The following is a 56691-nucleotide window of genomic DNA, read 5'->3' on the forward strand; positions in this document are numbered from 1 at the left end:
TGCCAGTCGACCGGCCGGCCCTCGCGGTCCACCGACTTGCCGTTGGACTCCATGTCCAGCTGCTGGAGGTAGGCGGTGAACTTCGACAGGTAGTGGCTGTAGGGCAGGACGGCGTGGGACTGGGCGTCGTGGAAGTTGCCGTACCAGATGCCCAGCAGGCCAAGGATCAGCGGGGCGTTGGACTCGGCGGGGGCGGTGCGGAAGTGTTCGTCGACGAGGTGGAAGCCGTCGAGCATCTCGCGGAAGCGGTCCGGGCCGATGGCGATCATCAGGGAGAGGCCGATGGCGGAGTCGTAGGAGTAGCGGCCGCCGACCCAGTCCCAGAACTCGAACATGTTGGCCGTGTCGATGCCGAAGTCCGCGACCTTCCCGGCGTTGGTCGACAGCGCCACGAAGTGCCGTGCGACCGCCTTCGCCTCGCCGCCGAGGCCGTCGAGGAGCCAGGTGCGGGCCGAGGTGGCGTTGGTGATCGTCTCGATCGTGGTGAACGTCTTGGACGCGATGATGAACAGCGTCTCGGCCGGGTCCAGGTCGCGGGTGGCCTCGTGCAGGTCGGCACCGTCGACGTTCGACACGAAACGGAACGTCAGGTCCCGGGCCGTGTAGGCCCGCAGCGCCTCGTACGCCATGGCCGGGCCGAGGTCGGAGCCGCCGATGCCGATGTTGACCACGTTGCGGATGCGCCGGCCGGTGTGGCCGGTCCAGGCCCCGGAGCGGACCCGGTCGGCGAAGTCGCCCATCTTCGCCAGCACGGCGTGCACGTGAGGCACGACGTTCTCGCCGTCGACCTCCACGACCGCGGCGGCCGGGGCGCGCAGCGCGGTGTGCAGGACCGAGCGGCCCTCGGTGAGGTTGACCTTCTCGCCGCGGAACATGGCGTCCCGCAGCCCGAACACGTCGGTGGCGGCGGCCAGTTCGGTCAGCAGGGCCAGCGTCTTGTCGGTGACCAGGTTCTTCGAGTAGTCGATGCGCAGGTCGCCGACGCGCACCACGTACCGTTCCGCGCGCCCGGGGTCCGCCGCGAACAGCTCACGCAGTCGCGGGGTTTGCCGCGCACGGTGGTCCGCCAGGGCGGCCCACTCGGGCCGCTCCGACAGCCGGGGTGAGTCAGACATGAGAGGGGTTCTCCTTGGTGCCCTCGCCCCTGAGGGCGATGGCGTACATCTCGTCCGCGTCGAGGCGCCTGAGCTCCTCGGCGATCAGTTCCGAGGTGGTGCGGACCTTCAGCGCGAGGGTGCGCGAGGGCTGGCCCGGCAGGGTGAGCGTGGCGAGAGGGCCCTCGGGGCGGTCGATGACGATCTCGCCGCCCGCGGTGCCCAGCCGTACGGCCGTGACGACCGGTCCGGCGGTGACGACCCGGTCGATCCGGACCCCGAGCCGTGCCTCCAGCCAGCGCGCCAGGAGTTCGGCGGCCGGGTTCTCCGCCTCGGCCTCCACCGCCCCCGACACGATCGGCACCCGGGCCTGGTCCAGGGCCGCCGCCAGCATCGAACGCCACGGCGTCAGCCGGGTCCACGCGAGGTCGGTGTCACCGGGGGCGTAGGAACGCTTCCGGGTCTCCATCGTCTGCAACGGGTTCTCGACGGCATACAGGTCGGTGATCCGGCGCTGCGCGAGCGCGCCCAGCGGGTCCTTCGCGGGGTACTCGGGCGCGTCCACCGGCCACCACACGACCACCGGCGCGTCCGGCAGCAGCAGCGGCAGGACCACCGAGTCGGCGTGGTCGGACACCTCGCCGTAGGTCCTGAGGATCACGGTCTCGCCGGTGCCGGCCTCGGAGCCGACACGGACCTCCGCGTCCAGCCGCGACTGGGTGCGCTCCCGCGGGGTGCGCGCGTGCCGCTTGATGACGACCAGGGTGCGCGAGGGGTGCTCGTGCGAGGCCTCCTCGGCCGCCTTGATCGCGTCGTAGGCGTTCTCCTCGTCCGTGACGATCACCATCGTCAGGACCATGCCCACGGCGGGTGTGCCGATGGCGCGGCGACCCTGCACCAGCGCCTTGTTGATCTTGCTTGCCGTGGTGTCCGTCAGATCGATCTTCATGGCCTGCGCCAGCTCCGTCCGTCTCGTGCGAGCATCTCGTCGGCTTCCTCGGGTCCCCAGCTGCCCGAGGGGTACTGCGCGGGCCTTCCGTGAGCCGCCCAGTACTCCTCGATCGGGTCGAGGATCTTCCAGGACTCTTCCACTTCCTGGTGGCGCGGGAAAAGGTTGGCATCGCCGAGCAGTACGTCCAGGATGAGGCGCTCGTACGCCTCCGGGCTGGACTCCGTGAAGGACTCGCCGTAGGCGAAGTCCATCGTCACGTCCCGGATCTCCATCGAGGTGCCCGGCACCTTCGACCCGAAACGGACGGTGATGCCCTCGTCGGGCTGGACCCGGATGACGATCGCGTTCTTGCCGAGCTCCTCCGTCGCGGTGGAGTCGAAGGGGGAGTGGGGCGCCGACTGGAAGACGACCGCGATCTCGGTGACCCGGCGCCCGAGCCGCTTGCCGGTGCGCAGATAGAACGGGACGCCCGCCCAGCGCCGGTTGTCGACGTTCAGCTTCACGGCGGCGTACGTGTCCGTCGTCGAGGCCGGGTCGATGCCCTCCTCCTCCAGATACCCGCGCACCCTCTCGCCGCCCTGCCAGGCGCCCGCGTACTGCGCCCGCACGGTGTGGTCCCCGAGGTCCTCGGGCAGCTTCACCGCCTTGAGCACCTTGAGCTTCTCGGTGAGCAGCGAGGACGCGTCGAAGGAGGCGGGCTCCTCCATGGCCGTCAGCGCCATCAGCTGGAGCAGGTGGTTCTGGATCACGTCACGGGCGGAGCCGATGCCGTCGTAGTAGCCCGCGCGGCCGCCGATGCCGATGTCCTCGGCCATGGTGATCTGTACGTGGTCGACGAACGACCGGTTCCAGATCGGTTCGAACATGGTGTTGGCGAACCGCAGCGCCAGGATGTTCTGGACGGTCTCCTTGCCCAGGTAGTGGTCGATGCGGAACACCTGGTCCGGTTCGAACACGTCGTGCACGACCGCGTTCAGCTCACGGGCGCTCGCCAGATTGTGTCCGAACGGCTTTTCGATGACCGCCCGTCGCCAGGATCCCTCCGGCGCCTTCGCCAGCCCGTGCTTCTTCAGCTGCTCGACGACCTTCGGGAAGAACTTCGGCGGCACCGAGAGGTAGAAGGCGAAGTTGCCGCCCGTGCCGCGCGAGGCGTCCAGCTCCTCGACGGCCGTCTTGAGCTGCTTGAACGCCGTGTCGTCGTCGAAGTCGCCCGGCACGAACCGCATGCCCTCGGCGAGCTGCTGCCAGACCTCCTCGCGGAACGGCGTCCGCGCGTGCTCACGCACCGCGTCATGCACGACCTGCGCGAAGTCCTGGTCCGCCCAGTCCCGGCGGGCGAACCCGACGAGCGAGAAGCCCGGCGGCAGCAGCCCGCGGTTGGCCAGGTCGTACACGGCCGGCATCAGCTTCTTGCGGGACAGGTCGCCCGTCACCCCGAAGATCACCAGGCCCGACGGGCCCGCGATACGGGGCAGGCGCCGGTCACGGGGGTCCCGCAGGGGGTTGTCCCACCCAGGGATGGTGCTCATTCCGCGTCAGCTCCCTTGCTCTCCAGCGACTTCGTGACCGTGTTCAGCAAGTCCTCCCACGCCGCCTCGAACTTGGCGACACCCTCATCCTCCAGACGGGTGACGACCTCGTCGTACGAGATGCCGAGTGCCGCTACGGCGGCCAGGTCGGCGCGGGCCCGGTCGTAGCCGCCGGTCACCGTGTCGCCGGTGACGGCGCCGTGGTCGGCGACGGCGGCCAGGGTGGCCTCCGGCATGGTGTTGACGGTGCCCGGCGCGACCAGATCGTCCACATACAGCGTGTCCTTGTATGCAGGATCCTTCACACCGGTGGATGCCCACAGCGGACGCTGCCGGTTCGCCCCCGCCCCGGCCAGCGCGGACCAGCGCTCACCGGCGAAGACGCCCTCGTACGCCTCGTAGGCCAGCCGTGCGTTCGCCAGCGCCGCCCGCCCCTTCAGCACGAGCGCCTCGTCCGTGCCGAGGACCGTCAGGCGCTTGTCGATCTCGGCGTCTACACGGGAGACGAAGAAGGAGGCGACGGAGTGGACGGTGGAGAGGTCCACCCCGTTGGAAAGCGCTTGCTCCAGGCCCGCCAGATAGGCGTCCATGACCTCGCGGTAGCGCTCCAGCGAGAAGATCAGCGTGACGTTGACGCTGATGCCGTGGCCGATGACCTCGGTGATCGCCGGGAGGCCGGCCTTCGTCGCCGGGATCTTGATCATCACGTTGGGACGGTCGACGAGCCAGGCGAGCTGCCTGGCCTCGGCGACGGTGGCCGCGGTGTCGTGGGCGAGGCGGGGGTCGACCTCGATCGACACGCGACCGTCGACGCCATGCGATGTTGTGTATACAGAATGCAGGATATCGGCCGCGGCCCGCACATCGGCCGTGGTCATCATCCGCACGGCCTCGTCGACCGTCACACCCCGCACCGCCAGATCGGCGAGCTGGTCCTCGTAGCCCTCGCCGGAGCCGATGGCGGCCTGGAAGATGGACGGGTTGGTGGTGACGCCGACGACGTGCCGCGTGGCGACGAGATCGGCGAGGTTGCCGGACTGGATCCGCTTGCGCGACAGGTCGTCCAGCCAGATGGAGACGCCTTCGTCGGACAGGCGCTTCAGGGCTTCCGCGGTGGGCGCGGTCGCTTCGGTCACTGTGATCATCTTCTTTCTGGCGTTCGGATCAACCACGCGCGGCAGCGAGGGATTCCCGGGCTGCGGCGGCGACGTTCTCGGGGGTGAAGCCGTACTCGGCGAACAGGGTGCCGGCGTCGGCGGAGGCGCCGAAGTGCTCGAGGGAGACGATGCCGCCGGCGTCCCCGACGTACCGGTACCAGGTGAGGCTGACCCCCGCCTCGACCGCGACCCGGGCCTTCACGGCCGGCGGCAGCACGCTCTCGCGGTACGCCCGCGGCTGCTCCTCGAACCACTCCACGGACGGCATCGACACCACCCGCGTCCCGATCCCCTCGGCCTCCAGCCGCTCCCGCGCGGCGACAGCGAGCCGCACCTCCGAGCCGGTGGCGAGGAGGATGACGTCCGGGGTCTGCGTCGACGCCTCGCGCAGGACGTAACCGCCCTTCGCCGCATCGGCGTTGAGGTCGTAGGTCGGCACGCCTTGCCGGGACAGCGCCAGTCCGTGCGGGGCGGGGCGGGTGGCGTGCCGCCGGAGGATCTCGGCCCAGGCGACGGCGGTCTCGTTGGCGTCGGCCGGACGGACCACGTTCAGGCCGGGGATCGCGCGCAGCGACGCGAGGTGCTCGACCGGCTGGTGCGTCGGGCCGTCCTCGCCGAGACCGATGGAGTCGTGCGTCCACACGTACGTCACCGGCAGCTGCATCAGCGCCGACATCCGCACGGCGTTGCGCATGTAGTCGGAGAACACGAGGAACGTGCCCCCGTAGACACGGGTGTTGCCGTGCAGCGCGATGCCGTTCATCTCCGCGGCCATCGAGAACTCGCGGATGCCGAAGTGGATCGTACGGCCGTAGGGATCGGCCCCGGGCAGCGGACTGCCCGCGGGGAGGAAGGAGGAACTCCCGTCGATCGTGGTGTTGTTGGAGCCCGCCAGGTCGGCGGAGCCGCCCCAGAGTTCGGGCAGCACCGCGCCGAGCGACTGGAGCACCCTGCCGGAGGCGGCGCGGGTGGCGACGGACGTGCCGGGCGCGAACACCGGCACTGCGTCCTCCCATCCTTCGGGGAGCTGTCCCGCCATGACCCGGTCGAACAGGGCGGCCCGCTCGGGGGTGTCGGCCCGCCACTTCGCGAGCCGCTTGTCCCAGGCGGCGTGGGTCTCGGCGCCCCGGTCGAGCGCGCCGCGGGTGTGGGCGAGGACGTCGTCGTCGACCTGGAAGGACCGCTCGGGGTCGAAGCCGAGGACGCGCTTGGTGGCGGCGACCTCCTCGGCTCCGAGCGCCGAGCCGTGGGAGGCCTCGGTGTTCTGTGCGTGCGGGGCGGGCCAGGCGATGATCGTGCGCAGGGCGACGATCGAGGGGCGGGCGGTCTCGGCCTGCGCCGCCTTCAGGGCTGTATACAGGGCGTATACGTCGATGTCGCCGTTGTCCGTGGGCTCGACGCGCTGCACGTGCCAGCCGTAGGCCTCGTACCGCTTCAGCACGTCCTCCGAGAACGCCGTCGCGGTGTCGCCCTCGATGGAGATGTGGTTGTCGTCGTAGAGGAGGACCAGATGCCCGAGCCTCTGGTGCCCGGCGAGGGAGGACGCCTCGGCGGAGACGCCCTCCTCCAGGTCGCCGTCGGAGACGATCGCCCAGACGGTGTGGTCGAACGGGGACTCGCCCGCGGGCGCCCCGGGGTCGAACAGACCGCGCTCGTAGCGGGCGGCCATCGCCATGCCGACGGCGTTCGCGACTCCTTGGCCGAGCGGGCCCGTGGTCGTCTCGACGCCCGCCGTGTGTCCGTACTCGGGGTGTCCCGGCGTCTTCGAACCCTGGGTCCGGAAGGCCTTCAGGTCCTCCAGGTCCAGCTCGTAGCCGGAGAGGAACAGCTGGGTGTAGAGCGTCAGCGAGGTGTGACCGGGGGAGAGGACGAAGCGGTCGCGGCCCGACCACTCCGGGTCCGCCGGATCGTGACGCATCACCTTCTGAAAGATCGTGTACGCGGCGGGCGCCAGGCTCATCGCGGTGCCCGGGTGGCCGTTGCCCACCCGCTGTACGGCATCCGCCGCCAAAAGGCGGGCGGTGTCGACGGCACGCCGGTCCAGTTCGGTCCACTCGAAACTGTTCGGTGTCTGCGTGCTCATCTTCAAGAAATCCTCAAGGGGAGAGGCCGAAGGGTTCTGCTGCCTTCAAACTTAAAAGTCTGACTTTTACGGGGGAAGGTCTTCCTGTGTCAGCCTGTGGTGAAAGTGGGACACCGGCGGCAGTGGCAGGGCGGCACGAGAAGGACATGGCGGACAGAAAGCCCCAAGACGGAAGCGCCGGCGACGGCATCAGAACCTTTCCCTTCCCCGTCGAGCTGAGCCTCGGCGGGGTCGGCATGCAGGTGGGCCCCATGGGCGCGGGCCGGACCTGGCACGCCGGCGACGCCCCGCTGGACCGCGTCCACCGCATCGACTTCCACGTGGTGATGCTGTTCGACGACGGCCCCGTACGCCACATGATCGACTTCGCGGAGTACGAGGCGACCGCCGGCGAACTGCTGTGGATCCGCCCGGGCCAGGTCCACCGCTTCTCGACGTCGGGCGAGTACCGCGGCACCGTCCTGACCATGCAGCCCGGCTTCCTCCCCCGCGCCACCGTCGAGGCCACCGGCCTCTACCGCTACGACCTTCCGCCCCTGCTCCGCCCGGACGCCCCGCAACTCGCCTCCCTGAGGGCCGCACTCGGCCACCTCCAACGGGAGTACGAGGACAGCGCGTCCCTGCCCGCCGCCCTGCACACCGCTGTGCTCCGGCACTCCCTCACCGCGTTCCTGCTGCGCCTCGCCCACCTCGCGACCAGCTCCGCGGAGGCCGGACGGCGCACCGAGTCGACGTTCACCCTCTTCCGGGACGCCGTGGAACGGGACTTCGCCACCCAGCACAGCGTCAGCGCCTACGCCGACGCCCTCGGCTACTCCCGCCGCACCCTCGTCCGCGCGGTCCGCGCCGCCACCGGCGAGACACCCAAGGGCTTCATCGACAAGCGGGTCGTCCTGGAGGCGAAGCGGCTGCTGGCCCACACGGAGCTGTCGATCGGGCGGGTCGGAGCGGCGGTGGGGTTCCCGGATCCGGCGAACTTCTCGAAGTTCTTCCACTTGCATACGGGGGTGACGCCGGTGGGGTTTCGGGCGGAGTTGCGGTGAGGGGGGAGGAGGTCGGCGGTCAGCGGTCAGCGGTCGACGGTCGACAACCGGCGGTCGAAGGTGGACGGTCGCCGGTCGCCGGTCGCCGGTCGCCGGTCGGCAGTGGGCGGTAGGCGGTGGACAGTCGGCGGGCGATTGTAGACAGTCTTCGGTCGGTCGGCGGGGTTGATCCCGACGACGGTATGCGGTGAGACTCCCCTCTCATGACTGACTGGTTCCTTCAGCAAGGGCACGGCGTCCGGTTCGAGTGGGGTCCCGTCGGTGCGAGGGAACTGGCCGGGGTCGTCGCCTGTCTCGTGGTGGTCGACGTCCTCTCCTTCACCACCTCGGTCACCGTCGCCGTCGAGCGCGGAACCCAGGTCTTCCCTTACGCTTGGCGGAACGCCACCGCACGCGCCTTCGCCGACGCGCGGGAGGCCGAACTCGCCGTCGGTCGCAGGGAGATGACTTCGGAGGCGCCCTGGTCGCTCTCGCCCGCCGCTCTCCGTCGGGCACCCTTCGCTCCCCGGCTGGTGCTGCCGTCGCCGAACGGTTCGGCGATCGCCGCGGCGGCCGGAGCCACGACCGTGATCGCGGGCTGTCTGCGCAACGCGACGGCAGTGGGGCGGCGGCTCGCCGCGCAGGGGTACGGGACCGAGGACCGGCCGATCGGTGTGGTCGCCTCTGGTGAGCGCTGGCCCGACGGCAGCCTGCGGCCCGCGCTGGAGGACCTGCTGGGGGCCGGTGCGATCATCGCCGAACTGCGGGCCCAGGGAGCCGGCCCCCTGTCGCCCGAGGCGTCCGCCGCGCGGGCGGCCTTCATCGGGACCCCGGACGTGGCGGACACGGTGGCCGACTGCGCCTCGGGGCGGGAGCTGATCCGGGGCGGCTTCCCGGACGACGTGGCGGTCGCGACCGAACTGGACGTGTCGGCCGCCGTGCCCGTGCTCACGGACGGCGCCTTCACCGCCGTACCGGAGGCTGGGCGCCGCTGATCCGGTGCAGACCTCACCAGGGGCGGGCATCGGGCGGTTGGACGGTACTGGGGGCAGCGGCTGCCAGGGATCCTGCGGGAGGCGATGGAGGTCGGTGCTGCCGCTGCTGCGGGGGTGAGCCGCCGACCGCGAGTCGGGACGTCTCCGGTGGGAGCGCGGCCCGGGCGGCCGGCCCGTCGCCGAGGGGCCGCCCGGATCGTAGGGGCCGCCGTGGTGACGTTTCGTCAGATCAGACGGTACGTCAGCCTCCGTTCGCGCTCGCCCGCTGCTGCCACTCGGGGAACACGGAGGTCAGGAAGGCCTCGCCGCGCGACACGCTCGCCGTGGAGTCGTTGCAGTAGAAGGAGGCAGGCCAACTCGGGTTGAACTTGAGCAGCATCACTGTGGCGTTCTGCGCGGCCACGTCCTCCGTCACGCCGAGCGCGGTGGTCATCCAGGAGAAGACCGCGCTACGGCGTTGCTGTTCGCGGATGATCGGGTCACCACCGCCCCGTACGCCACCGTCGGCGTTCAGAATGCCGACCTGCTGCATCGCCAGCCTGAACGAGACGGCCATCTGCGACCAGTTCGCCTCCCAGCCGGCGCGGTTCGCCGCGGCCTGTTGCCTGAGCTGCTCGGCCGCCTGTGGGGTGAGAGCTGCGGTGTTGCCGTGGGCCATCTGCATGCCCTGGGTGACGGTGGAGGTCAGCGACGGGTAGACGGACTCGCCGAACCGGGGGAACAGGACGTCCCAGCCGGTCTTGGCCAGGACGTGGCCGGTGCTGCCCTCGGCGGTGATGTCCACGGCTCCGACGGGGGCACCCTGGGAGAACAGGACGTAATCCGGCCGGGTGGTGCCGAACGTCACCTGGGTGCCGTAGGACATGCCCGGGGAGAGCGTGGGACCCCCGATGCTCGACAGGCGCGCCTGGGCGATCGATTCGATGGCGTAGCCGAACTCCTTGGAGATGCCTCCGCTTCTGCCGGAGGTGTGGAACTGGTTCCAGACCTCCACCCAGCGCTTGGTGTAGCCGTCGTAGTCGGCCAGGGGGCCGAGTTGCGGGGCGGTGGTGACGTAGAGGTAGGCCCACTCGACCGCGGCGTCCACGGAGTTGAAGAAGGCGTCGAAGGCCTGTGTCTCCACCGTCTGGGGCGGGCCCGGCTGGAGCTCGACCTTATGGCGCTGCACGACGGAGTCGCCGCCGGTGTGGTCGTGGCCCGCGGGGTGTGCCGAGGCGGTCTGCACGGACGGTGCCGGGCCTGCGAGGGCGCGGGCGGCGTTGGCCTCGGCCTCCCGTTCGAAGCGGTCCGACGGGTCCGACACCCGCAGTCCCGAACCGTTGTCGGTGCCGGCGACGGGCCCCTGGCGCTGCTGGATGACGTGGGTCAACTCGTGGGCGAGCGTGTGCCGGTCGGCGCCGCCCGCGCCCAGGACGATATGGCTGCCCGAGGTGTAGGCGCGGGCGCCGATCTCGGACGCGGAGGCCTGGGCGGCGGCGCCGGTGTGGATGCGTACGTCGGAGAAGTCGGCGCCCAGGCGGCTCTCCATGTCCGCCCGGGTGTCGTCGTCGAGCGGGCGGCCGCTGCCGCGCAGGACGTCGTGGACCGCGGACCGCTGTACCGCCGGGGCGGCCCCGGCGGCCCGTACGGCGTCCAGGTGACCGCAGTCGGGTCCGTGCCGGTGCTCCTGCTGCACCGGAGCCGCGAAGGCGCCCTCCCCGCTCAGCAGTTGGACGACCGCAGCGTTGCCGGCCGTGCGCTGCAGGGTGAGGATGCGCTGGGCCGGCGCACCGCTGCCCGTCGAGGTCACCGGGCTCTTGCGGGACGGGTCGTCGGGAGTTCTGCCGGGCTTCGCTGTGCGCACGAGATGCCTTCCGGGCGGGTGGGACGGTCCCTTCCTGCGTACCCTGCGGGTGCCGCACGGGGAAAGGAGCGGCGGGGCAGACCTCTTGCCCCGCCGGACAGGCGAATCGTGCGGTGCCGGGCCCCCGTTGGTGCGGGGTGGGCGGGCCCGGCGCCGGCGTGGGGCTGTGGGTCAGTGACCGAACGTGAACCAGTTGACGTTGACGAAGTCCGCCGACTGCCCGCTGGTGAAGGTGAGATACACGTCGTGCGTGCCGGTGACGGAGCTGATGTTCGCCGGGACCGTCTTCCAGGTCTGCCAGCCACCGGTGTTGGCCACCGAGAAGCTGCCGATCGGGGTGCTCGTGGCGCTGTCCAGGCGTACTTCCACCAGCCCGCTGATCCCGGAGGCCGCTCCGCTCGCCACCCGCGCGCTGAACTGGGTCGCCGCCGTGGAGCCGAAATTGACGCCCTTGTACAGCGCCCAGTCGCCGTTGGCGAGGTAGCCGATGTCCTGGCCGCCGCCGGTGTCGGTGGTGGTCTCGGTCGAGACACCGGACTGGCTGTCGTAGGACTCGGCCTGGATGGTGGAGTAGGCGTCGCGGCTGCCGGTCGTGGGCGAGGTGGTACCGCTCCCACTGCCCGCGGCCTGGAGCACCTGCACATAGTCGACGACCATCGGGTGGCCCGACTCGGTGGCGCTGTCCAGGCCGCCGCCGAGGGCGTCGGGGAAGGCGCCGCCCATCGCCACGTTCAGGATGACGAAGAAGCCGTGGTTGGTGGCGTTGGTCCAGGTGGTCGCGTCGACCTGACTGGCCGTCACCGTGTGGTAGTTGACGCCGTCGACGGAGAAGCGGATCGCCTCGGGAGAGACCGAGCGGTCCCATTCCATCGTGTAGGTGTGGAAGCCCGACTGGCAGGTGGTGTTGGGACAGGCCGTGGAGTTGCCGATGCCGGTGGTCTCGTTGCAGGGGCCGCCCGGGTTGGTGCCGCAGTGCATGGTCGCCCAGACCTTGTTGAGGCCCTGGACGTTCTCCATGATGTCCAGCTCGCCCACGCTGGGCCAGTTCTGGTAGTTGCCGCGGTACGGGGCGCCCAGCATCCAGAAGGCCGGCCAGTAGCCCTCGGCCGCGGTGCCGGTGACGTTCGGCATCTGCAGCCGCGCCTCCACGCGGAGTTTGCCTCCGGACGGAGGCTGGAAGTCGGTGCGGACCGTCTCGATGCGGCCGGAGGTCCAGTTGCCCGCGGAGTCGCGCACCGGGGTGATGCGCAGGTTGCCGCTGCCGTCGAGGGAGACGTTGGTGGTGCTGCTGGTCATCGTCTCGACCTCGCCGGTGCCCCAGTTGGCGGGGCCGCCGGGATAGGAGGTCCCGGTGCTGTACTGCCAGTTGGAGGTGTTGACGCCGGTGCCCGCGGTGCCGTTGAAGTCGTCGAGGAAGACCTGGGTCCAGCCCGAGGGGGGCGTGGGAGCGGAGGCGTTCGCGGGCAGGGTGACGGCTGTCGCCGCCGCGGCCGCCAGACCGAGGGTGCCGAGGACGGCGACGAGGGCACGTCGCCGTCTGGACATGCCGGAGGGAGCACTCATGGGGGGACCTCTCGGGTACGGAGGGGTGGGGTGCGGGTGTCACTCTGGGAGCGCACCTTGAGAGCGCTCTCAAAGTGCGCCCAATGTGCTCTCCGTCCCGAGGGTCGTCAAGACTTAAAGCGAGGAAAGTCCTTTCGCCGCAAGGAAGTTCAGGGTGTGAAGCGCACAAACGGGCTAAACCGCGCTGCCCGCCTTCCAGTCCGCCCACGACAGGTTCCAGCCGTTGAGGCCGTTGGACGCCTCGACGGTCTTGTCGCCCGAGTTCTTCACGATCACCACGTCGCCGAGCATGGAGCTCTCGTAGAACTTGTAGCCCGCGACCGAGCTGTCGCTCGCGCCCTTGGTGTCGTGCAGGCCGACGCAGCCGTGGCTGGTGTTCTGGCTGCCGAAGACGGAGGTGGAGGCCCAGTAGTTGCCGTGGACGAAGGTGCCGGAGGTGGTCAGCCGCTGGGCGTGCGGCACGTCGGAGATGTCGTACTCGTCGCCGAGGCCGACCGTCGAGGACTCCATGCGGGTCTGCTTGAACCGCTCGCTGATCACCATGATCCCGGCCCAGGTGGTGTGCTCGGCGTTGCCGCCGGAGACGGGGTAGGTGGCGTACGTCGCGCCGTCCCGCTTCACCACCATCTCCTTCGACGACAGGTCGACCGTGCTGATCTGCTCGCGGCCGATGTGGAAGGTGACATCCTTGGACTGGATACCGTAGACACCATCCTGTCCTTCGACGTCCTTCAACCGCAGACCGAGCGTGATCTTGGTGCCGGACGCCCAGTACGTCTCCGGCCGGAAGTCCAGCCGGGTGTCGCTGAACCAGTGGCCCACGATCTCCACGGCCGGCTCCGCGGTCACCGTGATCGCCTTCTGTACGGCGGCCCGGTCCTTCACGGCCTTCGTGAAGTTGATCGACACGGGCATGCCGACGCCGGAGGTCGAGTTCGCCTCGGGGGTGAAATAGCCCACGAACGTCTCGCCGGGCGACCTGGTCGTGAACGTGGCCGTCTCCGCGTCGGCGCCCTCGGCCTGCGCGGTGACCGTGTACTTCGTGCCCGAGTACGGGTTCCCCGACGACGTCCACCGGGTCTTCGCGTCGTTCAGGGAGCCCTCGAGCGTCGAGCCGTCGTTGCCCGTCACCTTCACGGACGCCAGGGTGCCGTCCGTCACCGCCACCTCGACGGGGCTGCCGAACGCGGCCTTCTTGGTGCCGTCGGCGGGGGTCACCGTGATCACCGGCGTCTTCGCCGCCGCCGAGGCCTTCGCCGCGGCCGATGCCTGGGTGCCGCCCGAGCCCTCCGAGGCGTCCGCCGACCCGGTGCTGCAGCCGGTGAGCGCGGCGGCCGGCGCGACCCCCAGAACGGCCAGGATCCCGCGCCGGGACCACCCCTCCGTCCGTTGCTCGGACCGGTTCGATATGTGCGAGACGCCCACGGCACGCCTTCCTGAGTTGTCCACCTTTGCACCGGCATCCTGCGCCCCGGACATTGGTTGATCCTTTGAATATCCATGCCGCAGGCTGAGATTTCCGTGAGGAGGGACTGGGAGGCGCGTCGTCGCCCTCACCGCCGCCCTCACCGCCGCCCGGCTCGCCGCCCCCTCGCAAAGAGCGGTGGGCTCAGTCCCGTGCCCCCTCCGGCTGCCACCCCAGCGCCCGGGAGATTCCGCGCGCGGCGACCCGTACAGCAGGGGCGAGGACCGGTACCTGGGCGTCGGCGTGGGGGACGACCACCGACACGGCGGCGACCACCGCCCCGCCCGGCCCGCGCACGGGCGCGGCCACCGACAGCGCGTCGTCGGTCACCTGACGGTTGCTCACCGCGACCCCGGTACGCCGGACTTCGGCCAGCATGCGGCGCAACCGGGCCGGATCGGTGACGGTGTGGGCGGTGTAGGACGCCAACGGACCGCTGCAGTAGGTCTCCTGAAGCGCGGTGTCGCCGTGGGCCAGGAGGACCAGGCCGACCCCGGTGACGTGCAGCGGCCAGCGGGCGCCCACCCGGATGTGGACGCCCACGGCCGAACGCCCCGAGATCCACTCGGTGTAGACGACCTCGGCGCCGTCCCGTACCGCCAACTGCACGTTCTCGTGGGTGGCTTCGTACAGGTCCTCCAGATACGGCAACGCCACCTGCCGCAGGGCCAGCCCGCGCGGCGCGAGCGCGGCGATCTCCCACAGCCGCAGCCCGACGTGGTAGAGGCCGGACGCGTCCCGCTCCAGCGCGCCCCATGCGGTCAGCGCGCCCACCAGGCGGTGGGCGGTGGTCAGGGTCAGCCCGGCGCGCCGGCCGATGTCGCTCAGGGACAGCGCCGGATGCGCGTGGTCGAACGCGGCGAGCACGGCCAGCAGCCGGTCGGGCGCGGAACGGGAGGTCACGGCGGGGCGGGCCGGCAGGGCCATGGCATCAGCTCGCCCCGTCCTCGGTGGCCCGCAGCAGCAGGGCGTGCAGCGTCTCGCGTTCGGCGGGGTCGAGCGGGCCGAGGAGTTCGTTGGTCACGCGCAGTCCGGCCTCGTCGGTGCCGCGCAGGAGGGCCCGGCCGTCCTCGGTGAGGACGACGATCCGGCTGCGCCGGTCGTCGGGGGCGGGCCGGCGTTCGGCGAAGCCCAGCTTCTCCAGGTCGTCGACCAGGCCGACGATCGCGCTCGGGTCGTAGCCGAGCCGTGCGCTGAGCTCGCGCTGGAGCGCGCCCTCGGTGGTGGCCAGGAAGCGCAGCACGGCGTAGTGGCGCAGGCGCAGCCCCGACTCCTGCAGGAAGGAGTTGAAGAGCTGACCGGAGCGCAGGCCCAGCCGGTAGAGCAGATAGCCCGTGTCCGCGTGCAGCCCCCGCATCCACGGCTCGTTCCCGTCGATGGGGGCGGCGGCGTTCACTGCGTTGTCCTGGCGGGCGATGGCGGGCTCCCTGGTCTCGGCCCCCGTACGGGCGGGCGGGGGCGGTGTGTCGTACAGATTCCAGCATGACTCACCCGTGGGTGGACAACAACTATTGACGTCAACAATTATTGCTCTTAGCTTCGATCTCGCAGTCGCACCTCCCGCCGCTCCACGTGACCCCCTCGTGGTCATGGCTCTTTCTGAAGGGACTCGCTCGTGACCAGCATCGATCTCACCGGCAAGGTCGCCGTCGTCACCGGCAGCGGCCGGGGCCTCGGCCTCGCGTACGCCCAGGCGCTCGCCGCGCACGGCGCCCGCGTGGTGATCAACGACGTCGACGAGGCCGTGGCCGAGGCGGCCGTGAAGGCGATCACGGAGGCCGGCGGCACGGCCGTCGCCGAGGTGGTCCCGGTCGGCACCACCGAGGCCGCCGAGCGGCTGGTGAACCGGGCGGTCGAGGAGTTCGGACGGCTGGACGTCCTGGTCACCAACGCGGGCATCCTGCGCGACAAGGTGCTGTGGAAGATGACCGACGACGACTTCGACGCGGTGATCACCACCCACCTCAAGGGCACCTTCACCTGCGCCCGCGCCGCCGCCGTGCGGATGCGCGAGCAGGGCGAGGGCGGCACCCTGATCCTGGTCGGCTCGCCGGCCGGCCAGCGCGGCAACTTCGGCCAGACGAACTACGCGGCCGCCAAGGCCGGCATCGCCGCCTTCGCCCGCACCTGGGCCATGGAGCTGGGCCGCGCAAACATCACCGTCAACGCGATCGTGCCGGTCGCCGCGACCGCGATGACCGAGACGATCCCCGCCTTCGCCCCGTACATCGAGGCGATGCGCGGCGGTGAGCCGCTGCCGGACTTCCTGCGCAAGGGCGAGGGCTTCGGCACGCCCGAGGACTGCGCGGCGCTCGTGCCGTTCCTCGCCTCCGAGGCCGCCCGGGGCGTCACCGGCCAGGCCATCGGCATCGGCGGCGACAAGGTGGCACTCTGGTCGCATCCGCAGGAGATCAAGGCGGCCTACGCCGACGGCGGCTGGACCCCCGAGAGCCTGGCCGCCGCCTTCCCCACCTCGGTCGGCGCCGAACTGCAGACCGTCGGTATCCCGGCGCCCAAGTTCCCGGAGGCCTGACCCATGACGACCCTCAACGTCGAGGAACTCGTCGCGATCGACGTCCACACCCATGCGGAGGTGTCCTCCCAGGGCCACTCCTCGCTCGACGACGATCTGCACGACGCGTCCTCCGCCTACTTCAAGGTGGAGGGCAAGCGCAAGCCGACCATCGAGGAGACGGCCGCGTACTACCGGGAGCGGAAGATGGCCGCCGTGATCTTCACGGTGGACGCCGAGTCCGCGACCGGCACGGCTCCCGTCCCCAACGAGGAGGTCGCCGAGGCCGCCGCCGCCAACGCCGACGTCCTCATCCCCTTCGCCTCCATCGACCCCTTCCGGGGGAAGGCGGGCGTGAAGCAGGCGCGCCGGCTGGTCGAGGAGTACGGGGTGAAGGGCTTCAAGTTCCACCCCAGCATCCAGGGCTTCTTCCCCAACGACCGCGCGGTGGCGTACGACCTGTACGAGGTCATCGAGGAGACCGGCGCCATCGCCCTCTTCCACACCGGCCAGACGGGGATCGGCGCCGGGGTGCCGGGAGGGGGCGGCATCCGCCTCAAGTACTCCAACCCGCTGCACGTCGACGACGTCGCCGCCGACTTCCCGCACCTCAAGATCATTCTGGCGCATCCGTCCTTCCCGTGGCAGGACGAGGCCCTCGCCGTGGCCACCCACAAGCCGGGCGTGCACATCGACCTGTCCGGCTGGTCGCCGAAGTACTTCCCGCCGCAGCTCGTGCAGTACGCGAACACCCTGCTGAAGGACAAGGTCCTCTTCGGCTCCGACTTCCCCGTCCTCACCCCCGACCGCTGGCTCGCCGACTTCGACAAGCTGACGATCAAGGACGAGGTGAAGCCGAAGATCCTCAAGGAGAACGCCGCCCGGCTGCTCGGGCTGACGAGACCGTAAGGGGCGTGCCAGATGCGCAACGAGGGACTGGGGTCATGGCCCGCACGCCGGGCACGCAAGACCCCGCACCGCACCGCCCTGGTCCACGGTGAACGGTCGACGGACTACGGCACACTGCATACACGCGTCACGCGGCTGGCCCACGCCCTGCGCGCCCGGGGCGTCCGCCGCGGCGACCGGGTCGCGTACCTCGGCCCGAACCACCCCTCCTACCTGGAGAGCCTGTTCGCGGCCGGCACGCTCGGCGCGGTCTTCGTCCCGCTCAACACCCGCCTCGCGGGCCCCGAGATCGCCTACCAGCTCGCCGACTCCGGCGCCAAGGCCCTCGTCTACGGCCCCTCGCACGCGGGCCTGGTCGCGGGACTGCCGGGCAGCACGGACGTACGGACGTACCTGGAGGTCGGAGCCGAGTACGAGGACGTGCTGGCCGCGGCCTCCGAGGAGCCGATCGACGAGCCCGTGGGCGCCGACGACACCTGCATCATCATGTACACCTCGGGCACGACCGGCCGGCCCAAGGGCGCCATGCTCACGCACGGCAACCTCACCTGGAACGCGATCAACGTCCTCGTCGACACCGACCTGATCGCCGACGAGCGGGCCCTGGTCTCGGCGCCGCTGTTCCACACGGCGGGTCTGAACATGCTGACGCTCCCGGTGTTCCTCAAGGGCGGCACCTGCGTCCTGGTCGAGGCCTTCGACGCCGAGGCCACCTTCGACCTGATCGAACGGCACCGGATCACCTTCATGTTCGGGGTGCCGACGATGTTCGACCAGGTGGCCCGGCACCCGCGCTGGGCCGATGCGGACCTGTCCAGCCTGCGCATCCTGACCTGCGGCGGCTCCCCGGTCCCGACCCCGCTGATCGCCGCCTACCAGGAACGCGGACTCACCTTCCTCCAGGGGTACGGCATGACCGAGGCGTCCCCCGGAACGCTGTACCTGGACGCCGAGCACGCGATCAGCAAGGCGGGCTCGGCCGGCGTCCCGCACTTCTTCAGCGACGTCCGGGTCCTCGCCCCCGACCTCACCCCGGTCGGTCCCGGCGAGACGGGCGAGGTCCTCGTCCGCGGTCCGCACGTCATGCCCGGCTACTGGGGGCTGCCCGAGGAGACCGCTGCGTCCTTCGCCGACGGCTGGTTCCGCAGCGGGGACGCGGCGAGGGTCGACGACGACGGTTATGTGTACATCGTCGACCGTATGAAGGACATGATCATCTCCGGTGGGGAGAACATCTACCCCGCCGAGATCGAGGACCTCCTCCTCTCCCACCCCGACATCGTCGAGGCCGCCGTCATCGGTGTGCGCGACGACAAGTGGGGCGAGGTGCCGCGCGCCGTGGTCGTGCTCCGCGAGGGGGCCGCACCGGACCCCGACGAGGTGCTGGCCTCCCTGGCCGGACAGCTCGCCAAGTACAAGATCCCCAAGTCGGTGGTGGTCGCGGACGAACTTCCGCGCACGGCCTCCGGGAAGCTCCTCAAAGCCCGGGTGCGCCAGCGCTTCGGCACCAACTCCTAGCCAAGGACGGCGATATGAGCATCACGGTGAACGGTCTCGACGAGCTGAAGAAGCTGGCCGGCAGCGACCTGGGCACCAGCGAGTGGATCGAGGTCACCCAGGAGCGCATCGACACGTTCGCCGATGCGACCGGCGACCACCAGTGGATCCACGTGGACCCGGAGAAGGCGGCCGCGGGCCCCTTCGGCGCCCCGATCGCCCACGGTTACCTGACCCTCTCCCTGTTCATCCCCCTGTTCACCGAGCTGCTGGACGTCCAGGGAGTGACGACGAAGGTCAACTACGGTCTGAACAAGGTGCGTTTCCCCTCGCCGGTGAAGGTCGGCTCCCGGATCCGCCTGGTCGGCAAGCTCGCCGAGGTCGAGGACGTGCCGGGGGGCGTGCAGATCACCGTCGACGGGGCGATCGAGATCGAGGGCGGGGCCAAGCCGGCGGCGGTGCTGCAGAGCCTGTCCCGCTTCTACGCGTAGGGCTCCGCCGGTGGAGCCGTAGGGCCGAGGCTGTGGGGAACTGCGGGACCGTTGTGGTTGGTCGCGCAGTTCCCCGCGCCCCTGCCGGGGCGCTCCTAGTGCACGACGTCCACGAAGACCGGGTTCGAGTAGAACCAGGTGTCGGCCCACGGGTCGCCGTCGCCCGGCTGGTGCGGGATCGGGCCGTGCGGGTCGACCGCCGCGCCCAGGTAGCCCGCGCCGTGCCGGTTGCCGTCGCTGCCGCGCAGCCGCACGTAGAAGGACTCGTCGCCGACCGTCAGCGGGATACGCAGGGTGTACGTCCCCGTGCGGCCCGACACGTCGTCCGTGTGGACGACCTTCGTGTCCGGCGCCTGCCAGGTGTCCCGGTCGGTCACCGGGCCGCGCACCGCACCCCGGATCACGTCCACGTGCGCCAACTCCGGCAGGACTCCCTGGGAGTTGGCCCGGGAGGCGGTCGTCACGGTGACGTACAGCGTGACCCTCTCGCCCTTGCGGACGCGCAGCCGGCCGCCGAGGGTGACACCCCGGCCGCCGTCGCAGTCCCGCTTCACCCGCACGTCGAGCCCGTCCAGCAGATGGCCGTGGTCGAGCCAGACCCGGCCGGCCCGCAGGCCCTCCATCACCGCGCGGTAGCCGTAGCGGGTCACACCGACGTGGGTGCGGCTGAACTCGCCGGGCCAGAAGTCGCTTCCGGGCTGCGCGGTGTCCGTGTTCACCGGGTCGGGCAGCTTGCCGGTGTTGTCGAAGTTCTGTCCGGCCGGCCAGTCGCCGTTCTTCCAGGTGTCGAAGACGGTCCGGTGGTTGTCGGAGTTGGTGGTGATCGTGAACAGCCGGCCCTCGGCCAGCATCGCGTCCCACAGACCGCCGACGGTCGCGGTCGCCCAGTCGAATCCGCCGTAGGTGAGGTAGGCGTCCGCCGGGTAGCCCGGCCACGACTGCGCGGACGGCTTGTTCTCGTACTCGCCGCGGATCGAGGTGGCACCGCGCCAGCCGGGGATGGCGGCGCCCTGGGCGCCGGGCGCGCCCTCCATGCCGATCATGATCTCGGGGGCCGCGTCACGCCAGTCGCGCATCTCGTGCGGGGCGTCGATGCCCAGCCGCAGCGGATGGTTGGCGAGGACGAGGACGTCGTCGACATAGCCCGAACGGCGCTGCTCTGCGAGCCACTTGATCGCCTTGACGGCATGGGCCTCGTTGCGGGCGGTGTCGGCGGCGCCGGCCGAACCCTCGGTGTAGCCGAGCAGCTTGCCGTCGTAGGCGAGCTCGAACTGTGTGAGCAGATCGACCTCGTGGGCGCCCGGCGCGGCGAAGACCGTGCCGTGCTCGGCGGCCGGGATGTACCACTCCAGACCCTGGAAGATCAGCCGGCGCGGGTTCTCCGCACGGGCCTTGAGGATCTCCTGGTGCTCCAGCGCGGCGCCGTAGTGGGCGTGGCCGAAGTTGGAGTGCTCGTTGAACACCATCCAGTCCAGGCCGTACCTGGCGGCGGCCCTGGCCTGCTGGGAGAACGTGTACTTGGCGTCGTGGCTGTAGACGGAGTGGACGTGGTGGTCGCCGACGAGGTACGCGAGACGGGGGTCCTGGCCGCCGAGGCCCCGGTCGGAGCGGTCGGAGGCGGCGAACGCGGGCACCGCGGCCGGGCCGAGGGCGAACGCGGCGCCGAACAGACCCGCGCGGCGCAGGAGTCCGCGGCGGGAGACGCCCTGGGCGTCGAGGGCGGTGGGGGAGACGGACGGGTCGGCCCACTCGGGGAGCTGCTGCTCGGTCATGGTGGTGTGAGTCCTCTTCGACGGCGTCAGCGGTACAGGAAGGACGTCAGTGGTTCATGAAGGACGTCAGTGGTTCATGAAGGAGGAGACGGGCAGCGCCCGTGCGACGATCCGGACGTCACCGAGGCGGCCGTGCAGGATCTGGTCGATCGTCCCGCCGTACTCGTAGCCGCCGAGCAGCCACGGCAGTCCGACGGAGGTGATGCCCACGGCCTTCGCCTTCGGGTTGCGCACGACCGGGCAGCCCTCGACGTACAGCGTGGTGTGCGTGCCGTCGTTGACGACGGCGAGGTGCCACCAGGTCTCCAACGGGGTCTCCTGGCCCCAGTTGGTGGCGATGCCCTCCTGGTTCAGCGGGCGCATCGCCCACTGCGGCTCGCGGTCGTTGGACAGGGACAGCGTGGCGAGCGGCTCGTCGGGGTCGTCGCCGGTCTTCCCCGCCGCGCCACCGGTCCCCGTCCGGCTCACCAGTCCCGACCAGGCGTGGTGCGCCGGGTCCCAGTCGGCCGGGAGCCGGTAGAACGCCTCGAGGGTGTAACCGTCCTCGAACGTAGCGGAGTTCAGCGGGGCGCCGTCGACCGTGCGCAGGTAGGCGCCCTCCAGTGGCGACTTGTAGCCGCCGAACTCCAGGCTGCCGTGGCCGGGTTGGTCCGGGTGGTGGTCCGAGGACCAGCCCAGGGTGCCGCCGCTGACGCTGACGAGGGTGAGGTCGTTGCCGCGGCCGGAGAGGTCGCGGACGGTGCCGGAGACGGCCGTACCGTCGTCGTGGCCGTCGAAGCGCCAGTAGGCGACCGTGCCGCGGACGAGGACCTTCGACGCCGGGCGTGCGGGGCGGGCCGGGACCGGGGCGAAGCCGGAGAAGCGGTCGGCGAAGTCGATGTCGACGGAGAACCGGTCGGCGTCACCGCTGAGTTCGATCTCCTGCCGCTCCAGCTCGTTGAGCCCCTTCGCGGCCCGGCCCAGGATCCACGGGGAGACGGTCTCCACGTCGATCACGTCGCGGTCGAGGTCGAAGCGGTACAGGCGGATCATTGCCGCGCCGCCGAAGTAACGGTTCTGGTAGTTCGTCAGGTGCAGATGGACGTCATGTCCCGCCGCGTTCTTGCGGGTCGCCCGTCCGGCGGGCCAGTAGTGGCCGTTGAGGGTGAGGAAGATCTGGTCGTGATCGTGGATCAGCCGGTCCCACAGCTGCTGCCCGTATGCCGACAGCGAGTCGTCCTCGACGACCAGTTCGTGCGTGGTGAGGACGACCGGTGTCGTGGGGTGGGCGGCCAGGACGTCCTTCGCCCAGGCGTACCCCTGGTCCGACAGCCGCCAGTCCAGCGCCAGCACCATCCACTCCCGTCCGGCGGCCCGGAACAGGTGGAAGGTGTTGTAGCCGTCGGGGGAAGCCCCGCCGAACGAGGACTTCCCCCGGAACCGGCGGGGCCCGAAGGTGTCCAGGTACGGGGTCGACCCGCGCTGGTCGGTCGTCGAGGACCGCACGTCGTGGTTGCCGGCCAGGACGCTGTAGCCCACCCCGCGCCGGTCGAGCAGCTCGAACGCCTCCCCGATCGCGGCGAACTCGGCGTCCGCGCCGTTCTGCGTGAGGTCGCCGAGATGGGACAGGAACACGATGTTCTCGCCCTTCTCGCCGCCGTGTTCCAGCAGGTACCGCAGGGACGCCTCGACCGGCGCCTTGTCGATGCTCGGACCGTCGAAGAGGTACTGGGTGTCGGGCATCACGGCGAGCGTGAAGCGGCGGCTCGCGGTGTCCGGGCGCCAGGCGGCCGACGTCGCCTGCGCGGTGGCCGCCTCGGCGGCCGAGGGCAGGGCGACCGTGGCCGTGGTCGCGGCGCCGAGCAGCGCCGTGGCCCGCAGGAAACCGCGCCGTCCGGCGTCGGCCTGCACGGCCTCGCGCGGTTCTTGGGCATGCGAAGTACACACGTGTGCTCCGTTGGGGAAGAGCCGGGGAAGAACTGGGGAAGAGCCGGGGAACGTCCTTGCCGTGATGGGGGGTTACAGGGTGCGCAGGGTCCAGCTCCAGCGATGGACGCCCGGCGCCACGAGGTAGGAGGGGAAGGTGTCGGGACCGCACGAGGCCGTGCCGAGGCCCCGGTGCGCCGCGTCGACATGCACCACGCAGCCCGCGCGCGGCACCAGTTCGTCGTGATGGGCGGCGGCCGTCAGATCGTCGGCGCGGTAGCGCGTGACGGAGACCTGCCGGGGCTCGTCAGGGGTGACCACGAGACCCGGCCCGTCCGGACCGGTCAGGACGAAGCGCCGTACGCCGTGCCGGCCGCCGCTCTCCTGCGGACGCAGATAGGGCGTGAACAACGCGTCGACGGCCAGGGCGTGATGGCCCACCGGGGCGCCCCCGCTGCGGTCCGGGTAGGACTCCCAGGGACCCTGCCCGAACCACTCCAGGCGGTCCAGCCCGGCGACCGTCTCGAAGACCGTCCCGACCCGTGCCACGTCGTCGAACTCCTCGGGCAGCTCGGCGAGTTCGTCCACCCGCACGCCGCCCTCGACGGGGGTCAACACCTGCCGGTGCCGGACCACGCCGGTGGTGCCCGCGTACTCCGCGAGCACGGTCACCGCGTCGCCGTCGCGCCGTACCGACACCACCTTGCGCACCAGGGCGTCCAGGCCCCAGGTCCGCCAGCGCAGCGCCATGCCGCCCAGCTCGTCGTTGTCGGTGGGCGCCCGCCACAGGGACAGCACGGGACCCGCGGTCAGCAGCGGATGGACCAGCAGCCCGTCCGTGTCGACCTCCACGGCGCCGGGGACCGGCAGGTCCTCGGCCGCGACGGCCTCCCGCAGCAGCACCTGCGGCGCGCACACCTCGGTGCCGCGCGGAGCCCACGCCAGGTCCTCGGCGGTCCTCACCCGCAGCGTCAGCCATGCCTCGCCGCCGTCCTCCGGAAGCTCCAGCGGCAGCGGGACCACCGCCGTCTCACCGGGGAGCAGCGAGGGGAGTTCGGCGGGAGCGGTCAGCGTACGGCCGTCCGCGAGCGCCAGTTCCCAGTCGCCCGCGAGCCACTGAAGGTCCCGGAAGTGCTGGTGGTTGGAGACGACCAGCCCCTCGTGCCGGAACAGCTCCAGCCTTACGGGAGCGGCGAGTTCACGGTGCTCGAACAGGACGGGCTTGGGGGTGCGGTCGGGGAAGACCACGCCGTCCGCGATGAACGCGCCGTCGTGGTCCTTCTCGCCGAAGTCACCGCCGTACGCCCAGCGGTAGCCGGGAGCGGTGACACCGTTGTCGTAGAGCCCGGCGCCGCCACGCCCGACCGGTCTTCCGTCGTTCACGGACTGAAGGATTCCGTGGTCCCAGAACTCCCAGATGAACCCGCCCTGAAGACCCGGGGTGGCCTCGATGGCGGCCCAGTGGTCGGCCAGCGTGCCGTTGCTGTTGCCCATCGCATGGGAGTACTCGCACTGGATGAGGGGCTTGGTCTGCTCCCCGGACAGCGCGTGCGCCACGCAGTCCTCCAGCGGCGCGTACATCGGGCAGGCGATGTCGGAGGCGAGGTCCGGGTCCGCCCAGCCGCGCTTGGCCGCCCCCTCGTACTGCAGCGGACGGGTCGCGTCGTGGCGGCGCACCCAGCCGGCGGCCGCGTCGTGGTTGGCGCCGTAGTCCGACTCGTTGCCCAGCGACCAGATGATCACCGAGGGGTGGTTCTTGTCCCGCAGCACCATGCGCGAGACCCGGTCCACGAACGCGTTCAGATAGCGCGGGTCGTCGGCGATCTCATGGGCGTGGTCGTGGGACTCGATGTCCGCCTCGTCGACCACGTAGAAACCGAGTTCGTCGGCGAGGTCGTACAGCGTCGGGTCGTTGGGGTAGTGCGCGGTGCGGATCGCGTTGAAGCCGAAACGCTTCAGCAGGACCAGGTCCGCGCGCATGTCGTCGTACGACACCGTCCGCCCGGTCAGCGGATGGAAGTCGTGCCGGTTCACGCCCCGGATGTAGATCCGCTCGCCGTTGACCAGCAGGTCCCGGCCGACGATCTCGACGTCCCGGAAACCGACCCGGTGCCGTGAGATGTCGGCGACGCCGCCGTCGGCGCGGTGCAGCCGCACCGTCAGTCCGTACAGCTCGGGCGTCTCGGCGGTCCAGGCGCGTACCTCGGGCACGCGCGTCTGCATGCGTGCCTCGCCGAGGAAAGCGGAGACCCGCTCGTCCTCGGCGTTGGCCCGGTCGAAGTCGGTGTCCTGCGTGAGCTCCAGCCCGTCCAGCTCGCCGCTGACGTACCAGCCCTCGGGCAGCGCCCCGCCCGTGTCCCGCACCCGGCAGTCGATGCGCAGCTCCCCGTCCCGGGAGGCGCGCACGGTGACATCGGCCAGATGCAGCGGGTCCGTCGTGTACAGCAGCACCGAACGGGTGATGCCGCCGTGCCACCAGTGGTCCTGGTCCTCGATGTGCGAGGCGTCCGACCACTTGACGACGGTCAGCCGCAGGGTGTGCCGGCCGCCGGGGCGTACGACGTCCGACAGGTCGAAGTCGGCGGCGAGGTGGGAGTCCTTGGAGATGCCGAGAGGACGCCCGTCCAGGTGCACCAGCAGCACGCTCTCGGCGGCGCCCACCTGGAGGACGACGCGGCGGCCGGCCCAGTCGGCGGGGATGTCGATCTCACGCTCGTAGACACCCGTCGGGTTGTCGTCGACCGGCGACAGTGGAGGGATTTCTGTATACGGCATACGGATGTTCAGATACTGCGGAAGGTCGACCGTCGACCGTAGCGGGTCGTCCGTGTTCTGCATGGTCCATACGCCCGGCACGGCCGCCGTCGACCAGGCACCGCCGACCGGCGCGTCCGGAGCGGACAGCAGCTGGAAACGCCAGTCGCCGTCCAGGGAGTGTGCTCCGGTGCGCCGGTCGACGGCGTTCATGGGCAGCCGCCCCCAGGAGGTCACCTCGGGGGCGGTCCAGGGGCGGAGCGTCAGCAGGGGGTCCGTCACTTGATCGCTCCCTTGGCGAGGTCGCCGATGATCTGGCGCGCGCCGACCGCGAACACGATGAGCAGGGGGATGAGCGCGAGCAGCGCGCCGGTCATGACCATTCCGTAGTCCGTCGTTCCGTGGGTTCCGTTGAGCTGGGACAGCGCGACCTGGAGGGTGACGTTGTCGGGGTTGGTGAGGGCGATGAGGGGCCAGGCGTAGTCGTTCCACTGGCCCATGAAGGTGAAGATGCCGAGGAAGGCCAGACCGGGGCGGACCACCGGCAGGGCCACGTGCCAGTACTGGCGGAGGAAGTTCGCGCCGTCGATGCGGGAGGCGTCGAGGAGTTCGTCGTGGATGGCGCTCTTCATGTACTGGCGCATCCAGAAGATGCCGAAGGCGTTGGCGGCTGCCGGCACGATCAGCGAGGTCATCGAGCCGATCCAGCCGAGCTTGGCCATGATGACGAACTGCGGGATGGCCGAGAGCTGGGCCGGCACCATGAAGATGATCATGAGCGAGGCGAACAGGAAGCGCTTGCCGGGGAAGGAGAACTTGGCGAAGACGAACGCCGCCAGCGAGTCGAAGAACAGCACCAGGAACGTCACCGAACCCGCCACCAGCAGCGAGTTGGCCATCGAGCCGTAGAAGTCGATCGCGTCGAGGAGATGGCGGAGGTTCTCCAGGAAGTGGGTGCCGGGCAGCAGCTTCGGCGGGTAGGAGAAGATCTCGCTCGACGTGTGCGTCGACATGATCACGGCCCAGTAGAACGGGAAGGCCGAGAGCAGCACACCGACGATCAGTGTCGTGTGCAGGGCGAGCGCGCGGCGCCGGGAACCCTTGATGGTTGCCATGGGGTGGGGCCTCCTAGTCTTCGCCCCGGCGCTGCACCAGACGCCAGTTGATGATCGAGAAGAGGACGACGACGAGGAAGATGCCCCACGCCACGGCGGCGCCGTAGCCGAAGTCGTTGTTGTCGAAGGTCTGCTGGAAGAAGTAGAGGACCATCGTCCGGCCGGCGTGGCCGGGGCCGCCGGAGAACGTCGAGTCGTTGGAGGTGTTCTGCAGCAGGACCTGTGGCTCGGAGAAGCTCTGCAGACCGGTGACCGTGGAGATCACGAGCACGAACAGCAGCACCGGCCGCATCATCGGCAGCGTGATCCGGACGAACGTCTGCACCGGACCGGCTCCGTCCATACGGGCGGCTTCATACAGTTCACCGGGGATCGTCTGCAGTCCGGCGAGGAAGATGATCGCGTTGTATCCCGTCCACTGCCAGGTCATCAGCGTGGCGATGGCGACCTTGATGCCCCAGGGCGTGTTCAGCCAGGCCACCTGGTCCAGCCCGACGGCCTGCAGCAGCGCGTTCACCAGGCCGAAGTTGGTGGAGAACACCGAGCCGAAGATGATCGCGATCGCGACCACCGAGGTGACGTTCGGCAGGAAGTACGCGAACCGGTAGGCGTTCTTGAACCGGACCGCCGAGTTCAGCAGCACGGCCGTCACCATCGCCAGGAAGATCATGGGGAAGGTGGCCAGCGCCCAGATGACGAGCGTGTTCCCGATCGAGCTCCAGAAGTCGCTGTCGCCCAGCAGGTACTGGTACTGCGACAGTCCGGCCCACTCCATCGGGCCGAGCCCGTCCCAGCGGTGGAAGGACAGATACAGCGAGAAGCCGACCGGGACCAGGCCGAAGCAGACGAAGAGCAGATAGAACGGCGAGATCGCCGCATACAGATGCCAGTATGCGCGCCACCCCTTGCGGGGCGGGGGAGCGGGGGCGGACTCCACGGTGACCGCGGGCTTGTCCAGCGCGGTGGCCATCAGTGGCTCACCCCCAGATGGTCGGCGATCCGCCGGCACTTGCTCATGGCGTCCTTCCAGGCCTGGTCGGGGTTCTTGCCGAGGACACCGACGTTCTTGATCTCGTCCTTGATCGGCTGGCCGAGCGCCACGTCGTAGGGGCTGTTGTAGGCGACGGCGATCTTCTGTGCGGCGGGCCCGAAGACGTCCATGGTGACCTGGCCGCCGAAGAACGCGTCGGGCTCGCGCAGCTGCTCCAGGCCGTACGAGGCGGGCGTGGACGGGAAGAGACCCGCGTCGACGTAGCCCTGCGCCTGGTTGGCCGCGTCCAGCATCCAGGTGATGATCCGGAACGCCTGCTCGGGCTCCCGGCATGCCTTGGTGATCGCGAGGAACGAACCGCCGTTGTTGGACGGTCTGACCGGCATGTCGGCCACGCGCCACCGGCCCTTGGTCTTCGGCACGCCGTTCTTGAGGTCGTTGGTCGCCCAGGAGGCGCCGAGCTGGCTCGGCAGCTTGCCGTCCTGGACGGCGGAGAGCTGGTCGGGGGTGCCGTTGACCAGGTCCGAGACGATCCCGCGCCGCTTGGCCTCGACGGCGAGCGCCCAGGCGGCGCGCACATGCTCCTGGTCGCCGATGAAGTGGCGGTCCTTGTCGACGTACCGCCTGCTGCCCTGCTGCACCGCGTTCTCGAACACGGAGTTGACGTCGGTGAGCAGATACGTGCCCGGGATCCGCTGCTTGAGCCGCTCGCCCGCCGTGAAGAACTTCTCCCAGGTGTCGAGCTCCTTCGACACGTCGTCCGGTTCGTACGGCAGCCCGGCCCTGCGGAAGACGTCGTACTGGTAGAAGTGCGCGACCGGGCCGCAGTCGATCGGGAAGCCGATCATCGAGCCGTCGTCGGCGATGCCCTGGTCCCACTTCCACGCGAGGTACCGGCTCCGGTACTGCTCCGCGCCCAGGGTGCGCAGGTCCACGAACTGGTCGGCGTTGGGCAGATAGGACGCCATGTCCTCGCCCTTGAGACCCGCGACGTCGGGGATGTGGGCCCGGCCGGCCATGGTGGTGATCAGTTTGGAACGGTAGTAGCCGCCGATCTTGATGGCCTTGAGGTCGACCGTGCCGCCGTAGCGGGCCCGGGCCTTCTCGACGACGGTGTCGCCCAGGCCGCCGTCCCAGTACCACAGGACCATGTTCCGGCCGGTCGAACCGGTCGGAACGGCACAGCCGGACGCCAGGCCGCCGAGCGCGGTCGCGGCCGTACCGGCCAGACCGGCGCGCAGCAGGCCTCTACGTGAGAGCCGCAACTGCTCCCACCGCCTTTCGGATCTGTTCGCGTCTTCACAGACGTGATGCACAACCAGGGGCAAAGCTTCGGGCAGGGAAAGAAGGGAAAGCTTCGGGGAGGGAAGGAAGAGGGGTGGTCAGGTCAGCCGGGCGGGCGGGGTGACCGGGGCGTGGCGCACCGGCGGGCCGACGTCGGCCGGGATGCGGTCGGCGAGGAAGCCGTACGCCCGTCTCAGCTCCGGGTCCGTCAGTGACCGCCACCACCGGTCGACGCCGTACCAGCCGGGCGCGGCGAGCGCCCCGCCGTGGTGCCGTACCGACAGTCCGGCGGCGAGTACGGCGAACCGCAGCCGTTCCTCCAGCGGCCAGCCGCCGAGCGAGGCGGCGACGAAGCTCGCGCCGAACACGTCGCCGGCGCCCGTCGCGTCCACGACATCGATGTCAAGGGCCGGGACGTCCGCGTACTCGCCGGTCGTCTGGTCCACCGCGAGCGCGCCGTCGCCGCCCCGGGTGACCACCGCCACCGGCACCAGTTCGGCGAGCGTGCCGAGGGCCGCGACCGCGCTGTCGGTGCGGGTGTAGGCCATCGCCTCGGTCTCGTTGGGGAGGAAGGCGTGGCACAGGGCGAGTTGCTCGAGCAACTCCGCGGACCACTGCTGGCTGGGGTCCCAGCCGACGTCGGCGTAGATCCGGGTGCCGTTCGCCGCGGCCTTGGCGAGCCAGGCCTGCGGCTCGGTCTCGATGTGCACGAGCGCGGTGCGCGCCTCGGGCGGGTCGCCCATCAGGACGTCCTGGGAGTACGGCGGCTCCTGGCCGTGGGTGACGAGCGCCCGGTCGTGGCCGTGCGCGAGGGCGACGGTGACGGGGGTGGGCCAGTTCTGCGCGACCCGGGAGCGCGAGAGGTCGACGCCCTCCTGGCCGGCGATGACCTCCTGGCAGTAGGCGCCGTAGAAGTCGTCGCCGAAGACCGTGGCCAGGGAGGTGCGCAGGCCGAAGCGGGAGGCGGCGACCGCGAGGTTGGCGATGCCGCCGGGGCCGCAGCCCATGCCGGCGGTCCAGATCTCCTCGCCCGGCGTCGGCGGTTTGCCCAGCCCCGTGAGGACGAGGTCGTAGAAGAGCAGCCCGGTCAGCAGTACGTCGGGCCGGTCGTCGTCCACGGGGGCGTCCTCTCGTCGGTGCGGGATGTCGCTGTTCGTCGGGGCGGGATGTCACGGTCGGGGAGCTCGTCAAAACTCTTCATTTCGTGACCGGAATCGTGCGACGCCAGCGGCCTCCGGTCAATACCCGAGCAGAACTGAGCATAGAAATGATTGAAGATGACGAGTAGTGTTCACGGCGTGCTGGCAGAACGACGACATCAACTCATCCTGCGGGCCCTGCGCTCCGGTGGTCCCGCGGCAGTGACGGATCTCTCCGACCAACTCGGCGTGAGCCCCGCCACCATCCGGCGTGACCTGGTCAAACTCGAGGAGGAGGGCCTGCTCACCCGGGTCCACGGCGGGGCCGTCGTCGAGGAGGGCGACCAGCCCTTCGCCGAGGTCGCCGAGGTGCGGGTGGCCGAGAAGGACGCCATCGCCGCGCACGCGGCGGCGATGGTCGCCGACGGCCAGTCCGTCCTGCTCGACATCGGCACCACCGCCTACCGCCTCGCCCGTCAGCTGCACGGCCGCCGCCTCACGGTGATCACCAGCAATCTGGTGGTCTACGAGGAGCTCGCCGACGACGAGGGCATCGAGCTGGTGCTGCTCGGCGGGATGGTCCGCCGCGAGTACCGCTCCCTGGTCGGCTTCCTCACCGAGGACAACCTGCGCCAGCTCCACGCCGACTGGCTCTTCCTCGGTACCAGTGGGGTGCGCCCGGGCGGGCAGGTGATGGACACGACCGTCGTCGAGGTGCCGGTCAAGCGGGCCATGATCAAGGCCGGTGACAAGGTCGTCCTGCTGGCCGACACGGCGAAGTTCCCGGGTACCGGGATGGCGAGGGTCTGCGGCCCCGAGGACCTGGACGTGCTGGTGACGAACGCGCCGGTCGACCCGGTGACCCGCACCTCCTTCGAGGAGGCGGGCGTCGAGGTGGTCGTGGCAGGAAAGGTGCAAGCGTGAAGCTGACGATTCTGGGCGGCGGCGGGTTCCGGGTGCCGCTCGTGTACGGGGCGCTCCTCGGTGACCGGGCGGAGGGGCGGGTGACCGAAGTCGTTCTGCACGATCTCGACGACAGTCGACTGTATGCAGTCGCCCGTGTACTGGCTGAACAGGCCGCCGGTATCCCCGACGCCCCCACCGTCACGGCCACCACCGACCTCGACGAGGCCCTGCGCGGCGCCGACTTCATCTTCTCCGCGATCCGGGTCGGGGGCCTGAAGGGGCGTGCCGACGACGAGCGGGTCGCCCTCGCCGAGGGCGTCCTCGGCCAGGAGACGGTCGGCGCCGGAGGCATCGCCTACGGTCTGCGGACGGTCCCCGTCGCCGTCGACATCGCCCGGCGGGTCGCCCGGCTGGCTCCCGACGCCTGGCTGATCAACTTCACCAACCCGGCGGGACTGGTCACCGAGGCCATGTCCCGCCACCTCGGCGACCGGGTCATCGGCATCTGCGACTCGCCGGTCGGCCTCGGCCGCCGCATCGCCCGGGTCCTCGGCGCGAACCCGCAGGACGCGTGGATCGACTACGTCGGCCTCAACCACCTCGGCTGGGTCCGCGGCCTGCGCGTCGCGGGCCGCGACGAACTGCCGCGCCTGCTCGCCGACGCCGACCTGCTCGGCTCCTTCGAGGAGGGCAAGCTGTTCGGCGTCGACTGGCTGCGCTCGCTCGGCGCCGTCCCGAACGAATACCTGCACTACTACTACTTCAACCGCGAGGCCGTCCGGGCCTACCAGCAGGCCGAGAAGACCCGCGGCGCCTTCCTGCGCGAGCAGCAGGCCCACTTCTACGAGGAGATGCGCGACCCCGGCGCGGCGGCCCTGGCCGCCTGGGACCGCACCCGCGCCGAGCGCGAGGCCACCTACATGGCGGAGAACCGGGAGACGGCCGGCGCGGGCGAGCGCGACGCCGACGACCTCTCCGGCGGCTACGAGAAGGTGGCCCTCGCCCTGATGCGGGCCATCGCCCGCGACGAGCGCACCACGCTCATCCTCAACGTGCGCAACCAGGGCACCCTGTCGGCACTCGACGCCGACGCCGTCATCGAGGTCCCCTGCCTCGTCGACGCCAACGGCGCCCACCCGGTCGCGGTCGACCCGCTGCCCGGCCACGCCACCGGTCTGGTGTGCGCGGTCAAGGCGGTCGAGCGCGAGGTGCTGGCCACCGCCGAGTCCGGCTCGTGGGCGACGGCGGTGAAGGCGTTCGCGCTGCATCCGCTGGTCGACTCCGTGAACGTCGCCCGCCGGCTCGTGGAGGGCTACACCGAGGTCCATCCGGGGCTCGCGTACCTTAGGCGCTGACAGAGAGAGAAAGCGCTTTCCGATCGCCTGCCGATCCTTCCCGAGCCCGACGGCTCTCCCCGCCCGGTTCCTACTTCCCGGTTCCCTGGAGACAACCCATGCACGACGAACGCCGCCGCATCGAGGAGCGCGTCGAGCGCGTCCACAACCAGCGCATCAAGCCCGCGATCTACGCGGCCACCGTCCCCTTCGAGGTCGAGGCCTGGCAGGCGCCGGGGGAGCCCGTCCCGTTCGAGGAGGCCGCGGGCGCCGCCTACGCGCCCTTCGCGATGGGCACCCCGTGGGGTCCGCCGTGGGGGACCACCTGGTTCCGGATGAGCGGGCAGGTGCCCGCCGAGTGGGCGGGCCGGCGGGTCGAGGCCGTCATCGACCTCGGCTTCGTCGGCGACTGGCCGGGCAACCAGGCCGAGGCCCTGGTCCACCTGACCGACGGGACCCCGCTGAAGGCGGTCAACCCGCTCAACCAGTACGTGGCCGTCGGCAACCCGGCGGCCGGCGGGGAGCGGATCGACTACCTGGTCGAGGCGGCCTCCAACCCGGACATCCTGGCGAACGACTTCGCCGAGCCGACGCTGCTCGGCGATGTACTGACGGCGGGCGACCGTCCACTGTATACATTCCGCCGCGCCGACCTCGCCGTCCTCGACGAGCAGGTCTGGCACCTCGACCTGGACCTGCAGGTGCTGCGCGAGCTGATGGTCCACCTCGGCGAGCACGAGCCCCGCCGCCACGAGATCATGCACGCCCTCGACCGCGCCATGGACGCCCTCGACCTGGACGACGTCTCCGGCAGCGCCGCCGCCGTCCGCGAGGTCCTCGCGCCCGTCCTGGCCCGGCCCGCGCACGCCAGCGCCCACACCATCTCGGGCGTCGGCCACGCGCACATCGACTCCGCCTGGCTGTGGCCGATCCGCGAGACCAAGCGCAAGACGTCCCGCACCTTCTCCAACGTGACGTCGCTGGCCGACGAGTACGAGGACTTCATCTTCGCCTGCTCGCAGGCCCAGCAGTACGAGTGGGTGCGCGACAACTACCCGCACGTGTGGGCCCGCATCCAGGAGTCGGTGAAGAAGGGCCAGTGGGCGCCGGTCGGCGGCATGTGGGTGGAGGCCGACGGCAATCTGCCCGGCGGCGAGGCCATCGCCCGCCAGCTCATCCATGGCAAGCGGTTCTTCATCGAGCACTTCGGCGTCGAGACCAAGGGCGTCTGGCTGCCGGACTCCTTCGGCTACACCGCCGCCTACCCGCAGCTGGCCAAGCTCGCCGGCAACGACTGGTTCCTCACCCAGAAGATCTCCTGGAACCAGACCAACAAGTTCCCCCACCACACCTTCTGGTGGGAGGGCATCGACGGCACCCGCATCTTCACCCACTTCCCGCCGGTCGACACCTACAACGCCCGCTTCAGCGGCGAGGAGATGGACCGCGCGGTCCGCAACTACTCGGAGAAGGGTGCCGGGACGCGCTCGCTCGCCCCGTTCGGCTGGGGCGACGGCGGTGGCGGCCCCACCCGCGAGATCATGGAGCGGGCCCGCCGCCTCGCCGACCTCGAGGGCTCGCCCAAGGTGGTCATCGAGCACCCCGACCAGTTCTTCGCCAAGGCCCGCGAGGAGTACCCGGACGCCCCCGTCTGGGTCGGTGAGCTCTACCTGGAGCTGCACCGCGCCACCTACACCTCCCAGGCCCGCACCAAGCAGGGCAACCGGCGCAGCGAGCACCGGCTGCGCGAGGCCGAGCTGTGGGCGACGACGGCCGCGCTGCACGCGCCGGGCTACGCCTACCCGTACGAGAAGCTGGACCGGCTGTGGAAGACGGTCCTGCTGCACCAGTTCCACGACATCCTGCCGGGCTCCTCGATCGCCTGGGTGCACCGTGAGGCCGAGGCGGAGTACGCGCGGGTGGCCGAGGAACTGGAGGCGCTGACGGCCGAGGCGGTCACCGCGCTCGGCGCGGGCGGCACCCGGGTGTTCAACGCCGGTCCGTACGACCGTGCCGAGGTCGTCCGTACCTCGGCGGGCGCGCCGGCCTACGTCGAGGTGCCCGGGAGCGGCAGCGCGCCGCTCGCCGGGGCCGGCGCCTCGCCGCAGCCGGTGACGGTCTCCGACGGCCGCGTGCTCGACAACGGACTGGTCCGTGTACAGGTGGCGGACGACGGCACACTGTCGTCCGTATACGACATCCGGGCGGGCCGCGAGGTCCTCGCCGGCCAGGGCAACCTGCTCCGGCTGCACACCGACCTGCCCAACTACTGGGACGCCTGGGACATCGACAAGCACTACAAGAACCGCTTCACGGACCTGCTCGACCCCGACGCGGTCACCGTCGTCGAGGACGACCCGCTGCTCGGGGCGATCCGCGTCACCCGCTCCTTCGGCAAGGGCTCGACCCTCACCCAGACGATCACCGTCCGGGCCGGCAGTCCGCGCATCGACATCGAGACCGACATCGACTGGCACGAGGCCGAGAAGATCATCAAGGCGGCCTTCCCGGTCGACGTGCGCGCCGCGCACTCCTCGGCCGAGATCCAGTTCGGTCACGTCCAGCGGCCCACGCACACCAACACCAGCTGGGAGTCGGCCCGTTTCGAGGTCTCCGGCCACCGCTGGGTGCACATCGGCGAACCCGGCTACGGCGTCGCCGTCCTCAACGACTCGACGTACGGCCACGACGTCTCCCGCACGGTCCGCGAGGACGGCGGTACGACGACCACGGTCGCCCTCAGCCTGGTGCGCGCCCCGCGCATCCCGGACCCCGAGGCGGACCAGGGCCGGCACCGGTTCACCTACTCCCTGCTGCCGGGCGCCACGATCGGCGACGCGGTCGCCGAGGGCTACGCGCTCAACCTGCCGCTGCGGGTGGCGGAGTCGGCGGGCGCGGCGGAGCCGGTCGTGAGCGTGGAGGGCGACGGCGTGACCGTCGAGGCGGTCAAGCTCGCCGACGACCGGTCGGGCGATGTGGTGGTGCGTCTGTACGAGTCGCGCGGCGGCCGGGCCCGGGGCCTTGTGCGCACCGGGTTCCCGCTGGCCGGCTTCCAGGTCACCGACCTGCTGGAGCGGCCCCGCGAGGAGGACGCGGAGGCGGCCACGGACGCCGACGGCGCCGTCGAGGTGACCCTGCGTCCCTTCCAGGTCCTCACGCTCCGGCTGCGGCGCGGCGCGTAGGGCGAAACCCCTCCGGGCGGGCACGCCCGGACCTCTGCCGGGCGGGCACGGTACTGCACCACCGTGCCCGCCCTTTCCCCGAAGTCCCCCTCTTTGCCGAGGAGTTCAGCCGTGCCCATGCAACCCTGGTTCACCGACGCCAAGTTGGGGATCTTCGTCCACTGGGGCATCTACGCCGTCGACGGCGTCCAGGAGTCCTGGTCGTTCTACGACGACATCGTCCCGCACGAGCGGTACATGTCCCAGCTCGGCCGGTTCACCGGAGCCCGCTACGACCCGAAGGCATGGGCCGACCTGTTCGCCCGGGCCGGCGCCCGGTACGCGGTGCTGACGAGCCGTCACCACGACGGTGTGGCGCTGTGGGACACGGCGTACGGCGATCTGAGTCTCGGGCGCGACTACCTCACCGGCTACGCCGACGCGCTGCGGGAGAAGGGTCTGAAGGTAGGCCTGTACTACTCCCACTCGGACTGGAACCACCCCGACTACGCCAGCACCCGCAAGCCGGGCCGCCCGCCGGAGTTGGAGGACAACCGCTACTCGGAGTGCTCGGCCGAGGACGAGGATCTTCAGGCCTGGGAGCGGTTCATCGCCTACCGGGACGGCCAGATCAGGGAGTTGGCCTCCCGCTACCGGCCCGACCTGATGTGGTTCGACGGGGAGTGGGACCGCAGCGAGGAGCAGTGGCGCATTCCCGAACTCGCGGCGCTCATCAGGTCGTACAGCCCGGACGTCGTCTTCAACGCCCGGATGCTCAGCGAGGGCGACTACGCGACTCCCGAGCAGGGCGCCCCGATCGTGCCGCCGGACGGCCCCTGGGAGCTGTGCCTGACGATCAACGACTCCTGGGGCTACCAGCACCACGACCAGCACCACAAGTCCCTGGCCCAGCTGATCCGTTACTTCACGGAGACCATCGGCGGAGGTGGCAATCTGCTGCTGGACGTCGGCCCGATGGAGGACGGCACCATCCCGCAGCCGCAGGTCGAACGGCTGGAGGGACTGGGGGACTGGATCCGCAGACACGCCGACGCCGTGTACGGGACGGTCCGCGGGCTGCCCGCCGGGCACCACTACGGCCCCAGCACCCTCTCCGCCGACGGCCGCACCCTCTACCTCACCCTGTTCGACGCCCCGCGCGCGGAGATCGGCGTCCGGGGGCTGGCGACGCCGGTGCGCCGGGTCACCGTCCTCGGCACCGGGACCGAACTCGGGCACCAGGTCGTGGGCGGGCTGCACGAGGCGGTCGGGGTGCTGTGGATCGACCCGCCGGCCGGGGCCGACCTCGACCCGTACGCCACCGTGCTCGCCGTGGAACTGGACGGTGAGCTGGAGCTCTACCGGGGCTCGGGCCGGTTCTGAGGATCACGGGCACCCGCACACCCAGCACACACCCAGGTAAGTCATATGAACAATTAAGAAAGCGGTAAGAGGGCAGGTCAGGGGCGGAATGGGGCGTTCCGTGGCCACCGCGCTTCATCTGCGGGACACCTGAACGTCGTCTTGGGCCCCTGGGATGCGGGCGCCAGGCGCAAGAGAGAGGTGTCGACGTGAGGGATACGCGCATAGCGGCGGCAGTCAAGGGGCTGAAGCGCCGCGGGAGACTCATGCGGGAGGCGGTGAGTCCGCCGCGGCGCACCCTGGACGCGATTCCCTCCCCGCGCCGGGAGCCCGCGCCCGCTGCGGCCCCGTACACCGCCCCGGCGGGCCCCCGTCTGGTGGAGTCCCCGGTCTTCGTGCTCTCCTCGGTGCGCTCGGGGTCCACCCTGCTGCGGGTGATCCTCAACAGCCACAGCCGGATCCGCGCCCCGCACGAGATGCATCTGCGCACCCTGCACGTGAAGCTGAGCCGTGACTTCACCGCCGAGGCCATGAAGGCGCTCGAACTCGACCGCACGGAACTGGAGCACATGCTCTGGGACCGGGTGCTGCACCGGGAGCTCACCCGCAGCGGCAAGGAGGTCATCGTCGACAAGACGCCGGCCAACACCCTCATCTGGCCGCGGCTGCACCGATGTTGGCCGCATGCCCGGCACATCCTGCTGCTGCGCCACCCGGGCGCGGTCGTCGCCTCCCTCACCGACCGGCGCAAGGACCCCGACCACGACGCCATCCGCGCCGAGGTGCTCGGCTACGCCGAGAGGCTGGAGGAGGCCCGGCTGGGCCTCGCCGGCGCCCTCGTGGTGAGGTACGAGGAGCTCACCGCCGAACCGGAGCGCGTCACCCGGGAGTTGTGCGCCCACCTCGGGGTGGAGTGGGAGCCCGCGATGCTGGAGTACGGCCGAGGTGACCACGGCGCGTTCCGGCCGAAGCTCGGCGACTGGTCCAGCACCATCAAGTCGGGCCGCATCCAGCCCGCCCGCACCGCCGACCCGGCCCTCGCGCTGCCGCCCCGGCTGACCGGGATCGCCCGCGCCTGGGGCTATCCGACGGGCTGAGGACAGGGCGGGAGCGGGCGGCCGCTCCCCGTGACAGCGGCCGTCCGCCCCGATCCCCCGTGCCCCCGGGCATCCCCCATGACTCCCGGGGGCTGGTGCTTCCCCGATCCCCCCGTGCACCGACGTCGAACGGTGAACCCTGAACCGCGGTGCCTCCGCGCCGGCTCACCGGGACCCTCACGTTCCCCCGTCGTCCCCGGTGAGCCCTCGCGGTTACACCCTTTAGAACCCGCACCTCGCGCCGTGATACACCCCGGGTGAAAGAAATTTCCCCGGATCCAGGAGCGGGATCCGGGGAACCGGCGCGCGGTGGGGCAGGGCGGTGCGGGGTGGCGCCCGGAAGCGGTCACCGGGCGGCGGGGGCGCGACCGCTCAGCCGGTGAAGCCCGCCGTGATGGAGGTGAACTGCCAGGTGCCCTGGCTGATGCCGGAGCAGTTGCTCACCACGCCGCCGCCGGGGCAGGACCGGTCACGGTTGACGGCCCAGTAGGCCAACCGGGCGATGTGGTGCGCGTTGGCCCAGTCCCGGATCGAAGTCCAGATCGCCGGAGTGGTGTTCTCCTGCTGGTCGGAGAGCCCGTTCATGCCGGAGATGCCGATGTGGGCGTAGGCGGTGGAGTCGTCCCAGCCGAAGGTGGACTTCAGCTTGGCCTTCAGCCCCTCGGCGGCGTTCACGGTGTTGCCGTACATGTCGGAGCCGCCGCCGAAGTCGAACGGCATGATGGTGAAGACGTCGATGTCGGCGCCGATCGACTTGGCCTGCTCGATGAGACGGTTGCCGTAGTACGTCGGACCGGTGGTCGAGGTGCCGAAGGTGACGATGGTCCTCAGCCCGGGGTTGTTGGTCTTCACGGTCTTCAGCGCGGTCAGGATCCGCGCCTGCACGGCCTCGTTCTCGAACTCGTCCGTGTTCTCTACGTCCATGTCGATCGCCTTCAGACCGTAGGCGTCGATCACCTTCTGGAGCGCGGCCGCGAGGGCGCTCGCGGAGGAGCAGTTGGCGCCGAGCTTGCTGCCCTGCCAGCCGCCGAACGACGGCACGATGTCACCGCCCGCCGCACGGACCTGGTTGATGACGCTCTGGTCGACGCCGCCCGTCAGCGGACGGGTGCTGTCCCACATCGGGTTGCAGCCGCCCCCGTCGAGCATGAACGCCATCGTGAACCACTTGATGCCGGTCGCGCTCATCACCGTGGACACGTTCGGCGGATCGCCCCAGCCCTCGTACAGATAGGGCGCCGCCTGTTTGAACGAGGTCCCGCCGCTGCCCGCGCTCGTCGTCACCGACACCGAGTTGGAGGACCCGGAGACGTTCCCGGCGGCGTCGCGCGCCCGCACGCTGAAGGTGTACGCCGTGCTCGGGGAGAGCCCGCTGACGGTGGCGGAGGTGGAGGAGACGCTCAGCACCCGCGAGGAGCCGCTGTAGACGTCGTACGCCGTGACGCCGGTGTTGTCCGAGGAGGCGCCCCAGGAGAGCGACACGCTGGAGGAGGTCTTGCCGGTGGAGGTCAGCCCGGTCGGCGCGGTGGGCGCCTGGGTGTCCGAGCCGCCGCCCCCGCCGCCCGGCCCGTCCAGGCCGATGTCGTCGGCGTAGTAGGTGCCCTGGGCGTACCAGCCGTGCACGTACACGGTCGCACTGGTCTGCGAGGCGCCGGTGGTGAAGGACACCGACAGCCGGCTGTACGCCGAAGGCGACGAGGTCCAGGTCGAGGCGCCGCCGTCGACGCCGAGGTAGACGTAACTGCCCCGCACCCAGCCGGTCAGTGCGTACGTCGTGTTCGGCTGGACGGAGACGGTCTGGCTGCACTTGGCGATGTCACTCGCACTCACCGCGCCCGCAAGGGCCCTGGAGCCGCCGTGCACGGGCGAGGAGACGACCTGGCCGAGGTTGCCGGTGCAGGACCAGGGGGAGAGGGAGCCGGATTCGAGACCGGGGTTGGTGAGGACGTTCGCGGCCTCGGCGGTGCCGGGCAGGGCGATGGCCCCGGCGAGCGCGAGGGCCGCGGAGCCCAGCAGGGCGAGAGCTCGACGCCAGGGGCGTCTGTGGGGTGTGGTGCGCACGCGATCTCCCTGAAGGTATGGGGGTGTTCGGGAGTGCAGAACTGCGAAGGGGGTGCGCAACAAAGTTGGTATGGACCAATCCGCCTGTCAAGGTGAGTGTCGGAATTGGTCCATACCGGTGAGAGAAACGTCCGTTAGAGCGGCAGCACCTCCGCCGCGCCGGCCGGTGTCACCTCGACGGCGCCGGCCGGCACGGAGACGACGGCCTCGGCCTGCGCGGGAACGGCGGGCAGCAGCGGCTCGGCGCTGTCCTCGATCCGCTGGTGCGGCAGCGACACCGCACGCAGCGGCCGCGGCCCGGACACCACCGTGTAGTCCTGTCCGAGGAACGGCGGCACGACCTCGCCCGGGTCCTCCCCGAGCGCCAACTGCACGGCGGCCCAGGGGGCGTTGACCCCGCACAGCGACAGCTGGTGCAGCCCGCCGGCGGGACGCGTGTTGACGTCCATCAGGACCGGCTCGTCGCCGAACATACGGAACTGGATGTTGGACAGGTAGTGCAGCCCGAAGCCCTCGGCGATGCGCCGGGCCGGCTCCAGCCACTGCTCCTGGAGGGTGAAGCCACGACGGCGGCCGTTCTTGCTGCGGCCGATGGCCATCCGCACCCGGTTGTCGGGGCCGGTGAGGCAGTCCACGGACACCTCCGGCTGCTCCAGACGGGGCATCACCAGCCAGTCCACGGCCTCGTCGGCCTGCTTCAGCGCCTCGACGACCATGTCCAGCTGGACGTACGGCGTCGGGAAGCCGCTGAGGTGCATGAGCGAGAAGGGGGCACGGGTGATCACCCGGAAGCCCACCCCGCCGGCGCCGGAGGCCGGCTTGAAGCAGGCCCGGTACCCCGCCTCCTCCAACTCCTCGACGGCGGTGACGAGTTCGTCGGCATTGCGGGCCCGGTACCACGGCGGCACCGGCACTCCGATCGCCCGGACGGCCTCGTACGCGACGACCTTGTCCTCGAACACCGCGACGGCCTCGGGGGTGGGCGCCAGCAGGGCCGTGCCGATCGCCTCGAAGTCGGCGCGGTGCGCCACGATCGCCGCCTGCTCCAGCCGGGGCACGAACACGTCGATGCCGCGGCGCTGGCACTGGTCCAGCGCGTACTCGACGTAGGCGGCGGGGGACAGGCCCTCCGGCTCCAGGTCGGCGGTGTCGGCGGCGGCCAGCACGGGCGAGTCCGCGTCGCCGTGCGTCGCATGGATCTCCACCGCGCGATCGCTGGGATTTCTCCGCAGCTGATCCATGAAGAACACGTTCTCCGCGTACGTGCGGTTGAGCCAGACGCGTACGCGAGAGACCATGCGAGGCCGCCTTTCAGGGGTCGCGGGCAGGGCAAAGCGAGCCCGTGCCCGGGCAGGGGGATTGGAGGGTCACCAAACCGCCCTGCTGAAGGGGCTTCCATGGCGGTGGTGTTGGGGCGATCATACGGCTTCCCAGCGGTGCCGCGTGCAACGCGCGTGTTACGGATTTTCTGATCTTGTTCACCAATGTCACCCCGTCCGGTAAGGAAGTGACCAATCGGTAACCGTGGTGTGCGTCTGCGTGACACGCATGGGGCGGCCTTGTTCCGCGCCCGCGAATGTGCTGTCGTGGTGACCTTCGTGGGTGGTGGACGGAAGGACGCGAGGTGACGTCGACGGCCGGTGGTGCCGGGCAGTTGCTGGCCATCAGCGATCTGCACATCGGCTATCCCGAGAACCGTGCCCTGGTCGAGCGGATGGCCCCGGACACGGACGAGGACTGGCTGCTGGTGGCCGGGGACGTCTCCGAGAACGTGGCCGACATCCGCTGGGCGCTGAAGACCCTCGCGGGCCGGTTCCGCAAGGTGGTCTGGGTGCCCGGCAACCACGAGCTGTGGACCCACCCCTCCGACCCCGTCACCCTGCGGGGCGTCGCCCGGTACGAGCATCTCGTGGGCCTGTGCCGGGACTTGGGCGTGGTCACCCCCGAGGACCCCTACCCGGTGTGGGAGGGCCCGGGCGGACCGGTCGTCGTGGCGCCGCTGTTCCTGTTGTACGACTACTCGTTCCTGCCGGCCGGCTGCACGACCAGGGAGGAGGGCCTCGCGTACGCGCAGGGCACCGGCATCGTCTGCAACGACGAGTACCTGCTGCACCCCGACCCCTACCCGAGCCGCGAGGCCTGGTGCCGGGCCCGGGTCGCCGAGACCGAACGCCGGCTCGCCGAACTGCCGGCCGACCTCCCGGTCGTTCCCGTCAACCACTACCCGCTGCACCGCCACCCGATGGACGTGCTGTGGCACCCGGAGTTCGCCATGTGGTGCGGCACGGAGCTGACGGCCGACTGGCACCGCCGCTTCCGGGTCGCGACCATGGTCTTCGGCCATCTGCACATCCCGCGCACCACCTGGCACGAGGGCGTCCGCTTCGAGGAGGTCTCGGTGGGCTACCCGCGCGAGTGGCGGCAGCGCGTGCAGCCGCCGGGCCGGCTGCGCCGCATCCTGCCCGCACCCGCCGAGGACACGATCCTGACGCGGCGGGAGACGCCGGCGGAGAGCGAGGACCGGTGATCGAGGACCTGCTGCCGGAGTCCGTGGTGGCCGTCGAGGCCTTCGGGGAGGAGGGCGTCCGGGAGTTCGGGGACGCGCCGCTGTACCCCGAGGAGGAGGCGCTGGTGGCGCGCGCGGTCCCCAAGCGGCGCCGCGAGTTCACCGTCGTACGCTCCTGCGCCCGGCGCGCCATGGAGAAGCTCGGGGTGCCCCCGCAGCCGGTGCTGCCCGGTGAGCGCGGCGCGCCGCAGTGGCCGGACGGCCTCACCGGCAGCATGACCCACTGCGAGGGCTACTGTGCGGCCGCCCTGGTCCGCGCCGCCGACCTGGCCGCCCTCGGCGTGGACGCCGAGCCCCACCAGGCGCTCCCGGAAGGGGTGCTGAAGGCCGTCGCCTTGCCCGCCGAGGAGGAGCGGCTCGCCCGGCTGGGCGTCCGGCGGCCGGAGGTGCACTGGGACCGGCTGCTGTTCAGCGCCAAGGAGTCCGTCTACAAGGCGTGGTTCCCCCTCACCCGAAAGTGGCTGGACTTCAGCGAGGCCGACATCGACGTCTCGGCCGGGACGGACGGGGAGGGGCGCGGCACCTTCCGCGCCCGGCTCCTGGTGCCCGGACCGGTGCTCGGCGGCCACCGGCTCGGGCACTTCGACGGCTCCTGGACGGTCCGCGGGGGGCTGGTGGCCACGGCGGTCACCGTCCACCACCGCTGAGGTCCCCGGGGACCGCAGGCCCGTCAGACCGTGGGGCACCAGCTCTGCAGCAGTCGGAAGAACTCCTCCTCGTTGCCCGCGAGTCCCGCCTCCGCCAGCGCCCGCTCCGCCTCCGCCAGGACGGCGGGCGGGACCACCGGGGGCAGCCGCCGGACGGGCGGCGGGCCGGCGGTGCCCGGCCGCGCGCCGCCGGCATCCTCGCCGAAGACGGCACGGACGGTGTGCAGCAGCCGCAGATAGGCCTGCACGGCGGTGCGCTCGCGGTCGGTCAGTACGGCAGTGGGCATCGGTCGGCTCTCCCCGTGTCGGCGTCGTCTCCGCGCCGCCGGGGCGGCGCGGACGCCGCCCCGCGACGGCGCACCCCCCAGCTTGCCGCCCACCACTGACAATCCGGTCGCACCGCCCGCCGGTTCGCCCGCTTAGCGGAGGTGAAACCTCACCGAAATCCCCCGGGAGAAACGGTCCCTACGCTGGGAGGAAGCGGTTTCGACCAGGGAGGAGGACGAGTGTTCGACGTCTCGACGCGGCGTCCGGTGCGCGCCGTGGGACCGCGCCTCGCAGGCGACCGGGAGCCGGCCCTCGAGTACCGGGTCGTGCACGGTCACCGCCGTGCCTTCCGCCGGGCCGGACAGGGCCCCGCCCTGGTCCTCGTCCATGGCATCGGAGACTCCTCGGCGACCTGGGCCGAGCTGATCCCCGGCCTCGCCCGCACCCACACCGTCATCGCCCCCGACCTCCTCGGCCACGGCGCCTCCGACAAGCCGCGTGCCGACTACTCGGTCGCCGCGTACGCCAACGGACTGCGCGACCTGCTGACCACGCTCGGCATCGAGTCGGCGACCCTCGTGGGCCACTCGCTCGGCGGGGGAGTGGCGATGCAGTTCGCCTACCAGTTCCCCGAGCGCACCGAACGGCTCGTCCTCGTCAGCGCCGGCGGAGTGGGCCGCGAGGTCAACCCCGCCCTGCGGCTGGTCTCCCTGCCCGCCGCCCATCTCGCGCTGTCCGCCCTGCGGTTGCCCGGCATGCGTCTGCAAGTCGGTCTGGTGACCGGGCTGATGAAGCTGCTCGACACCGATCTCGGTCAGGACGCACCCGACTTGCTGCGCCTCGTCGACGCGCTGCCGGACACCACCTCCCGGGACGCGTTCATCCGCACGCTGCGGGCCGTCGTCGACTGGCGCGGGCAGGTGGTGACCATGCTCGACCGCTGCTATCTGACCGCGGGGATGCCCACCATGCTGCTGTGGGGCGACCGGGACAGCGTGGTGCCGGTCCGGCACGCCCACCGCGCCCACGAGGCGATGCCGGGCAGCCGGCTGGAGATCTTCGAGGGCGCCGGGCACTTTCCGTTCCACACCGACCCGGCCCGGTTCCTCGCCCTGGTCGAGGAGTTCACCCGCACCACCGCCCCGGCCGCCTGGAGCCGCGACCACTGGCGCCGGCTCCTGCGCGAGGGCCGTCCCCGGGCCCACCCGGAGCTGTCCGAGGCGGCCGTGCGCGAGCTGCGGGAGGCGAGCCGCCGCAGCGCGACCTGACCGTCGTACGCGGAGGTCAGTTCTTCGGTCCCAGATAGCCGAGTGAGGTCTCGATACGGCCCGCCAGGTCGTCCCGGCCGCGGCCGCGCGGGGACGAACCGGCGAGCCAGGTACGGCACTTGCTGGCGAGGAGGAGACCGAAGCTCTCGGCGTCCTTCTCGTCGGAGAGGTCGAAGCGGGTGCGTGCGGCGACCTTGCGGACCGTCGCCTGGAGGTCCGCCCCGTCGGTGAGTAAACGGGCCGCGACCGAGGCGCCCTCGACGTGATGGCCGCAGTGGCCCGCGTTCATGTGCCACAGTTCGTGTCCGAGGATCACCAACTGGTGGTCGGGTGCGGTGCGTTCCTCGATGACGACGAGGTCCTGGTCGGCCATGTCGAGCCACAGCCCGCTCGCCGTGTCGGTCGGGAAGGCCGCGGTGCGGAAGTGGACGGGCCGGCCCCGGCGTCTGCTCATCCCGTCGCACAGCGCGGCGTACAGGTCGGCCGGCGCGGCGGGCGCCGGCAGGGTCAGTTCGGAGACGAGTCCGCCGCACAGGCGGCGCATTTCCCTGGCGATGCCCACTGTTCTCCCCCGGATCACGACTCGGGCCGCTTCACGCTCTCCAGGAGCATGTCCAGCCACTCCGCGACCTTGTCCCGGTGCTGGTCGGTGGGCAGCTGGGCCGCCCGCCAGGCGATCCCGCGCACGCCGTGGTCCTGGAGCAGCCGCTCCAGCGGGTCCTCGGCGGCCGCGGCCGCCTCCCGTGCGGCGAGTTTCTGCAGCAGCTCCTGCTCGGTGTGCTGCAGGGCGCCCGCGAGGGCCTCGGGGTCCTCCGCGGTCAGGAAGCCGGCGTGCACCCGGAAGAACCGCTGGATCGCGTCGCAGTGCTCCATCGTGGGACGGCGGTCGCCGTTGATGAGGGCGCCCGCCTGCTGCCGTGACATACCGGCTCCGTCGGCGATCTCCTGCTGGGTGTACTTGCGGCCGTTGGGCTTGAGCCGGGTGCGGCGCAGCAGGTCCAGGCGTTGCAGAAAGCGGGCCTGGACATCGGGCTCACCCGCCGGACGGCCGCTGAGCAGGGTCTTGACGACGGACTCGGGGACACCGGAGGCGACGGACAGCCGTCCGGTGTCGAAGACCTCCGCGTGCGGCACGCCGAGCCGGTCGGCGGTCACGGCGACACGGGCGACGACGGCCGACAGCAGCACCGTCGCCGTGGCGCCCGGAACCTCGAAGCCATCCGACACCGACAGGTCTCCTACGTCTCTCACGTCGCACTCACCGGCACAGGCCCACCGCACAGGCGATCGCCGTGAACTGCGTGGAGAGTAGCCGGTCTTTCGAACTCACATCCAGGTCTCGCCACAACTGTGGCCAATTTCAGCCGTCAACGAGGAGGGAATGCCACGATAGTGGACCCTTCATGTACCCGGGCGGTCGGCGCGGTCTCCGTGGAGGACGACGGGGCGCCGCGCCCGCTGCGCCACCCCGGCCCGCGACGGGGTGCCACCCGGTGCCGTATCGTCTGCGGGACCCCGCGCACCCTGGCGGACAGGGGGTGCGCGCGGTCGACGACGATGTCCCGGGAACCCCGCCCGGCGCCCGCGCCCCGCAGGCCCGTCGTACCGCCCTCGCCCGGCGCGCCGCGAGCCACCTCCGGGTGGTCTTTCGCCCCCGGGCCGGACCGGGCACCGTCGGCGTTCAGGTCGCCGACGGCGCCCGGTCCGGCGAGATGTGCGGCGGGGGCGCTCACCGCCCGGCCGTCACCCGGACGAGCGGCACGCTCCCGTACGGCGTCGGCGGCCCCGCCCCGGCCTCCGGCGCCCGGGTCCCCGCCAGGACGGCCGCGAAGCGCGGGCCCTTCACCGCCGACCTGGCGAGCCGCTCCGGGGCCGCCGACGCGGACGCCTGTCCGCGCGCGTTCACCGGGCAGGCGGGGCCCAGAGTGCCGACCCTGCCCGTCCCGGCCTGCACCGGCATGACCCGGCACCAGCGGGCGCCGGTGGTGAACGTGGTGGCGGCGGTGCGCCGACACGGCGACGGAGAGATGGATCTAGGCGTCCTTGGCGACCGTGTCCTGAGGAGGACCGGCGGTCGCGTCCCGGGGTTCCCCGCGTTTGGCCGCCTGGATCTGCTCGTACACACGGGTGCGCAGTTCGGCGAAGCGCGGGGCGACCCGGGTGTGCAACTGGTCGCGTTCCGCGGGGAGATCGACCTCGAGCTGCTCCCGGACGACGGTGGGGGAGGCCGACAGGACGATGACCCGCTCGCCCAGGTAGACCGCCTCGTCGATGTCATGGGTGACGAACAGGACGGTCATGCCGCGTTCCCGCCACAGACCCCGGACGAGATCCTCCAGATCGGCGCGGGTCTGGGCGTCCACGGCGGCGAACGGCTCGTCCATCAGCAGGACGCGGGGCTCGTAGGCGAGGGCCCGGGCGATCGCGACGCGCTGCTGCATACCGCCGGAGAGCTGCCACGGGTACGCCCCGGCGGCGTCCGAGAGCCCGACCGAACCCAGCGCGTCGGCCACCAGCTCCCGCCGCCGCTCCTTGGGCAACCCTTTCTGTTTCAAAGGGAGTTCGACGTTCGCACCGACTCGCATCCAGGGGAAGAGGCTGCGCCCGTACTCCTGGAACACGAACGCCATCCCGGGCGGCGGCCCGGTCACCTTCCGTCCCTCCAGCAGGACTTCACCACAGGTCGGGGCGAGCAGCCCGGCCATGCACTTCAGCAGGGTCGTCTTGCCGCAGCCCGACGGGCCGACGAGACAGACGAGTTCACCCGCCCCGACGGTGAACGTCAGGTCGCGCACCGCCTCGACCCGGCGGCCGGACCCCTCGTAGACCTTGCGCAGACCGGAGACGACAAGCGTTCCGTGCATGGACCGCCCTTTCAGGAGGGGCACGTGGGTCACGGGGACCGCCGGGTGGAGGCGCGCAGCCCGTGGTACCAGCCGAGCACCCGCCGCTCGACCGCCTGGAAGAGGACCGACAGGACGAAGCCCAGCAGGCCGAGCAGCAGGATGCCGGTCCACATGTCGGGGAGGGCGAAGCTCCGTTGGAACTGCACGATGGTGAAACCGAGCCCGTTGCTCGCGGCGAACATCTCGCTGATCACCATCAGGATGATCCCGATGGACAGCGCCTGGCGCAGGCCCGCGAAGATCTGCGGGCTCGCCGACCTGAGGACCACCGAGCGCAGCCGCGCGAGACCCGTGATGCCGTACGACCGGGCCGTCTCCGCCAGCACCGGGTCCACCGCCCGTACGCCCTCGACGGTGTTGAGCAGGATCGGCCACACACAGCCGCTCGCGATGACGACCACCTTCATGGTGTCGCCGATCCCCGCGAACAGCATGATGACCGGGACCAGGACCGGCGGCGGCACCGCCCGCAGGAATTCCAGCACCGGCTCGCACACCGCCCGCACCCACCGGTACGAGCCGATGACCGTGCCCAGCGCGACCCCGACGACGGCCGCCGTCGTGTAACCGCCGGCGAGCCGCAGCAGGCTCGGCCGGACGTCGGTGCGCAGCCGCTCGCCGGTCCACACGTCCGGGAAGGCCTTCAGGATCGTGCGCAGCGGCGGCCAGTACACGTTCGTGCTGCCGTCCGAGGCCAGCCACCACACCGTCACCAGCACGGCCGGCAGCCCCAGGGCGAACAGCAGGCGCGGCAGGGCGCGTCTCACACCGCCACCTCCCCGCGCACCGACTGGTGCCAGGCCAGCGCCCGCCGCTCCACCGCCCGGGCACCCACGTTGATCAGCAGGCCGAGGACACCGGTGACGACGATCAGCGCGTACATCTCCGGCACCGCCTGCGAGGTCTGCGCGACCGCGATCCGGGCGCCCAACCCCGGTGCTCCGATGACCAGTTCGGTGGTGATGGCGAGGATCAGCGCGACGGCCGCGGCGAGCCGGACCCCGGTCATGACGTACGGCAGCGCGGTGGGCCACAGCACATGCCGCACCCGCGCCCAGGTGCCGAGGCCGTAACAGCGGGCGGTCTCCTCGGCGACGGGGTCCACGTCCTGGACGCCGTACAGGACCTGCACGAGGACCTGCCAGAACGCGGCGTAGACGACGAGCAGCAGGACCGAGCGCAGTTCGGTGCCGTACAGCAGGACGGCCAGCGGGATCAGGGCGACGGACGGGATGGGGCGCAGGAACTCGATCGTGGAGGCCGTCGCCCGGCGCAGATACGGCACGACCGAGATCAGTACGCCCGTCGCGATGCCCGCGCCGACCGCGATCGCCAGGCCCAGTGCCCAGCCGGTGAGCGTGTCGCCGAGCGCGGTCCAGAACGCGGCGTCGGCGAGTTCGGCGCGCAGGGCCTCGGCGATGCGGCTGGTGGGCGGGAAGTAGGCCTCCTGGACCAGGCCGAGCCGCGGCACCGCCTCGCCCAGGGCGAGGAAGGCCGCGAGCCCGGCCGTGCCGAGTGCGAGGTTCGCGCCCCTCACGGCAGCAGCTTGTCCAGGTCCGGGGCCGTCTTGAACAGCTCGTCCTGCTCGCCGAGCTTCTCCAGGGCGTCGAGGGAGGCGCGGTTCGCCTCGGCGGGCCACTTCGGCAGCGTGACCTGCGCCAGCACCGACGCCGGGATCTTGGTGTACGTGGTGACGATCTCCCGTACCTCGTCGGGGTGCGCGTCGGCGTAGGCGAGGGACTCGGCCGTGGCCTCCTGGAACTTCTTCACCACCGCGGGGTTCTTCTGCGCGTACTGCGTGGAGGTGAAGTACATGGCGACGGTGAGGTTCGGCGCCACGTCCACCAGGGGGGAGGCGATCTCCACTCCGCCCTGGCTCTTGACGGTCGCGAGCGCCGGCTCGACCACCATGGCCGCGTCGATCTGCCCGCCGGCCAGCGCCGCCGGCATCTGGTCGAAGGCGAGCTCCACGAACCGCACCTTGTCCGGGTCGCCGCCCGCCTTGCGCACCGACTCGCGCACGGCGGTCTCGTTGATGTTCTTCAGGGTGTTGATGGCGACCTTCTTGCCCTCCAGGTCCTTCGCGGACTTGACCGGGCTGTCCTTCTTCACCGTGATCGCCCCGAAGTCCTCGCCCTGGACCCCGGTTGAGGCTATGCCGTTCGAAACCGCCTTCACGGGAACGTTGTTGGACTGGGCGACCATCAGAGAGGTCATGTTGCTGAAGCCGAACGTCTGCCAAAGTAACCTCTGCTGTGGGATGCTCGGCCCGTGCCACAGCAACTCGAAAGCGCCATCGCCACCGTCCAGCGGGTCGTCCGCTGCTTCATCTACGCCCGCATCAGCGAGGACCGTGAAGGCGCCCACCTCGCCACCAAACGGCAGATCGACGACTGCCAGGACCTCGCCGCCCAGCTCTCCACCCCCCTCGTCGAATACCGCGTCGTCCGCGTCTTCGAGGACAACGACCTCTCCGCCTACAGCGGCAAGCCGCGCCCCGACTACAAGGCCATGCTCGAGGCCCTCGCCCGCGACGAAGGCGACTGCGTCCTGGCCTGGCACACCGACCGTCTCCACCGCTCCCCGGTCGAGCTGGAGCAGTACATTGACGCCTGCTCACCCCGCGCGATCGAGACCCGTACCGTCAAGGCCGGCCACCTCGATCTGTCCACCGCGACCGGCCGGATGATTGCCCGGCAGCTCGGTGTCCAGGCCCGGTACGAGGTGGAGCGGATGATCGAGCGGTCGAAGCGGGCCAGGGACCAGAAGGCGTCGCACGGCGAGTACAGCGGCGGCCCGCGCCCCTTCGGGTACGAGCCCGACGGTGTGACCCCGCGGACCTTGCAATGCCCCGACTGCGGCAAGACGGGGCCCGACGGGTTCACCCTCCACCGCACCTGTGATGCCTGCGACGCCGTCGATCGGTTCAGCAGGGATCTCGCCTGCCAGGCCTGCAACGCCAAGGACACTCTGCGCGCCGCGTTCACGTGCGATGCCTGCGGCACCGGAGCCGCGTTTGAGCAGGGCTCCGAGGCCGCGCTTGTCGGGCAGGCCACCATCGGTGTACTGACCGGTATCTCCTTGCGGGCTCTCGCGAAAGACCTTGCCGAGGCCGGGGCCGTCTCGGTCCACGGCAAGGGGCAGGGGATCAACCAGCTCCGCCAGATCGTCAAGCGGCCACGTAACGCGGGTCTGATGCAGCACCGTGGGCAGGTGATTGGGCGGGCGGACTGGATGCCGCTGGTGGATGAGCCGACGTGGCGCAGTGCGCTCGCGGTCCTTGAGGACCCGGCTCGGTATACGTCGGGGACGAACGTGCGGAAGTACCTGGGGTCGGGGATCTACGAGTGCGCGGTGTGCCACGGGAAGCTCACGGGTTTCCCGCGGAAGAAGGCGCGCCGTAAGGGTGCGACGGGCCCGGCGGACGCCAAGCAGCCGGCGTACCGGTGCACGGGCAAGGGATGCATCATCCGCGACGGGGAGGCCCTCGACGAGTACGTACAGCTGTACCTGCTGAACCTGGTGCGGGACGCGGACGTGGTGCGGCTCACTGCCCATCGCGGTCCCCAGGTGGACGTGAAGGCGGTGCAGGAGAAGATGCGGGCTGCAAGGCGGCGGCTGGACGAGCTGGCCGAGTCGCTTGGCGCGGGCGAGATGGATATGCAGGAGTGGCGGGTGGCCGCGGCGCCGGCGCGGAAGCGTCTGCGGGATGCGGAGGAGGAGATGAAGGATGCGGTGAAGGGGAATCCGATCGCGGAGTTGCTGGCTGCTGAGGATCCGGTGGCGTTGTGGCGGTCTCCGGGTTTTGATCTGTCGCGGCAGCGGGCGGCGATCGACTATCTGATGCGGGTGCGGGTGGGGCGGGCGCGGCCGGGCCGTCAGCCGGATGGGTCGTACTTTGATCGAGTGTCGGTGTCGATCGAATGGAGGTAGCCGCGCCCCTCGGCACGGGACCGAGGGGCGCGGGTGGCCGGGTGTGGCACGCCTGGGGGGCGGTGCCATCCCGGCCAGCCTGGGGGTTTACTTACTCTTGACCGGGTGTCTAATGGCGGGCAAGGGGTTTCACTGATCGTCACTCGAACGTGTGTTTTACCTTCGGTAGGTCTTGCGTGAACCGCGTTGCCTTGATCTAAAAGCCTAATTCGTTAGGCAGACATCCGCTCATGATCACTCCAGCGTGGGGCGGGTGCATGACCTTCCCCACGACGACACCTGGATTACCGATCGGCGCCGCGCCATCGGCGACGCGTTACGCGCAGAACGGTCCCGCCAGCACCTCACCCAAGACCAGGTGTGGCTCGCGGCCGGCATCAGCCGCTACACGCTCCAGCGGGTCGAGAGCGGGGAGGACATGACGCTGTCCACGCTGCTGCGCATCCTGGCCGTGCTGGAGATGCCGTTCGCCGGACTGGATTGAGCGGGCCTGCCGTCGGCGCCTCGGGGGACGGGACGCACGAACGGCAGGCCCTGGCCCGACATCTGCCGCTGGTGGAAAACGGCAGACGCCCGGGAGTCAGCGGGATATCGGCGCGGTCGGCGCCGTCTGGGTCGGTGGCTTCTTGCACAGATGCGCGTGCAGCGGCGGCGTCGGGCGGGCGGCCGACCCGGAGTCCGGGACGCGGCCCTCGACGGCCTTGCCGGGGGCGATGGGCTGGTCGCAGCGGGCGCAGATCATCGGTGGAGCCCCCGGATGATGCGGTTCAGCGCCCGTCCCGTGTCGCATTCGGGGCCCGTCTGGCAGTCCGCGCACGGCTCCTCGCCCGTGGTGTGGTCGAACAGTGCGCCCAGGGCGACGGGGGTGAGGCACTGCTGGCAGGCGCGCGGGAACACCCGACGGTCATCCACTATCCGCGAGCCGAGGTCGGTGGACGTCTGCGCGGTGACGGCCTCGCCGCCGTACACGCAGACGTGGCCTTCGCTCTGCGAGTCGGAGAGGTTGGCCGGTAGGGGCAGCATGGCGAGGGCCTCATGGGTGGGCATGCCGCTGGTTACGGCTGGTTCGGTCGCCATAGCTACGCCTCCACGGTCACGGTGATCCGTCTCACGCCTTGACCGTAGGTGTGGCCAAGACTCACAACGCTCACGGATTTGTGAGTGCTGTGAGTGCTCCTACAGGCCGACCCAGGCTGCCATGTGGTTCAGCGTGTCCGGCGTGCGGCGGGCGACGTGCACCAGGCCGCGGATCGTCTCCCGCGCGCCCGGGTGGTAGCGGGTCTGCTCCGGCGCCGCGCGGCGCGCCTGCACCAGGTGGTCCAGCGCGGCATCCGTGTGGCCGGTCTCCATCTCCGTGCGGGCCTGGTCGATCAGGAAGTGCGCTCGACGTGACGTCGCTACCGACGCTGGCAGCCGGATCCGCCGTGCCTGCTTCAAGGCGTTGTCGTATTGCCGCATCTCCACCGCCGCCGACATGCGGTGCATCGCCACGTTCGCTGGCCCGAAGGACAGCCAGTGGACTTCGCTGGCATCGCCGATCCGGCGCGCGATCTTCCGGGCCTCGCCGATGTGGTCCACCACCGCGCCGAGATGCTCCGCCCGGGCGGCGATGACCGACGCCCCGAGGTGCAGTTGCCCGGCCACCGCCAACGCTTCGCGGGTCTCCTCGGCCTGGCCGACGATTCGGTGGCCGGAGGCGACGAGGCGCTGCCCGATCGTGTACTCGCCCTCCCGGAAGTAGACGAGCGCGCGCATGTACTGGCGAACCGCCCCCAGGCAGGGGTCCGAGGCGCGCTCGGCCGCCCACGCCATGCGGTCCAGGGCGACCGCGGACAAGTCGTAGTAGCCGAGCTTCACGCTGATGTCGTGTGCAGTCCGGTACGTCGAGGCAAGCGCCTGCCACAACTTTGTCGACGGCTGAGCCCACGCGGTGTGGGTCAACTCGGCGATGGCCGACGGCAGGGCCTGCGCGGCGTTCCGCAGATGCGTGGCCCGGACCGCCTGGCACAGCCGGTCCGCCTCCACGATCAGCCCCGCCGCCGGCCGGGCTTTGAGGTCTGGGTTCGCGCCAAGGTCGTACAGGTCGAGGGCCTCGCGGATCGGGCGCACCAACTCGGCGAGCCGGTCCCGTTGCAGCTCGGTCACGTAGGGCTGTCCGGTGAGGATGGTGACGTCCACGCGCAGGGCGCGGGACACGGCGGCAACGAAGTCCGCTGTGGCTGGCCTCGCCCCGCATTCGACCTGGTTGAGGAGGCTGTACGAGTAGGGAATCCGGTCGGCGAGTTGGCGTTGGGTGAGCCTGGCCAGTTTCCGTTGTTCGCGGATGCGTGCGCCGGTGTGGTCGTCTTCGGTGGAGGGCATACTGGTCTCCGTTCCTTGCAGCCACTTGGAACGTTACCCGCGCAGCAGAGCACGGGTCAGGCGTCCGCCCTCGAATCCCCTTGGGGTTCGGGGGCGGTTGCGCGGTGGGGTCACCCCACGGTGGGATGGGGATCATGACGCGGACCCTGTACCTCTTCGGCTCGGCAGCACCTCCCGTCTTCGACATTGTGCGGGTGATCGAGGATGCTCAGCGGCGCGGCTTCGACGTGTGCCTCGGCCTGACGCCGACTGCGGCCCGCTGGCTGGAGGGCAACCTGGGCGAGCTCAGCACGCTCACCGGGTATCCGGTGCGGTCGGGGTACAAGTTGCCGTGGGAGCCGGACGTGTGGCCGAAGGCCGATGTGATCGCGTTCGCGCCGGCCACCTTCAACTCGGTCAACGCGTGGGCGCTCGGACTGACCCGGGACTTCGTGATCGGGGTCGTTGCTGAGGGCGTCGGCAAGGGGATCCCGATGGTGACCATGCCGTGCGTGAACGCGGCCTACGTGCAGCACCAGCAGTTCGAGCGGAGCATCGCCGAGCTCCGGGAGATGGGCGTCGAAGTCCTCTACGGCGAAGGTGGGTTCGTGCCCAACCAGCCGGGCCAGGGGAAGCCGAAGGAGTACCCGTGGCATCTGGTCCTGGACGCGGCGGAGCGGGCGGCAAGTCGACGCAATTCGGGTGAGTGATTCGGGCCCCGGATCTCTAGACTGATGGCATGCCCCCAACCTCCTCGTTCCCTGGTTCCGTGCGTTCTGCTGCGGTGGTGAATGCGACGATCCGGGCGATCGCGGTACGGGCTGGGAGCCGGGAGTGGACGCACGCCGAGCGGGCGTTGTACCGCGAACTCGTGGATGAGTGGGTGGAGGCTCAGCGGGCGGAGGAGACGGGAGTTGCGGCGTGATCACTTTGCGGATGCCCGCCTACTGAAAACCCTTGTTGCTTCCGCGCTGTAGCGGAAGTGATGAACCCGCAGGTCAGCAGCAATTTGCGGAGATGCACAACATGGTCCGGGCAGCCGTGTGCCTCCCGTGGGGAGCCGGGAGGTACGGCGGGCCCCGCCAGGAAGAGCGCCCAGCAGGGCCCAACGAGGGGAAGCCACCCGGGGGGTGGTGACTCCCACACCCCCACCATGCACCACAATCCGGCCAGCCGGATAGATCATGGCCGAAAGTATTTCCCCGCAGGTCAGGCGTACTGCTTGCGCTGCGGATCCAGCGCCAGCGCCTGCGGCGACTTCTCCCCGCCGTCTTCGCCGGAGCCGCCGCCATCCCGACGGCACACCAGCGCGTCCGGGTCGTATGCCGGAGCCTGCAAGCTGTACCCGTCCGGACATGCCGGCCCCGCCGGGCCTTCGTTGCCGCGCGGCCCTTGCTCGCCCTGGGGGCCCGTCGCGCCGCGCTCGCCCTGCGGCCCGGTCGCACCCACTGCGCCCGGCTGCCCCGTAGCGCCCGGGGTCCCCGACACGCCGTCCGTCCCGTCCCTGCCTGGCGCACCCGACGGTCCCGATGGACCGGTCGGCCCCGGAACTCCCTGCGCCCCGGGCGGCCCCGTCACCGACGTCCCGGGCTCCCCCTTCGGACCGGCCACCGGCTTCCCGCCCAGCTCCCGCACCTGCGCCGCGAGCGCGTCCCGGTCCTCGACCGCGGTGTGCAGGTCCCGCGACAGGCCCTGCACCCACAGGGCCAGGAGTGCCAGGCACGCGATTCCGGCGAACAGGAACAGCCCGAACACGACGTCCTTGCGGCGCTGCTGCTGGCGCCAGTTCGCGTGCCCTGCGCTCATGTCCCGGCTCCCCGGCTGGTGAGGTAGAGGGTCAGCAACAGCATGATGACGGGGGCAACGAGCGCGGAGAAGGCGAGGCGCCTGTCGGCCGCCCGGCGGTCGGCGGCTTTCTGTTCAGCTTCCTGCTTCTCCCGCTTCTCCTTGTCCCGTGCCTCCTCGATCGCTTTGACCCGTTCGTTGGTCAGCCGCTCCCGCTCCAAGACTGCGGCCTGCTCGTACTGGTAGCGCTCGATGGATACCTTGCTGTCGAGCCGTCCGGCGACGTCGCGGAAGTCTTCCTTGAGGTCTTGGTGGACGGCCTCGAGGCGGCGCACGACTTCGCCGAGTGTCGGCTCATCAGGCATGCGCGGCTCCTTGCGGGCGGTGTCTCCGTTCGGAGTCTGGCAGTCGTGGCGGCATATGCCTTCCGGGATGACGGCGTGGCAGGGCATCACGCGCATACTGGTATTCAGCCGACCGGCCAAGTGAATGCGAGTTCGTCATGCAGGAGACAGCCCGGCGCCCCGGCCGTCCGAGAGATCCCCGCGTGCAGGCGCGGGACGAGGCGGTCTACCGGCTCATCGCCTCTGGGACCTGCTCGCGCAGTGAGCTCGCGGCCGCGACCGGCCTGGACCGGCCCACCATCGCCCTCAGCGTCCAGCGGCTGAAGAAGCAGGGCCGGATCCGCACCTGCGCGGTCGGCGGCGCGATCGTCTGGTCCGTCGCCGACAACACGCCCTGCCCGTAGGGGGCGTTATGGAAAGCGTCGAGTTCTTCTCTGCCGAGGACGTCGCCTGGCAGGCTGATGCGCCGTGCGCGACTGCGGACTTCGACTTCGTGCCCGACGTCGAGACCGACGAAGGGCTGACCACAGCGCAGCAGTGGTGCCGCACCTGCGACGCGCGCCCCACCTGCCTGGCCTGGGCCATGCTCCACGGCGCCGAGGGCTACTGGGGCGGCACGAGCACCTACCAGCGCAACCAGCT

At 70.7% G+C, this 56691-nt stretch carries 51 protein-coding genes and 1 pseudogene (2 of these 52 cut by a window edge); 20 read left to right on the plus strand and 32 right to left on the minus strand.

Annotated elements, in window-relative coordinates:
- The 5 genes in view from pgi to tkt are tightly spaced (at most 19 nt apart) and all read right to left on the minus strand, a layout consistent with a single transcriptional unit that may run on beyond the window.
- A protein-coding gene (pgi, locus tag ACYQ8Q_RS36850; RefSeq protein ID WP_460071014.1) for a glucose-6-phosphate isomerase crosses the window boundary here: on the minus strand, positions 1 to 1115 show its 5' portion. The gene continues 526 nt to the left of window position 1, outside the view; only the first 1115 of its 1641 coding nucleotides appear in the window; it begins with the start codon at positions 1113 to 1115; its stop codon lies off the left edge, out of view.
- Positions 1108 to 2043 carry a glucose-6-phosphate dehydrogenase assembly protein OpcA gene (gene opcA / locus ACYQ8Q_RS36855; protein ID WP_358995665.1) on the minus strand — a complete coding sequence of 312 codons (936 nt, stop codon included), beginning with the start codon at positions 2041 to 2043 and terminating at the stop codon, positions 1108 to 1110. Before opcA ends, pgi begins: the two co-directional genes overlap by 8 nt.
- Entirely contained in the window at positions 2040 to 3575 is a 1536-nt protein-coding gene (gene zwf, locus ACYQ8Q_RS36860; protein ID WP_460071015.1) for a glucose-6-phosphate dehydrogenase, read from the minus strand. Before zwf ends, opcA begins: the two co-directional genes overlap by 4 nt.
- Complete coding sequence (gene tal / locus ACYQ8Q_RS36865; protein WP_460071016.1) at positions 3572 to 4720, minus strand: transaldolase; 1149 nt, start codon at positions 4718 to 4720, stop codon at positions 3572 to 3574. Before tal ends, zwf begins: the two co-directional genes overlap by 4 nt.
- A gap of 19 nt (positions 4721 to 4739) precedes the next feature.
- Positions 4740 to 6815 carry a transketolase gene (gene tkt / locus ACYQ8Q_RS36870; protein ID WP_460071017.1) on the minus strand — a complete coding sequence of 692 codons (2076 nt, stop codon included), beginning with the start codon at positions 6813 to 6815 and terminating at the stop codon, positions 4740 to 4742.
- Positions 6816 to 6961: 146 nt separating this feature from the next.
- Here tkt and ACYQ8Q_RS36875 point away from each other — a divergent pair, with 146 nt between their 5' ends.
- Together ACYQ8Q_RS36875 and ACYQ8Q_RS36880 are read left to right on the plus strand one after the other, a co-directional pair.
- Positions 6962 to 7858, plus strand: coding sequence for a helix-turn-helix domain-containing protein (locus tag ACYQ8Q_RS36875; protein ID WP_460071018.1), 897 nt, complete (start codon positions 6962 to 6964; stop codon positions 7856 to 7858).
- 203 nt (positions 7859 to 8061) lie between these two features.
- Complete coding sequence (locus ACYQ8Q_RS36880) at positions 8062 to 8832, plus strand: 2-phosphosulfolactate phosphatase (protein ID WP_460071019.1); 771 nt, start codon at positions 8062 to 8064, stop codon at positions 8830 to 8832.
- Positions 8833 to 9073: 241 nt separating this feature from the next.
- On the opposite strand, the gene ACYQ8Q_RS36885 is transcribed toward ACYQ8Q_RS36880, so the two are convergent.
- The 5 genes from ACYQ8Q_RS36885 to ACYQ8Q_RS36905 all read right to left on the minus strand — a co-directional run bounded on the left by ACYQ8Q_RS36885 (position 9074) and on the right by ACYQ8Q_RS36905 (position 15060).
- On the minus strand, positions 9074 to 10675 hold the full coding sequence (locus ACYQ8Q_RS36885; protein ID WP_460071020.1) for an eCIS core domain-containing protein: 1602 nt from the start codon (positions 10673 to 10675) through the stop codon (positions 9074 to 9076).
- A 171-nt stretch (positions 10676 to 10846) separates the two neighbouring features.
- Positions 10847 to 12238 (minus strand): glycoside hydrolase family 16 protein, encoded by a 1392-nt coding sequence (locus ACYQ8Q_RS36890; RefSeq protein WP_460071021.1) that lies wholly within the window; start codon positions 12236 to 12238, stop codon positions 10847 to 10849.
- A 174-nt stretch (positions 12239 to 12412) separates the two neighbouring features.
- Complete coding sequence (locus ACYQ8Q_RS36895) at positions 12413 to 13663, minus strand: L,D-transpeptidase (RefSeq protein WP_460071022.1); 1251 nt, start codon at positions 13661 to 13663, stop codon at positions 12413 to 12415.
- A gap of 184 nt (positions 13664 to 13847) precedes the next feature.
- Complete coding sequence (locus tag ACYQ8Q_RS36900) at positions 13848 to 14630, minus strand: IclR family transcriptional regulator (protein ID WP_460071023.1); 783 nt, start codon at positions 14628 to 14630, stop codon at positions 13848 to 13850.
- A 4-nt stretch (positions 14631 to 14634) separates the two neighbouring features.
- Positions 14635 to 15060, minus strand: a complete 426-nt coding sequence (locus tag ACYQ8Q_RS36905) for a MarR family winged helix-turn-helix transcriptional regulator (RefSeq protein ID WP_460073640.1) — start codon at positions 15058 to 15060, stop codon at positions 14635 to 14637.
- Positions 15061 to 15318: 258 nt separating this feature from the next.
- Between ACYQ8Q_RS36905 and ACYQ8Q_RS36910 the strand changes: the two genes are divergently transcribed.
- From ACYQ8Q_RS36910 to ACYQ8Q_RS36925, 4 genes are read left to right on the plus strand one after another with little or no spacing between them, the layout of a single operon-like run.
- Positions 15319 to 16236, plus strand: a complete 918-nt coding sequence (locus ACYQ8Q_RS36910; RefSeq protein WP_460071024.1) for an SDR family NAD(P)-dependent oxidoreductase — start codon at positions 15319 to 15321, stop codon at positions 16234 to 16236.
- 3 nt (positions 16237 to 16239) lie between these two features.
- Positions 16240 to 17124, plus strand: coding sequence for an amidohydrolase family protein (locus tag ACYQ8Q_RS36915; RefSeq protein WP_460071025.1), 885 nt, complete (start codon positions 16240 to 16242; stop codon positions 17122 to 17124).
- 12 nt (positions 17125 to 17136) lie between these two features.
- On the plus strand, positions 17137 to 18642 hold the full coding sequence (gene menE / locus ACYQ8Q_RS36920) for an o-succinylbenzoate--CoA ligase (RefSeq protein ID WP_460071026.1): 1506 nt from the start codon (positions 17137 to 17139) through the stop codon (positions 18640 to 18642).
- A 14-nt stretch (positions 18643 to 18656) separates the two neighbouring features.
- On the plus strand, positions 18657 to 19112 hold the full coding sequence (locus tag ACYQ8Q_RS36925; protein WP_358995703.1) for a MaoC family dehydratase: 456 nt from the start codon (positions 18657 to 18659) through the stop codon (positions 19110 to 19112).
- Positions 19113 to 19207: 95 nt separating this feature from the next.
- Here the strand turns inward: ACYQ8Q_RS36925 and ACYQ8Q_RS36930 are convergent, their stop codons facing one another.
- The 7 genes from ACYQ8Q_RS36930 to ACYQ8Q_RS36960 all read right to left on the minus strand — a co-directional run bounded on the left by ACYQ8Q_RS36930 (position 19208) and on the right by ACYQ8Q_RS36960 (position 30051).
- Entirely contained in the window at positions 19208 to 20884 is a 1677-nt protein-coding gene (locus ACYQ8Q_RS36930; RefSeq protein WP_460071027.1) for a histidinol-phosphatase, read from the minus strand.
- Between the two features lie 66 nt (positions 20885 to 20950).
- Positions 20951 to 22810 (minus strand): LamG-like jellyroll fold domain-containing protein, encoded by a 1860-nt coding sequence (locus ACYQ8Q_RS36935; RefSeq protein WP_460071028.1) that lies wholly within the window; start codon positions 22808 to 22810, stop codon positions 20951 to 20953.
- A gap of 72 nt (positions 22811 to 22882) precedes the next feature.
- Entirely contained in the window at positions 22883 to 25825 is a 2943-nt protein-coding gene (locus ACYQ8Q_RS36940; protein WP_460071029.1) for a glycoside hydrolase family 2 TIM barrel-domain containing protein, read from the minus strand.
- Positions 25822 to 26658, minus strand: coding sequence for a carbohydrate ABC transporter permease (locus ACYQ8Q_RS36945; RefSeq protein WP_460071030.1), 837 nt, complete (start codon positions 26656 to 26658; stop codon positions 25822 to 25824). Before ACYQ8Q_RS36945 ends, ACYQ8Q_RS36940 begins: the two co-directional genes overlap by 4 nt.
- A gap of 13 nt (positions 26659 to 26671) precedes the next feature.
- Positions 26672 to 27628: a carbohydrate ABC transporter permease gene (locus tag ACYQ8Q_RS36950; protein WP_460071031.1), complete on the minus strand. Its 957-nt coding sequence runs from the start codon at positions 27626 to 27628 to the stop codon at positions 26672 to 26674.
- Positions 27628 to 28914, minus strand: a complete 1287-nt coding sequence (locus tag ACYQ8Q_RS36955; RefSeq protein WP_460071032.1) for an ABC transporter substrate-binding protein — start codon at positions 28912 to 28914, stop codon at positions 27628 to 27630. Before ACYQ8Q_RS36955 ends, ACYQ8Q_RS36950 begins: the two co-directional genes overlap by 1 nt.
- A 117-nt stretch (positions 28915 to 29031) precedes the next feature.
- Positions 29032 to 30051, minus strand: a complete 1020-nt coding sequence (locus tag ACYQ8Q_RS36960; protein WP_460071033.1) for a carbohydrate kinase family protein — start codon at positions 30049 to 30051, stop codon at positions 29032 to 29034.
- A 180-nt stretch (positions 30052 to 30231) separates the two neighbouring features.
- Here ACYQ8Q_RS36960 and ACYQ8Q_RS36965 point away from each other — a divergent pair, with 180 nt between their 5' ends.
- The 5 genes from ACYQ8Q_RS36965 to ACYQ8Q_RS36985 all read left to right on the plus strand — a co-directional run bounded on the left by ACYQ8Q_RS36965 (position 30232) and on the right by ACYQ8Q_RS36985 (position 37932).
- Positions 30232 to 30996 carry a DeoR/GlpR family DNA-binding transcription regulator gene (locus tag ACYQ8Q_RS36965; protein ID WP_460073642.1) on the plus strand — a complete coding sequence of 255 codons (765 nt, stop codon included), beginning with the start codon at positions 30232 to 30234 and terminating at the stop codon, positions 30994 to 30996.
- Positions 30993 to 32333, plus strand: coding sequence for a 6-phospho-beta-glucosidase (locus tag ACYQ8Q_RS36970; RefSeq protein WP_460071034.1), 1341 nt, complete (start codon positions 30993 to 30995; stop codon positions 32331 to 32333). The genes ACYQ8Q_RS36965 and ACYQ8Q_RS36970 overlap by 4 nt, the downstream gene beginning before the upstream one ends.
- 98 nt (positions 32334 to 32431) lie before the next feature.
- Positions 32432 to 35494, plus strand: coding sequence for an alpha-mannosidase (locus ACYQ8Q_RS36975; RefSeq protein ID WP_460071035.1), 3063 nt, complete (start codon positions 32432 to 32434; stop codon positions 35492 to 35494).
- Between the two features lie 111 nt (positions 35495 to 35605).
- The gene (locus ACYQ8Q_RS36980; protein WP_460071036.1) at positions 35606 to 36856 is read left to right on the plus strand and encodes an alpha-L-fucosidase; all 1251 of its coding nucleotides are present in this window, start codon (positions 35606 to 35608) and stop codon (positions 36854 to 36856) included.
- Positions 36857 to 37101: 245 nt separating this feature from the next.
- A complete protein-coding gene (locus ACYQ8Q_RS36985; RefSeq protein ID WP_460073644.1) occupies positions 37102 to 37932 on the plus strand; it encodes a sulfotransferase family protein in 831 nt (276 codons plus the stop codon).
- 372 nt (positions 37933 to 38304) lie between these two features.
- Here ACYQ8Q_RS36985 and ACYQ8Q_RS36990 read toward each other — a convergent pair whose 3' ends face one another.
- Entirely contained in the window at positions 38305 to 39993 is a 1689-nt protein-coding gene (locus ACYQ8Q_RS36990) for a fibronectin type III domain-containing protein (protein ID WP_460071037.1), read from the minus strand.
- A gap of 134 nt (positions 39994 to 40127) precedes the next feature.
- A complete protein-coding gene (locus ACYQ8Q_RS36995) occupies positions 40128 to 41291 on the minus strand; it encodes an ATP-grasp domain-containing protein (RefSeq protein WP_460071038.1) in 1164 nt (387 codons plus the stop codon).
- Positions 41292 to 41617: 326 nt separating this feature from the next.
- Between ACYQ8Q_RS36995 and ACYQ8Q_RS37000 the strand changes: the two genes are divergently transcribed.
- Positions 41618 to 42520 (plus strand): metallophosphoesterase family protein, encoded by a 903-nt coding sequence (locus ACYQ8Q_RS37000; RefSeq protein ID WP_460071039.1) that lies wholly within the window; start codon positions 41618 to 41620, stop codon positions 42518 to 42520.
- The gene (locus tag ACYQ8Q_RS37005; protein WP_460071040.1) at positions 42517 to 43206 is read left to right on the plus strand and encodes a 4'-phosphopantetheinyl transferase family protein; all 690 of its coding nucleotides are present in this window, start codon (positions 42517 to 42519) and stop codon (positions 43204 to 43206) included. Before ACYQ8Q_RS37000 ends, ACYQ8Q_RS37005 begins: the two co-directional genes overlap by 4 nt.
- Before the next feature lie 23 nt (positions 43207 to 43229).
- On the opposite strand, the gene ACYQ8Q_RS37010 is transcribed toward ACYQ8Q_RS37005, so the two are convergent.
- A complete protein-coding gene (locus ACYQ8Q_RS37010; RefSeq protein WP_460071041.1) occupies positions 43230 to 43493 on the minus strand; it encodes a hypothetical protein in 264 nt (87 codons plus the stop codon).
- A 219-nt stretch (positions 43494 to 43712) separates the two neighbouring features.
- Between ACYQ8Q_RS37010 and ACYQ8Q_RS37015 the strand changes: the two genes are divergently transcribed.
- Positions 43713 to 44741 (plus strand): alpha/beta fold hydrolase, encoded by a 1029-nt coding sequence (locus tag ACYQ8Q_RS37015; protein ID WP_460071042.1) that lies wholly within the window; start codon positions 43713 to 43715, stop codon positions 44739 to 44741.
- 16 nt (positions 44742 to 44757) lie between these two features.
- Here the strand turns inward: ACYQ8Q_RS37015 and ACYQ8Q_RS37020 are convergent, their stop codons facing one another.
- The 7 genes and pseudogenes from ACYQ8Q_RS37020 to ACYQ8Q_RS37050 all read right to left on the minus strand — a co-directional run.
- Positions 44758 to 45285: a toxin-antitoxin system, toxin component gene (locus ACYQ8Q_RS37020; RefSeq protein ID WP_460073646.1), complete on the minus strand. Its 528-nt coding sequence runs from the start codon at positions 45283 to 45285 to the stop codon at positions 44758 to 44760.
- Between the two features lie 32 nt (positions 45286 to 45317).
- Positions 45318 to 45968 (minus strand): helix-turn-helix domain-containing protein, encoded by a 651-nt coding sequence (locus tag ACYQ8Q_RS37025; protein WP_460073647.1) that lies wholly within the window; start codon positions 45966 to 45968, stop codon positions 45318 to 45320.
- A gap of 502 nt (positions 45969 to 46470) precedes the next feature.
- Positions 46471 to 46701 carry a hypothetical protein gene (locus ACYQ8Q_RS37030; protein ID WP_460071043.1) on the minus strand — a complete coding sequence of 77 codons (231 nt, stop codon included), beginning with the start codon at positions 46699 to 46701 and terminating at the stop codon, positions 46471 to 46473.
- 73 nt (positions 46702 to 46774) lie between these two features.
- Entirely contained in the window at positions 46775 to 47605 is an 831-nt protein-coding gene (locus tag ACYQ8Q_RS37035; protein ID WP_460071044.1) for an ABC transporter ATP-binding protein, read from the minus strand.
- A 29-nt stretch (positions 47606 to 47634) separates the two neighbouring features.
- A complete protein-coding gene (locus tag ACYQ8Q_RS37040) occupies positions 47635 to 48414 on the minus strand; it encodes an ABC transporter permease (RefSeq protein ID WP_460071045.1) in 780 nt (259 codons plus the stop codon).
- Positions 48411 to 49184, minus strand: a complete 774-nt coding sequence (locus ACYQ8Q_RS37045; RefSeq protein WP_460071046.1) for an ABC transporter permease — start codon at positions 49182 to 49184, stop codon at positions 48411 to 48413. The genes ACYQ8Q_RS37040 and ACYQ8Q_RS37045 overlap by 4 nt, the downstream gene beginning before the upstream one ends.
- Positions 49181 to 49879, minus strand: a pseudogene (locus ACYQ8Q_RS37050) (ABC transporter substrate-binding protein); the annotation flags it as partial. The gene ACYQ8Q_RS37045 and the pseudogene ACYQ8Q_RS37050, both read right to left, overlap by 4 nt.
- Before the next feature lie 39 nt (positions 49880 to 49918).
- On the opposite strand from ACYQ8Q_RS37050, the gene ACYQ8Q_RS37055 reads away from it, so the two are divergent.
- Entirely contained in the window at positions 49919 to 51580 is a 1662-nt protein-coding gene (locus ACYQ8Q_RS37055; protein ID WP_460071047.1) for a recombinase family protein, read from the plus strand.
- A gap of 253 nt (positions 51581 to 51833) precedes the next feature.
- Complete coding sequence (locus ACYQ8Q_RS37060) at positions 51834 to 52064, plus strand: helix-turn-helix domain-containing protein (protein WP_460071048.1); 231 nt, start codon at positions 51834 to 51836, stop codon at positions 52062 to 52064.
- 96 nt (positions 52065 to 52160) lie between these two features.
- On the opposite strand, the gene ACYQ8Q_RS37065 is transcribed toward ACYQ8Q_RS37060, so the two are convergent.
- The 3 genes from ACYQ8Q_RS37065 to ACYQ8Q_RS37075 all read right to left on the minus strand — a co-directional run bounded on the left by ACYQ8Q_RS37065 (position 52161) and on the right by ACYQ8Q_RS37075 (position 53941).
- A complete protein-coding gene (locus ACYQ8Q_RS37065; protein WP_460071050.1) occupies positions 52161 to 52322 on the minus strand; it encodes a hypothetical protein in 162 nt (53 codons plus the stop codon).
- The gene (locus tag ACYQ8Q_RS37070) at positions 52319 to 52657 is read right to left on the minus strand and encodes a hypothetical protein (protein ID WP_460071051.1); all 339 of its coding nucleotides are present in this window, start codon (positions 52655 to 52657) and stop codon (positions 52319 to 52321) included. The genes ACYQ8Q_RS37065 and ACYQ8Q_RS37070 overlap by 4 nt, the downstream gene beginning before the upstream one ends.
- Positions 52658 to 52756: 99 nt before the next feature.
- On the minus strand, positions 52757 to 53941 hold the full coding sequence (locus ACYQ8Q_RS37075) for a helix-turn-helix domain-containing protein (protein WP_460071052.1): 1185 nt from the start codon (positions 53939 to 53941) through the stop codon (positions 52757 to 52759).
- A 134-nt stretch (positions 53942 to 54075) separates the two neighbouring features.
- On the opposite strand from ACYQ8Q_RS37075, the gene ACYQ8Q_RS37080 reads away from it, so the two are divergent.
- The gene (locus ACYQ8Q_RS37080) at positions 54076 to 54630 is read left to right on the plus strand and encodes a flavoprotein (protein WP_460071053.1); all 555 of its coding nucleotides are present in this window, start codon (positions 54076 to 54078) and stop codon (positions 54628 to 54630) included.
- Positions 54631 to 54707: 77 nt separating this feature from the next.
- On the plus strand, positions 54708 to 54845 hold the full coding sequence (locus ACYQ8Q_RS37085; RefSeq protein ID WP_460071054.1) for a hypothetical protein: 138 nt from the start codon (positions 54708 to 54710) through the stop codon (positions 54843 to 54845).
- A gap of 284 nt (positions 54846 to 55129) precedes the next feature.
- Here ACYQ8Q_RS37085 and ACYQ8Q_RS37090 read toward each other — a convergent pair whose 3' ends face one another.
- Positions 55130 to 55726: a collagen-like protein gene (locus ACYQ8Q_RS37090; protein ID WP_460071055.1), complete on the minus strand. Its 597-nt coding sequence runs from the start codon at positions 55724 to 55726 to the stop codon at positions 55130 to 55132.
- On the minus strand, positions 55723 to 56070 hold the full coding sequence (locus ACYQ8Q_RS37095) for a hypothetical protein (protein WP_460071056.1): 348 nt from the start codon (positions 56068 to 56070) through the stop codon (positions 55723 to 55725). Before ACYQ8Q_RS37095 ends, ACYQ8Q_RS37090 begins: the two co-directional genes overlap by 4 nt.
- A gap of 182 nt (positions 56071 to 56252) precedes the next feature.
- Between ACYQ8Q_RS37095 and ACYQ8Q_RS37100 the strand changes: the two genes are divergently transcribed.
- Positions 56253 to 56453 carry a winged helix-turn-helix transcriptional regulator gene (locus ACYQ8Q_RS37100; protein WP_460071057.1) on the plus strand — a complete coding sequence of 67 codons (201 nt, stop codon included), beginning with the start codon at positions 56253 to 56255 and terminating at the stop codon, positions 56451 to 56453.
- Positions 56454 to 56461: 8 nt separating this feature from the next.
- Positions 56462 to 56691 carry the 5' portion of a WhiB family transcriptional regulator gene (locus ACYQ8Q_RS37105; RefSeq protein WP_460071058.1) on the plus strand. Its footprint extends 160 nt past the window's final position, so 230 of the gene's 390 nt are visible here — the first part of the coding sequence; its start codon is at positions 56462 to 56464; its stop codon lies off the right edge, out of view.

The sequence above is a fragment of the Streptomyces sp. YKOK-I1 genome (genome assembly GCF_054660435.1).

Excerpts from the sequence above, each read along its gene's own strand:
- opcA (WP_358995665.1), bottom strand. The coding sequence starts at position 2,043 with ATGAAGATCGATCTGACGGACACCACGGCAAGCAAGATCAACAAGGCG.
- zwf (WP_460071015.1), bottom strand. The coding sequence starts at position 3,575 with ATGAGCACCATCCCTGGGTGGGACAACCCCCTGCGGGACCCCCGTGAC.
- tal (WP_460071016.1), bottom strand. The coding sequence starts at position 4,720 with ATGATCACAGTGACCGAAGCGACCGCGCCCACCGCGGAAGCCCTGAAG.
- tkt (WP_460071017.1), bottom strand. The coding sequence starts at position 6,815 with ATGAGCACGCAGACACCGAACAGTTTCGAGTGGACCGAACTGGACCGG.
- ACYQ8Q_RS36875 (WP_460071018.1), top strand. The coding sequence starts at position 6,962 with ATGGCGGACAGAAAGCCCCAAGACGGAAGCGCCGGCGACGGCATCAGA.
- ACYQ8Q_RS36880 (WP_460071019.1), top strand. The coding sequence starts at position 8,062 with ATGACTGACTGGTTCCTTCAGCAAGGGCACGGCGTCCGGTTCGAGTGG.
- ACYQ8Q_RS36890 (WP_460071021.1), bottom strand. The coding sequence starts at position 12,238 with ATGAGTGCTCCCTCCGGCATGTCCAGACGGCGACGTGCCCTCGTCGCC.
- ACYQ8Q_RS36900 (WP_460071023.1), bottom strand. The coding sequence starts at position 14,630 with ATGGCCCTGCCGGCCCGCCCCGCCGTGACCTCCCGTTCCGCGCCCGAC.
- ACYQ8Q_RS36905 (WP_460073640.1), bottom strand. The coding sequence starts at position 15,060 with ATGCGGGGGCTGCACGCGGACACGGGCTATCTGCTCTACCGGCTGGGC.
- ACYQ8Q_RS36915 (WP_460071025.1), top strand. The coding sequence starts at position 16,240 with ATGACGACCCTCAACGTCGAGGAACTCGTCGCGATCGACGTCCACACC.
- menE (WP_460071026.1), top strand. The coding sequence starts at position 17,137 with ATGCGCAACGAGGGACTGGGGTCATGGCCCGCACGCCGGGCACGCAAG.
- ACYQ8Q_RS36925 (WP_358995703.1), top strand. The coding sequence starts at position 18,657 with ATGAGCATCACGGTGAACGGTCTCGACGAGCTGAAGAAGCTGGCCGGC.
- ACYQ8Q_RS36930 (WP_460071027.1), bottom strand. The coding sequence starts at position 20,884 with ATGACCGAGCAGCAGCTCCCCGAGTGGGCCGACCCGTCCGTCTCCCCC.
- ACYQ8Q_RS36945 (WP_460071030.1), bottom strand. The coding sequence starts at position 26,658 with ATGGCAACCATCAAGGGTTCCCGGCGCCGCGCGCTCGCCCTGCACACG.
- ACYQ8Q_RS36950 (WP_460071031.1), bottom strand. The coding sequence starts at position 27,628 with ATGGCCACCGCGCTGGACAAGCCCGCGGTCACCGTGGAGTCCGCCCCC.
- ACYQ8Q_RS36975 (WP_460071035.1), top strand. The coding sequence starts at position 32,432 with ATGCACGACGAACGCCGCCGCATCGAGGAGCGCGTCGAGCGCGTCCAC.
- ACYQ8Q_RS36985 (WP_460073644.1), top strand. The coding sequence starts at position 37,102 with ATGCGGGAGGCGGTGAGTCCGCCGCGGCGCACCCTGGACGCGATTCCC.
- ACYQ8Q_RS36995 (WP_460071038.1), bottom strand. The coding sequence starts at position 41,291 with ATGGTCTCTCGCGTACGCGTCTGGCTCAACCGCACGTACGCGGAGAAC.
- ACYQ8Q_RS37010 (WP_460071041.1), bottom strand. The coding sequence starts at position 43,493 with ATGCCCACTGCCGTACTGACCGACCGCGAGCGCACCGCCGTGCAGGCC.
- ACYQ8Q_RS37020 (WP_460073646.1), bottom strand. The coding sequence starts at position 45,285 with ATGCGCCGCCTGTGCGGCGGACTCGTCTCCGAACTGACCCTGCCGGCG.
- ACYQ8Q_RS37030 (WP_460071043.1), bottom strand. The coding sequence starts at position 46,701 with ATGCCGGTGCAGGCCGGGACGGGCAGGGTCGGCACTCTGGGCCCCGCC.
- ACYQ8Q_RS37035 (WP_460071044.1), bottom strand. The coding sequence starts at position 47,605 with ATGCACGGAACGCTTGTCGTCTCCGGTCTGCGCAAGGTCTACGAGGGG.
- ACYQ8Q_RS37065 (WP_460071050.1), bottom strand. The coding sequence starts at position 52,322 with ATGATCTGCGCCCGCTGCGACCAGCCCATCGCCCCCGGCAAGGCCGTC.
- ACYQ8Q_RS37070 (WP_460071051.1), bottom strand. The coding sequence starts at position 52,657 with ATGGCGACCGAACCAGCCGTAACCAGCGGCATGCCCACCCATGAGGCC.
- ACYQ8Q_RS37075 (WP_460071052.1), bottom strand. The coding sequence starts at position 53,941 with ATGCCCTCCACCGAAGACGACCACACCGGCGCACGCATCCGCGAACAA.
- ACYQ8Q_RS37080 (WP_460071053.1), top strand. The coding sequence starts at position 54,076 with ATGACGCGGACCCTGTACCTCTTCGGCTCGGCAGCACCTCCCGTCTTC.
- ACYQ8Q_RS37090 (WP_460071055.1), bottom strand. The coding sequence starts at position 55,726 with ATGAGCGCAGGGCACGCGAACTGGCGCCAGCAGCAGCGCCGCAAGGAC.
- ACYQ8Q_RS37095 (WP_460071056.1), bottom strand. The coding sequence starts at position 56,070 with ATGCCTGATGAGCCGACACTCGGCGAAGTCGTGCGCCGCCTCGAGGCC.